Genomic DNA, 45,274 nt, shown 5'->3' with positions numbered 1-45,274 from the left:
ACAGCCTCGGCCACGGCGGCAACGACGCGCAGAAGACGATCGGCATCATCTGGATGCTGCTGATCGCGACGGGCTATGCGTCGGCGACCGCCGATGCGCCGCCCGCGTGGGTGATCGGCGCGTGCTACCTGTCGATGGGCCTCGGCACGCTGTTCGGCGGCTGGCGCATCGTGCGGACGATGGGCCAGAAGATCACGAAGCTCAAGCCGGTCGGCGGCTTCTGTGCGGAAACCGGCGGTGCGATGACGCTGTTCCTCGCGTCGTTCCTCGGCATTCCGGTGTCGACCACGCACACGATCACCGGCGCGATCGTCGGTGTCGGCGCGACGCAGAAGCTGTCGGCCGTGCGCTGGGGCGTGGCCGGCAACATCGTGTGGGCGTGGGTGCTGACACTGCCCGCGGCTGCGTTGTTCGCAGCCGGCGGATGGTGGCTTGGGCACCGGATCTTCTGATGCAGGCGGCCCGCGAGCGTCACCGCGGCGGGCTGCCCATATCGGTCGAGCCCATCGTGATGCCGAACAGACGTTGACCTTCCGGCGTGTCCTCGACTCTCCAGCCCTCGGCGCTCAGCGCCGCCCGGATCCGGTCGGCTTGCGCCCAGTCCTTGCCTGCCCTCGCGCGCTCACGATCATCGAGCAACACGCGGACGTGTTCCGGAACGTCGAACGCAACCGGCCGCCATTCACGCAAACCGAGGCCAAGCACGGCGTCGAAGCTGTCCACGGTCGCTTTCAGGGTCGCCGGTGGCAGATTGCTCCTGACCAGATCCCACAGCACCGCGAGCGCCCTGGGCAGATTCAGGTCCTCGTTCACCTCGGCGTCGAATCGTGCAGCGAAATCCGCATCGACGCGCCCGCCGTCCGGCCAGCCGGCATAGACCTGCCGCAGTCGATTCAGCGCGGTTTGTGCCGCCTCGAGCGACGCCCACGAGAAACGCAGCTTGCTTCGATAATGGGCCGTCAGGCACAGGTAACGGTACGCGAGCGGATCGACATTCCGGCTCTGCAAGGTCTGCAGACGGATGAAATCGCCACTCGACTTCGACATCTTCGCATCGGCATCGGCCTCTGCATCGCGTGTCAGAAAGTGCCCGTGCATCCAGTAATTCGCGAGCTGCGTGCCGTGGGCCGCCCGCGTCTGCGCGATCTCGTTGCTGTGATGCACGGCGATGTGATCCTCGCCGCCGCAATGGATATCGAACAAGGTCCCGAGATACTTCGCCGACATCGCCGAGCATTCGATATGCCAGCCCGGAAAGCCGCGCCCCCACGGGCTGTCCCATTCCATTTGCCGCTTGACGTCGGCCGGGCTGAACTTCCACAACGCAAAATCCGTGATGCTCCGCTTCTCGCCCAGCGCTACCCGCTTGCCCGCCTGCAGCCCGGCGCGGTCCAGCCGCGCGAGATAACCGTAGTCATCCTGCCGACTGGTATCGAAGTAGAGGCCATCGTCCGTCCGATAGACGTAGCCGGCCCGGTCGAGCGTCTCGATGAACGCGATCTGTTCGGCGATGTGATCGGTGGCACGGCACCAGACCGTCGGCTCGAGCAGGTGGAGCGCGCGCCAGTCCCGGACGAACGCCTCGGTGTAACGCCGGGCGATCTCCCACGCCGATTCGCCGGTTCGACGGCTCCCCTTCTCCATCTTGTCTTCGCCTTCGTCCGCATCCGAAGTCAGGTGGCCGACGTCGGTGATATTGACGACGTGCCGGACCGCGTATCCGTTGCGCTCCAGCACGCGACGCAGGAGATCCTCGAACACGTAGGTTCTCAGGTTGCCGATATGGGCATCGTCGTAGACCGTGGGGCCGCAGCAATACATGCCGACCTGCCCGGGATGGATAGGCGTGAACGGGCGCACGGTACGCGACCAGGTGTCATACAGCGCAAGCGGCATCGAGTTTCTCCGTCCGGAAAGGGTCGGCCCAAAAACAAAAAGGCCGCCTGTTTTGCATCACAGGCGGCCGGAAGGCGATTGCTTGAATGTTTAGCGAGTTCGCTAGACGCAACTTCCCCCAGGCATGTTCTGACAACATGCGCGGATCAGCGAGGAGGGGGAAATGGTGCGATCAAGCATGCGGACGATGCTAACGCCTATAGACGGCAATGGTCAACACCGTCGAGCCGTCGTTCCCGGTGACGATCCCGTGGCAGTGGCCACGCGGCCGGCACTGACCGGACGGATCTCATGCCCGCTTGCACCCGGCAAAAAAAAAGCGCGAACCTCGGTTCGCGCCAAAGAGAGACCTCTCGCTGAAGACGTCACTACCCCACACAACACTGCTCAGAACGAATGCCGCATCCCGATCCGCACGTCGGCCTGCGTCTGCGTCGTCGACGGCGTGAAGCTGTAGCCGACCACCGCATCCACGCCTTGCGACGCGCGCAGGTAATCGCCGGAGAGGTACACGTCCGTGCGCTTCGACAGCATGTAGTGCAGGCCCGCCGTGCCCTGGTTCCAGTGATGGCCTTCGAAGCGCGTGTGCTGGTAGCCGGCGATCAGGCTCAATGCCGGCGTGAACTGGTACGAGCCGCCGCCTTCATAGACCTGCATGTGCGACGACTGGCCGAAGCCCTTGATCGTCGTGTACGAGAAGTTGCCGTCGAGCGTCAGCTTGCCGATCGTGTAGCTCGTGCCGATGCCGAAGGTGCCTTGGCTGTCGACATCCATCGGCGTGTTCGCAAACAGGTCGGTGCGTGCGCCGGTCGCCGGATCGACGGTGACGGTCTGCTGGCCGAGGAACGTATGCGTGCCGATCATCGCGTACGGGTCGAACGCATAGATGCCGTTCGGGTTGTTCAGGCGCGTGTACGCGGCACCGATCGAGAAGTCGCCCTTCGTGAAGCTCGCACCCGCGCTCCATGCGCTGTTGCGGTGGAAGTTGCCCGCGACGTTGCCGAACGAGTACATCGCACCGAACTTGAAGCCGCTGAGGTCGTTCGACAGGAACTTCACCGAGTTCGGCAGGCGGTCGCCGTTGAAGCGGTCGAAGTCGCCCTGGTGGATCGCATAGCCGCTGCCCCACGCGGAGATGTTGTAGATCGATACGAGTTCGTTCGTGATGTCGAGCTGGTTACCGAACGACAGCGTGCCCCAGTCGTTCTGCAGGCCGACATACGCCTGGCGGCCGAATTCCGAGCCGCCGAAGCCGAGCTGCCCGGTGCCGAGGCGGAAGCCGCTCTCGAGGGTGAACACGGCCTTCAGGCCGCCACCGAGATCTTCCGTGCCCTTGAGGCCGAAACGGTTCCCGTACGCGACGCCGTCGTCGAACTTGACCACGTGCGAGCCGCCCGTGTTGTTCACGTACGTGATGCCCGCGTCGAGAATCCCGTACAGCGTCACACTGCTCTGCGCATGCCCGATGGCAGGTACACAGGCCGCGCATGCAAGCGCGGCGGCTACGGCAACTTTCGTATGCTTCATTATCGACCACCCTCCCTGAACCGTTCGATGGAAAGAACCTCGTGCCGGCGCGCGCTGCGATGCGCCGGTGGATTCGAATTCGGTACGCCCGCTGGCTTTGGTATTTCGTTTTCCGCAATAACGCAGCCATTGGCGAAAAATACAAACCCATATTTCGCGCCACCCGTCTGAAGGCGACACCAAATGGTCACGATGCGACTGGTCGGGAAAACACGTAGACGGGCGGCACGGTAAAAACCGGCCGCCGCGAGGGCGGGAATCAGTGACCGTCGAGGGCCGCGCGCACGGCCGGCAGGCCCGGTGCGCCGGCCGCCGTCGTCACGCCGTCCAGCCAGCCGGCCACCAGCGCCGGGTCGGCTTTCAGCGCATGCTGCGCCGCGAGCGCGGGCGACGTCTTGTGGTCGAGCATGTCGGCGATCATCCGGTTCTCGACGTCGACCGAGAACGTCATCTGCCGGAACAGCCGCGCGAGGTTCCCGCACTGGCCGGCGAACCCGGCGCGCGTGACCGTATTGACCGTCGCGCCGCCGTAGTTCGGGCCGAAATACGCATCGCCGCCCGACAGGTAGGTCAGGTGGAACTTCGTGTTCATCAGATGCGGCTCCCACGCCAGAAACACGATCCAGCGCTTGTCGCGCACCGCGCGCTCGACCTGCGTGAGCATGCCCGTCTCGCTCGATTCGACGAGCGACCAGTTCGCCGGGCCGAGCGCATGGTCGGACAGCAGCCGCTTGATGTTCTGGTTCGCGGGCGCGCCGGGCTCGATCCCGTAGATCTTGCCGCCGAAGCGGTCCGCGTAGCGCGCGAGATCGGCGAACGTATGCACGCCGGCGGCCGCCACGTAGTCGGGCACCGCGAGCGTGAACTTCGCGCCGCTCAGGTTCGCGTGCAGCACGTCGATCGATTTCTCGTCGACGAACGGCTTCACGAGCGGCGCCTGCGCGGGCATCCAGTTGCCGAGGAACACGTCGACCTGCCCTTTCTTGAGCCCCTGGTACGTGATCGGCACCGACAGGTTCGCCACGTCCTGCCGGTAGCCGAGCGCCTTCAGCACGACGCCCGCCATCGCGTTCGTCGCATCGATGTCGGTCCAGCCGGGCGCCGCCATCTTCACGTCGCTGCACGTCTGCGGGTCGGCCGCGTGCGCGGCCTGCGTCGTCATCACGCACGCGGCCGCGGCGAGCGCCGCGCCGATCCGGATTGCTGCATTGCATTGCCGTTCCATCGTCCGCTTCCTCCGTCGTTCGTCAGTGATCGCGATCCGGGACGCTCAGCGCCCGACGCGCGGAAAACGCGCCATCGCCTCGAGCGTGTCGAGTTCGATGTGATTGCGCATGTAGCGCTGGCTCGCGTCGGTGAACGGCTGCCAGTCCCACGCCTGGATGCGGCCCTGCGTCGTCGCCGCGTAATGAAAGCGCCGGCGCCGCTGGCTCGCGCGCACCTGCCGGTCCAGTTCGGGCAGGTTCCAGCGCTGCGCGGCTTGCGCGCGGAACGCGGCGAGCACGTCGGCCGCCTCCGGCGTGCCGGCGAGGTTCGTCAGCTCGCGCGGATCGTCGGAGAGGTTGTAGAGCTGGTCGGGATCGGCCGGGCAATGCACGTACTTCCAGTCGCCGCTGCGGATCATCACGACCGGTGCAACCGCGCCTTCCGCGAGGTATTCGCCGAGCGCAACGTCGTGTGCCGGCGTGCCGTGCAGGTGCGGCACGAGGCTCGCGCCATCGACCGGGTCGGGCCAGCCGCCGGCCGGTGCGGCGCCGGCCAGGTCGACCAGGGTCGGCAGCAGGTCGACGTGCGACACGGGTCCGCGCACGCGCGCGGCACCGAAACGGCCCGGCGCATGGACGATCAGCGGCACGCGGCAGCCGCCTTCGAAGAACGTCATCTTGTACCAGAGCCCGCGTTCGCCGAGCATGTCGCCGTGGTCGGACGTGACGATCACGATCGTGTCGTCGGCGAATCCGCATTGTTCGAGCGCGGCCAGCACGCTGCCGAATTGCGTGTCGACGTAGGACGTCGCGCCGTAATAGGCGCGGCGCGCGGCGCGGATCTGCGCGTCGGTGGGCGGCGTGCGGTCGTTCTCGCAGACGAAGCGCAGCCGCTGCGAATGCGGATCGCTTTGCGCCGCGTCGAGCCGCACGGCCGGCATGTCGATCTCGTCGTCGCTGTATTGATCCCAGTATTCGCGCGTGATCGCATACGGGTCGTGCGGATGGGTCAGTGACACGACCATGCAGAACGGCCGTGCATCGTGCCCGGCCGCGCGTTCACGCGCGACGTCGTACAGCTTCTGTTTCGCGGCGAACGTGACCTCGTCGTCGAAATCGAGCTGGTTCGTGCGCACGCATGGGCCGGCCTCCAGCACCGAACTCATGTTGTGATACCAGCTCGGCCGCTCGGTCGGGCTGTCCCAGTCGGGCACCCAGCCGAAATCGGCCGGATAGATGTCGGTCGTGAGCCGCTCCTCGAAGCCGTGCAGCTGATCGGGCCCGCAGAAATGCATCTTGCCGGACAGCATCGTCCGATAGCCGCCCGCGCGCAGGTAGTGCGCGAACGTCAGCGTTTGCGCCGGTAATTCGGCGGCGTTATCGTAGGCGCCGATCCCCGACGGCAGCTTGCCGGTCAGCAGCGAGAAACGCGACGGCGCGCACAGCGGGCTCGCGCAATACGCGGCGTCGAATACGACGCCTTGTGCGGCGAGACGGTCCAGCGTCGGCGTGCGGGCGACGCGATTGCCATAGGCCGGCAGCGCGAACGGCGTGAGCTGGTCGGCCATCAGGATCAGGATGTTGGGTGTCGGGTTCGTCATCGGCAGTCGTGGGGAAAACGGTGTTCGAATGGAACGGCGCGCCGCTCGCGCGGCGAGACGTCCGGCATGACGGAAACAGCACGAAGAAAGTGCCGCACGTGCGGCCCGCGACTGGCTAGAATCGCGGAATGCCTTGCGCGGCGGCCCTGAAGCGGGATGCGAAGCGCATGTGCCGTACCGTCCGATGCACTATCGCCCGCCCGAATTCGCGCGGGAAGGCGTCCGGCCCTTATGGGGCCATTAGAGAGACTTATGTCGAAATCCGAACCGTTACCGTCGATGCAGGCGCTGCGCGCGTTCGAATCGGCCGCCCGGCTCGCGAGCTTCACGGCCGCCGCGCGCGAACTCGGCTCCACCCAGCCGGCCGTGAGCCAGCAGGTGTTTCAGCTCGAAGCCGAACTGGGCGTGCCGCTGTTCGAGCGCAGCCCGCGCGGCGTCACGCTGACGGCCGACGGCCAGTGCCTGTACGAAGCGGTGCGGGTGAGCCTCGACACGCTGCGCGGCGCAACCGCGACCCTGCGTGCGCGCCGCGAGCATGGCGCGCTCACGATCGTCACCGACTTCGGCTTCGCGACCTACTGGCTGATGCCGCGCCTGGCCGGGCTGAAGCGCGTGATGCCGGATGTCGACGTGCGCGTCGTCACGTCACAGGATTACGACGCGCAGCGCGACCACGGCGACATCGCGATCCTGTTCGGCGACGGCCACTGGCCGTCGTGCACGGCTGCCCGCCTCTTTCCGGAATCGGTCACGCCCGTGTGCTCGCCCGCGTTCCGCGACGCGCACCCGCACGTCGCGCGGGCCGAGCACCTGCTCGCGGTGCCGCTGCTGCACGTGCAGCCGACGCGCCCCGAGCGCTGGCTGTCGTGGTCCGGCTGGTTCGACGCGCACGGGCTCGATACGGCCGCCGCCGCGCGCGGCGTGACCTTCAACAGCTACGCGCTCGTGATCCATGCGGCGCTGCTCGGCGAAGGCGTCGCGCTCGGCTGGTCGCCGCTCGTCGACGAACTCGTCGCATCCGGGCAGCTCGTGAAGCTCGTCGACGCGCCGGTCGTCACGTCGCGCGGCTACTTCCTGGTGCGGCCGCCGCAGCGGCCCGAGCCGGACGCGACCCACGTGTTCCGGCGCTGGCTGCTCGACGCGTGCGCGAGCGCGTAACGCCCCTTCCCGCCCCCGCGCGCTGGCGCACCGATACCAGCCACACGGCGCGTTGGTTCTATCCGCCCCAAAATCGGCCTGATTTACTTGAGCCTCCCGCTACCCGCGCGGCGCGGCGCTTTCGTGCGCCGCCGCACGGCCGTGCGCCCATGCCATCCGAGGAGTCTCATGACCGCCGAGCACCGCCCCGATCAATTCGTCCTGACACTGTCGTGCCCGAGCGCGGCCGGCCAGGTCGCCGCCGTCGTCGGCTTTCTCGATCGCCATCGCTGTTATGTCGATGCGCTGAACGTGTTCGACGACGATCTCAGCACCCGCTTCTTCGTGCGCTGCGTCTTTCATCCGACGGATGAGACGCTGCAGATCGACGCGCTGCGCCACGAATTCGCGCCGATCGCGGCCAGCCTCGGCGGCGAGCAGGGCGACATGCAGTGGGCGATCCACGACGTGAACGCACGGCCGAAGGTGCTGATCATGGTGTCGAAGCTCGAGCACTGCCTCGCGGACCTGCTGTTCCGCTGGCGGATGGGCGAGCTGAAGATGGACATCGTCGGCATCGTGTCGAACCATCCCGACTTCGAGCCGCTCGCCGCGCAGCACGGGCTGCCGTTCCGCCACTTCCCGATCACGGCCGATACGAAGGCGCAGCAGGAAGCGCAGTGGCTCGACTTCTTCGAGTCGAGCGGCGCCGAGCTCGTGATCCTCGCGCGCTACATGCAGGTGCTGTCGCAGGAGACGAGCGCGAAGCTCGCGAACCGCGCGATCAACATCCATCATTCGTTCCTGCCCGGCTTCAAGGGCGCGAAGCCGTATCACCAGGCGCATGCGCGCGGCGTGAAGCTGATCGGCGCGACCGCGCACTTCGTCACCGACGATCTCGACGAAGGCCCGATCATCGAGCAGGTCGTCGAGCGCGTCGATCACGCGTTGCGCCCGGAGCAACTGCTCGCGGTGGGGCGCGATGTCGAGTCGCTCACGCTGGCGCGCGCGGTGAAGGCGTTCATCGAGCGGCGCGTGTTTCTGAACGGGGATCGGACGGTGGTGTTTTCGTAACGCGCGAAGGGCGCGACGCTCATGTGGAAGCCGACGGCACGCGCGCGTGCGTCGTGCCGATGCGACGCGCCCTGCGCCGCAGATACAGGTTGTTCAGGATCAGCGCCGCGCCCGTCAGCGCGGCGCCTGCAATCTGCGCACGATTGGGCACGACGCCCGTGAATGCGGAAACGGCAAAGGCCGTGATGGGCACGATGTCCATGAACAGCACGCCGTTCATCGGCCCGAGAATCCGGTTGCCCGTCATCCAGAGGAGGATCGCGCCGAAGCCGGCCACCGGCCCCATGTACACGAGATGCGGCAGGACCGCGTGTACCGCGGCGAGTGACGGTGTCGCGATCCGGTGCGTGACCACCAGCAGCAGATTGACCGCGACGATCGTGGTCAGTCCGAGCCAGGTCGTGAAGGTCGTGTATTTCAATGCCGACCAGCGGGTGAAGCGCGCCGCGCCGAACGTATAGACGACCCAGCACAACGCGCCGACGACGATCAGCGCGTTGGCCGCGTAGTGCTGCGGCTCGTGCAGCGCGGCGATCACGTCCCCGCGCGTGATGACGAGGGCCACGCCGGTAAAGGACAGCACGACGAACAGCACCGACACCGGCGCGGGCGCGACCCGCCGCACCAGTGCGTTGAGCAGCAGCCCCATCATCGGCTGCGTCGCCATCATGATCGACGCGGTCAGCGCCCCTTCGTCGCCGGCCAGTTGCTGGCCCAGGAACACGAACGACCCGAACCCGCAAAAGCCGATCGACCCGAGCAGCCACGCAAGCGCCACGGGCTCGCCGGCCGAACGGAACGCACCGGGCCCTTCGACGAGCCGCAGCAACGCGATGAAGCCGATGCCGGCGATCAGATAGCGCAGCGACGTGAACGTAAAGGGATCGATGTACCGCAACGCATCGGTCATCACCGGAAACATCACGCCCATCAGGATCGTCGCGGTCACACATGCCACGACGCCTTTCCCGTACGCGTTCGCGGCGGGCGTTGCGAGTGTTGCATTATTCATGACTGATCATTCCCAAATTAATTGAACAATGATGCCGGTGCGGCTGCGCGCAGCGGCCGTGTCACATCAACTTCGTTGCTGTCGTTGCCTGCCCTTCACGATTTCGATGCAGGCACCTGGAATGCCTCCCATCATTTGAAACCGATCATTCTCAAAATAATCAAAAAAATCAGGTCAGCGCCCGCATTGCGATATCGACGATCGATGCCAGTTCCGCCTCCGACGCGCTCGACTTGCCCAGCACGCGCATGCCCTGGATCAGGCACAGCAGGAACCGGCCCACCTCTTCCGGATCGAGATTCCGGTCGAACTCGCCCGACTGCTGGCCGCGCGCGATGGCCAGGCTGAATTGCGTGCCGATGCGCAACAGGGTCGATTCGATGTACGGGCGCAGTGCGTCGTCGCCGGGCAGAAGTTCGACGGCCGAATTCGTGATGAAGCAGCCGCGCCGCTCCGATAGCCGCACACCGATTTCCGTGTAGTACAGCAGCGCATCCCGGAGTGCCTGCCGGGGCGGCAGATCCGCCGCGAGACGCTCCTTGAGCCGTGCGATCGCGCCTTCCGCGTAACGGTCGAACGCGGCGACCAGCAACCCGTGCTTGTCGCCGAACGTACGGTACAGGCTGCCGCGAAAGACGCCGGTCGCCTCGCACAACGCGTCGATCGACGTCGCGTGATACCCCTGCTCCCAGAACACGCGTGCGGCCGCGTCGATCACCTCGTCGGTGTCGAATTCGCGTGGGCGCCCCCTGTCACGGGCGCCGGAAGATGTCGAGGTCGGGCTCATGGAAGCCGATATTAGAACCGATCATTCCCAAAATCAAGCGGCCGCGCCCGGTGGCGTGACCGGACTTCCGGAATGGGACACGCCGGCCCGATCAGCGTGTCGCCGGATCGAAGCCGGGAAACTGCTGCGCGGCGTCGCCGGGCGAGAGGGTCGCAATCGCGCGCTCCAGCGCGCCGGTCCGGATCAACTGTCCGCACGCGCGGCAGCGATAAAGCGTGGACTGCATGGTTTCATTCACGGCCAACTCATCGAAGTTCGACGTGGGCACGGGAAACCGTTGGCATTTGAAACACGGCATCGCCCCCTCCGGACGAGAATCCGATTCCCGGCGGGCCTTCAGTTTCCGGGTTGATCCGTTCGAGAAGCGGCCAGCAAATCCTCGGCAAAATGATAAAACCCGTGTGCGGCGTGCGTGTTGACGATCCACCTGACAGGAATCCGCGTCTCACCGTAGCTGGCGCCGGCCAGTTGGCCAAAGACGGCGCCAATGGTATCCGCGTCACCCGCGAGATTGACTGCCGCAAGCATGCCCGACTCGAAATCGTCGTTGTGATAGAACGCCCACAACGCAGCTTCCAGCGTGTCGATCACGTAGCCCGACGATGAGATCTCATCGCGCGTCTTTTGCTTGTAAGCGCCGCGCGCAATTCGCTCGACCGCCGGCGCGAGCGGATGTTGATCCCAATACCCCGGCAACGGTGAAAACCGGTCGCTCAGAATCTCCTCTTTCGAAAACCCCGCGAACGCCCCCCACATCAATGCCGCAAAGAACCGGCAGGCATCGACCGCTTCCTGCGCGCCATGCGTGAGCCGCGAGCTTTCGGCTGCGAAGTGCACGGCCTTGTCGAAGTCGCTCGCATAGAACAGCACGACGGGAGCCAGCCGCATCAGCGAGCCATTCCCGGCCGAATTCGGGTGCGTATCGCCAGAAAACGCATTCCCCGTTTTCAGATAACGATCGAGCGCGGCCCGCGTGGTGCCGCCGATATCGAAGCATTCCCCCGTCGGGCTGTATGCGCCGAACCGATACCAGTAGGAAAAAGCCAGCATCGCATGGTCGGGATTGAATCCATGCGAATGGACAAGACTGTACGCGAGACAGCATGCCATGCTCGTATCGTCGGTCCAGTCGCCGGCCTTCAGATGAAAGGGGCCGCCACCAACGATATCGGTGACCGTCGCCCTGTCTCGCGGCGAAAATTCGAGGGTGGTGCCCAGCGCGTCGCCGATTGCCAGCCCCAGCATCGCGCCGCGGAATCGATCGATGATATCCGAGCAATCGGCACCGATCTGCTGCTGAACGCCTCGCAGGGTTTCACGGTCAGCCCGCGGATTCCGGTTCCGGAACTTGAAATACTCGCTCAGCCACGGTGTCTTGAGCACCACATCCGCATTGGTGAATCGCCCGGAATACGGCATGAACCCCATATCTTCGGGATACTGACTTCGTCGCGCTGCACGCGCGGCAGCCCGCTCGACGGCCGCTCTCTGCTCTGCCGACAACGCGGCGTCCTTGTCGCTCATCACTGCTGTTCCATTGTGATATTCCATGAACCGTTCGCGGGATCGTGCGTCCGATCGAGCACGTTGAACGGGGTGTCAGGCTTGAACAATACCTCCGCTTCCCGAGGATATTCGGAAAGCGTGCTGACTGAAACACCCGTGCGGGACGTGATGTTTATCGTTACCTTGCCCGGGAATACGCCATCCAGATCGGTCGTCGTCGACAGGAAGGCCTTGTCCTGGAAGACCCCGCCGACCGGGAACAACTGTTCAACCTGTTCATTGGTCAACCGCACGTTGCGCACGACGTCGCCCACATGCGCATACCCATTGTCTGCGAGCTTGGTCAGACCGTTCGTCGCTTCCTCGGTCAGCCGCGCCCATTCACCCGGGTTCCCGGCGCGCAATGCCGGGTTGATTTCCTCGTACAGGTTGGCCGTATAGCCGCGTACCGCGAGGTACTCGTCGTCCGTCAGCAACTTGTCCAGCACCGGATTGTTGCGTTTCGCCTCCAGCGCGTCCGCAACATTCTTGCTCCCCCACTTCTCCTTCAGGAACTCGCGGAATTCACACCCGGCAAGGCCGAGAGGGTCGACCCACTGGGTCGGATTGGCCACATAGCCGTGAGTCCGAATGCCGCCAGCCAGCCCGATCGGATCGACGGACAGATATTGCCCGGAGTCCGGATCGTAGTACCGGTTCAGGTTGTAGTTCAGTCCGGTCTCGTCGTCCGCCCACTGGCCGGGAAAGCGCAGCGTCGTATCGATCGACGCGCGGCAGCCGTCGTTCGCAGCCCGTCTGGCCGGCAGCAACTTGCCCCACAACGAGTACGACGCCTTCCATACGGACTGGCCCTGTCCGTCGAACACCTCGGTCGGCAGGCCGACCTGGTCCGTCAGGACGGCGTACAGCCCGTCGTCGGTCTCCTGCGCGAGCGGCGAGTAGCTGCCCGGCTCGATATGCCACGTCACCACCTGCCCGGTCGTGCCGTCCCGTTGCTCGACCCAGCGCTCCGCCATGGTCGAGCCGTCCCACAGAAACCTCACCGTTTCGCGGCTGCCGGCCTGCTGCTTCTCGACCCGGCGGTTGAACGCGTCATAGCGATACAGCCAGACGCCGCGCTCGGGCGTCACGACCTTCACGAGCCGGTTGAGGCCATCCCACGTGTATTGCCACGTTTTCGGCCGGAACCCGGGCTGCTCGACGGTCTTTTCGATCGTACGGCCGCGTGCGTCGTACCGGTAGCGCGCATGACCGATCCGTTCCGGCAGGCCGCCGCGGCCGTAATGGTGAACGTCCACCGGCGCCTGCCGACCGTGCGCGGCGATGTTCATCGCCGCGTCGTAGCGGTAATGCTCGGCCGGCTGCACCAGACTGTCTGCCTGCACGACCTGGCCGCGCACGTCACGCCGGTAGGTGAGCGTGTCGGCGTCGGTGTCGACCCGCTCCAGTTGCCCGGCCGCGTCGTAGTGATAGACCTGTCGCGTCAACTGCTCGAGCGCACGTGCCGGGTCGGCCTGCAACGCGTCGATCGCCGCGGCAGGGCCGGCGACCTGCCGGCGGATCCGGCCCAGCGCATCGTATTGCCGCTGCGTGGCGAATTCCCCCGCCTGCCGCCCCGTCTCGCGTCCCAGGCTGTCGCGATGGATCGTCAGCCCGCCAACCTGCGTCAGCGCACCCAGTTCGTCGTATGCGTAGGCCGTCTCGCGGTGCGGCGTCATCCTCAGGCGACGCTGCCCGTCGGCGTCGTAGACGTGCCGCAGCAATTCGCCGTGCTGATCCTCGCCGATCAGACGTCCGTTCCGGTCGTAAGCGAAACGCGTCACATGGGACTGCTCGCCGTGCACCTCCGCGGACGCCGGCCGGCCCGATTCGTCGTAGCGATAGACGAGCTTCACGTCACCGGCGTCCACTTCAGTCAGCCGGTCCTGTGCGTCGTACGCATAGCGCCACTGGCCACCGTCGGGCAGCGTCTTCGCCAGCAAGCGCCCGGCGGCATCGCGCTGATACGCGGTCACGCGGCCGCCCCAGTCGATCTCGTCGGCGAGACGCCCGGCCGCGTCGTAGCGATAGGTGTAGACATCGCCCAGCGCGTTGACGACCTTCGTCAAGCGCGTCGCGTGATCGTATTCGAACCGCGTCTGCTGCCCGGCCGCATCGGTCGACGCCACCAGCAGATCGAACGGACCGTAGGCGCGACCGACCGTGCGCCCGAGGGGATCGGTCAACCCGACCAGCAGGCTCTCGCTGTTGTATTGCGCGCGTGAGGACGAGCCGTCCGCGTGCGTGACCGCCCGCAACTTGCCGCGCGGGTTGTCCGGGCCGTCGCTATAGTCGAAGCGGGTCGTATTCCCATCGGGCGACGTTTCCTCCAGCACCCGCCCCAGCACGTCGCTCCTGCGCCGAATGCGCGCGCCGCCCGGTAACGCGATATCCGTCAGCCGCAGTCGCCGGTCATAGTCGAGCCGTGTCTCGCGATCCCCCTGAACCACGCGCAGCAGTTCGCCGCGGGAACCGTAGCGATACTGCGTTTTGGCGCCGTCCGGCTCGGTTCGCGCAATCAAGCGGTGCAGATGATCGTACTCGAGCGTGATCCGGCCGCCGGTCGGCAGGCCGACCGTCGTGAGATGCCGCTCGTCATACCCGAGGTCGATCGCTCGCCCCGAGCTTTCCGTGATCGACACCAGTTGCCCGATATCGTCATAGCGGTAGTCGGTCCGGCGCCCCAGCGGATCGATCCGCGCCATCAGCCGGCCAAGCTCCCATTCGGAGCGCGTGCAATGGCCGAGCGGATCGGTTTCGGCCGTCACGAGACCTTCGCCGTTATAGGCATAGATCCACTCGCCGTCAGCATCGAACACGCGCGTGCGGTCGCCCTCGTAGACGAACCGGCCGGTGTGGTAGCCCTGCCGGGTACCGGTCTCGACCACGCGCCCGGCGATGTCGTACCGATAGCGGACATCGGTCTGGTCCGTATCCCGCCACTGGGTCATCCAGCCGTGCTCGTCGTAGGCGTAGTGGAACCGGCCGGACTGAAAGCTCGCCACGCGAGCCAGCATGCCGTCCTGATAGCCGTAGTCCACGAGCGTGCGAGCGCCGTCGTCCGGATCGTGAAGCACGATCCGCTCCGGCTGACGGTCCCGGCCGTGATAGACGACCTCCAGCCGATAGCCGTCGCTATGGATCAGTCCGCTCAGGCGCCCGGCGGCATCGTACGAGAAGCCGATTGCATTGCCGTCGAGGTCCTCGATCCGCTCGAGGCGGGACGAACCGCCGTCGACCAGCGGCGAGAAAATGCGCAATTGCCGCGTGTCGCGATCCAGCAGGCGCGGCTCGAACCGGCTGCCGATCAGCCGATAGCGCGGCTCGCGCAGGTTGATGCCGTCGAGCGCCGTGTCCGGCGCATCAAAGCCGATCGCGAGGCCGGCGCCGTCGTGGAATCGCACGAAGCGGCCATCGTCGAGCGTCAGGCACTGCGACCAGTTGTCCGACCAGCGGCGCCCGAGCAGCCCGCGATCGTCCGAGCGGGTCCGGTAGCGACGCTTGAGCTCGAGCGGCAGCACACCCGGAATCGCCAGATCGACACGTACCTCCAGCACTTCGCCGGTGGCGACGTCGACCGGGTCGTTCACGCACTTGCTCAGCGTATCCTTCACACCACCCTGCTCGGCCGATTCGGTCGACTTCGGCTTGAATCCCTTGCCGATGGTCCGCCCAATCGCACCGCCGGCCAGCGCGCCGAGCAGGCTCGCCCAAAACTCCTCGGCGGCCGTCAGCTCGGGATTTTTCGGACCATACTGCGCGGTCGTCTTGTCGATCCAGATACTGTTGCGACCGGCATTGACCTTCGCGCTGCAGTGCGTTTCGTGGCCGATCCGCACCAGCGGCAGGTCGTTCACGAACACGGTCCGGCTGCCTTCGACGAGCGGTTGCGGTACGCCCGAGTGCTGGTCGCACTTGACGAGATCGGTGACGCGCGCAACCTGGCGGCCCTCGAAGTACACGTCGTGCGAGCCGGTCAGGATCTGCCCGCAGTCGCTGCCCATCTGCTGGCTCGCTGACGCCAGCGCGCTGCCGAGGCTGAGGCCGCCCGCCATGCACGCACCGACGATCACGGCGCCCGCCAGCCCGCCGGTCGCGACCGTTGCCACCACCGCCGCAGCGACGATCGCGCCGACCGCGACGCCCACCAGCAAGCCGCCGAAAAGGCCCCATGCGCCCATCGAGTGGGCAACCGCATCGCCGACACAGGCAGGATGCGGATCGCCATGGCCGATCGTGAGACCGAGCTCGTCGCCGATCGACACGAAACCCCGCGACATCGCTCCCGTGACACCGAGCTTGTCCAGTGCCCACGCGCCGCCGATCGCGATCGCGACGGGCGCGAGTTCGACCGCGAGCGCACCGGCGATCGCCGACCCCGATGCACCCGCGGTGATCCCCGCATCGAGGACGCTGGCCGTCGCCCAGCCGACGTCGCCGCCGAGCATCACATTGTTGACGTTCTCGTAGAACGGTTGCTCGGCGGCCTTGGCCGCCTCGCCATCTTCCAGATGGCCGAGACGCTCCAGGCGTTCCGCAGCGCTGCCGCTCGGCTCGTCGTATACAGGCGTGTCCGACATGGTCAGGAGTCCGTCAATTCGGGTCGCGCAACTGCAGGCTCTGGATCACCGCACTGACCTGCTCACGCTGCGTGTCGCTCAGCGCACCCGGTGCGGTGAAGGTCAGCATCATCGCGACCTGTCCGTACTCGACCATCGTCAATTGCTGATGAATCGACGCGTGGTTGTTGGTCCACGTGAATTCATGAACGTGTGCGTCGCGGCCCGAGACGGTCGCCTTCGCACTCGACACTTCCGCGTATTCGGGCACCTTCTTCGCGATCTTGCGAATCTCGCTCGCCACGTACTCGTCGAACTTCATCCCCCAGGGCAGCCGCTCGCGCGTAATCACCAGGCTGACGCCCTCGGTGCCGGTCGCTGCCGACACGAATACGTTCATCGTCTTGTCTTGCCATTCGACCGGCAGCGCCAGCGTGCCCTCATGCATCTGGTACATGTGTTGTTGTCCTGTTGTGTATCAGCCGTTCTTCGGATTGATGTCGGTACGCGACGCCTGGATGCTGATGTTCGCCGTATCGAGATGGATCAGCGAATCGCCCTTGTAGATGTCGATCGCGTCTGCCGTCATGTGGATCCGCGTGCCGCCGTTGCCGCCGATCTTGATCCACAGCTCCTTCGCCTCGATCGTGTGCACGCCCTGCGGGGTCTGATGGAGCGTATTGCCTTGCGACACCACGTCCGTCAGGTTGCCGACCGCCACCGTCGTCGCCTGGTTGCCCTTCCCGACCTGGACGGTCCGGTCGCCCTTGAGCACCGTGTTGATCTGCGCATCCTCGACGACGACGTTCATGTCCTTCTGCGCATGCATGTACAGCATCTGCGCGCCGGCAACGTCGCTCATCAGCAGTTCGTTCGAGCCTTCGCCCTTGTGCGTCTGGCTCTTGATCCCCATGGTCTGGCCCGCCGCGCCATGGTAAGGATTGCCCTGCTCGCCGTTGAACATGCGGCCGACGATCACCGGATTGTCCGGGTCGCCCTGATTGAAGGCGACGATCACTTCCTGACCGATCCGCGGAATGGCGGCCGCGCCCCAGCCATCGCCGGCCCAGGGCTGCGATACACGAATCCACATGGAATCCGCCCCATCGCGCTTGCCGCGGCGGTCCCACAGGAAATGCAGCTTGACGCAGCTCCCGTTCGTATGGATCTGCTCGCCCTTCGGGCCGACGACTATCGCGGACTGCGTACCGTGAATCACCGGCTTCGGCGTCATGCGTGGCGCGCGGAACGGAATCTTCATCGGCAACAGCACGAAGCTGTTTCGGTACGGCAACTGCGCGGCATTCTGCGTGTAATCGTTCACCGCCTCGTGCCGCACATGCAGGATCGCGTAATCCTGATTGTTCGTCTGTACCGGATGATCGACGACCTTGACCTGGCCCGACGTGGTCATCTTCCATGCGTAGCCGCTACCGAGATAGCGATGCGAGAAGGCTTCCTCCGCCTCCATCGCATAACGCGCGTAGCGATTGCCGTCGTCGCCATGATCGTAGAGCGACTGGTGCTCGAACCGCTCGGTGGTCGCGAGCCGCGCATGATCGAGATGCTGCGGGCCGGCCTCGACCCGCATCAGTGGCGACGAAGGCTGATGATGATTGAAATCCTGGTAGGTAATCTTGCCGACGCCGAAACGCCGTCCCTCGTCGAGCCGGTCGATCCCGTTGAGTTCGCTCGACTCGGTGCTCGAGAACGGCATCGACGCGAGGCCGTCGATCGGCCGGAAGACGAGATTGCCGTCCCCGATCACGAGGACGTGCTTGTCCTTCTCGTAACGGTGCGTCCAGACCAGGCCTTCCTGCTCCATCAGGCGCGCACAGAAATTGAAGTAGGACTCCTGGTACATCACCACGTACTCGAGCGGTTTTTGCTCGGTGTGAAGATCGAACGAGAAATCCGCGAAGCCGTGCTCCTGGAAAATCTCGCGCAAGATGTCCTGCGCGGTCTTGTTCTGGAAGATCCGGCAGTCGGTCGAGCGCGTCAGAAACCAGAACCACGGCACCACGGTCATCTGGTATTGCGTCACCTTGCCGGGATTGCCGACGCGATCGAACGACGACACGTAACCGTCGAAGTAGCGAGACTCTTCGCCGGCATTCGACGCGGTCAATCGTTCCAGCGACAGCATCCGCGACTGTTGATCGAACTTGAGCCGCACCGGCTGCCCGATCAATTGCTCCGGCGTCAGACTGTGACGGTGCGAGAGCAGATCCAGATGGATCTCCGGCAACCGATTCACGTACTCGTCAACGATCGCCGCGCTGACCAGCAGGACGTCGGGCCCGAGCGGCGTCTCGATCGTCGCGTAGCGGTTGAGCTGGGTCAGGCGCGCGACACCGCCGGCGGCGTCGTTCAATGCCTGGGCGACCGCGGTGGGCGTTTTCTCCATCAGGGAGAAGCCGGTTTGCGCGAGTTGCAGCGCACGCTGGACCGTGTCGACATGGCCGGCTACGCCGGCCAGCGGCCCCAGGTTTCCTGCGATAGTCGATGCCGCAGGCCCGATCAGGCCGCCGAGCGCGCTCAACGAACCCAAAGGGCTGCCGCCGAGGCCGCCCGGCAGGCCGCCATTCGGAGCAAAACTCATTTTCTATTCCTTTCCGTCTCAGGTTCCGCCCCGACAGGCCATCGGCCCGAGGCACCGTCACTCTAGGGGATATCACGTCGGAGTGGAAGTGTAGCTCAAGCGAATGGCGGTTCAGTCTTCGCGTGCCAGGGCGGGCCGCCACGATCCGCGTGGGTAGCGGATATCGATACGAAACGGCACGGTTTTCGCGCCGAGGTGCGAATCCCGGCCCGGACAGCAGCGCGACCGGCTGTTCCGACGGCCGGTTTTTCTGACGGTCGGTCGAGCGAAGCGGCGACGGGAAAGCGTATGACGCGGAAAGGGAATCGCGCCGAGGAAAACGGCGACAGAACAGGCGAGCGTGAAATGTCCCGATGACCGGAACACGCATGCCGTCGTTGGAAGCGGCCGCCGCGACATCGGCGGCCTGATGACCGGGGGCAACGCACCTGATCCGCCGCGCGATGACCCCGTGTGCGGTTTCCGGGGCCTCGCGCGACGAGCCAGGGTCAAGTGCTCACTTCACCCAGGCAAAGTAATACGACAACCAGATCGTCAGCCCCGCGCCGATCAGCGCCGCATAGGGCATCAGGTTCAGCCACATCGCGCGCTTCGGCACTTCGAGTTCCATGTCGCGCTGCATCTGCGCGGGGAAGCGGCCGCGATCCTGCCAGTAATGGCGGAACAGGAACACCGGCACGATCAGCAGCATCGCGATCAAGCCGTTGCGCAGCGTGCCGTCGCCCTGCAGGTTCGCCCCCGCGCCGACATACACGAGGTTCGCGTAGCCGCAGATCGAGCCGGCGACGAGCAGCCACGTCGGACAGCGGAACGGCCGATCCCAGTTGCCGCGATCCATCCGGTGGATCCAGCCCGACTGAAGATTCAGGAATACGAACAGCATGTAGCAGACGTTCGAGATCGACAGCACCGTCATGTAGTCCGACATCATCAGCAACACGAGGTTGAAGCCGAGATCGGTCCACATCGCGCGCGTGGGCGAGCCGTGCTCGTTCACGTGCGACAGGTACTTCGGCAGCCAGCCGTCGACCGATGCCTGGTACAGCGTGCGCGACGAGCCCATCATCGACGTCATCACGATCAGCAGGATCGACAGCATCAGCATCACGACGACCGCATTCGCGACCCATGCGCCGCCGCCGACGATCTTCGCCATCGCGGCCGCGACGCCGGTGCCGTCGCCGATCGACGGATCGAGCATCGCCTGCGTGCCGAGCGCGCCCTGGAACGCCAGTGGCACGAGCGTCATCACGACGAGACACAGCGCACCCGACCAGAAGATCGCCTTCGCGGTATCGCGACGCGGATCGCGGAATTCACGCGTGTAGCACACGGCCGTCTCGAAGCCGTACGACGCCCAGCCGGCCATGAACATCGCGCCGAGCGCCATCGTGACGCCCTGCCCGTTCCACGAGCCGAACGTCGCGGCCGTGAGATTGCCGTGCGCGTCGTGACCGAGCGGCAGCAGCGGGAGCAGGTTCGACATCGGCACGTCGCCCGTGACGAACGGCACGATGCCGACGATCAGCAGCGGCGTGAGCGACGCGATACCGAGAATGCGCTGCGTACGCGCAGCCTTCGATGCACCGCTGTGCTGAAGCTTGAACGTAATGAGAAGCAGGATCGTCGCGATGATGAACGTCGCATTGATCCGCAGGGACAGACCCGGCTTGATGAACCCGAGATCCGCAACCTTGAGCTGCCAGTGCAGCACCGCCGCATCGGCGGGAAAGAGACTCGTGAGCGCATAGCTCGCCGCGAGGCCGCAGCCGAGCGCGAGCATCGGCGACCACGCGAGCCAGTTGCACCACACGGAAACCGGGGCAATCAGCTTGCTGTAACGGACCCAGCCGATCGCGCCATACACGGACGCGCCGCCCGATTTATGGGGAAATAGCCCCGATATTTCCGCATAAGTCGCGCTTTGAACCAGCCCCATCGTGATCGCGGCGATCCAGATCGCCCACGCGGGCTGACCGATCGTCGCGCATACGCCGCCGATCGTGAACAGCACGCCTGCCGGCACGCCGCTCGTTACCCAAAAAGCGTCTTTCCAAGTCAGGCCACGATGCAGCGTGTGGCCCGTCGAATCATGTGAGATGGTTGCCTCAACATCACTGGTGCGGTTCGCACGCAGTCCTGCCTGACTCATCCAATTCCTCCTGTGATGACTCCGCACAAGGGCCGTAGTGTAACAATTTACGGGCTTTTTTGCAGAATCAAAAAAATAATTCCGGGATAAGGCCGTGTCGCAGTGTGATTATTTCGCACTCCTGCCAACCCATCCCGGACTGTCTCTTTATCTATTTATCGAGGTGATTCATCTCTGGCTTACTGCGCGCCTTCCGTCCACGCATTCACGCGATCCGCGTGCGCGGCGATCCACGCATCGGCGGCCGCATCGGGCTTCGAGCCGTTCTGGATCGCCAGCATCACGCTGTCGATTTCACCCGGCTTCCACTGAAATTTTTTCAGGAACGCGACCACCGGCTTGGCCTTGGTTTCGAGCCCCGGATTCACGACGCTGTCGACGTGCTCCGCGCCGCCGAACACCTTCTTCGGATCCTCGAGGAAGCGCAGCTTCCACTTCGCGAACATCCAGTGCGGCGCCCAGCCCGTCACGATGACCGGCTTGTTCGCATTGACCGAACGCGACAGCTCGGCCGTCATCGCACTGCCCGAGCTCGGCATCAGCGTGTAGTTCAGCCCGTAGCTCTTGATCGCATCGTCGGTCTTGCGCATCACGCCGGCGCCTGCATCGATGCCGACGATCCGGCCGCCGAAGCTGCCCTTCTCCGCGTTCAGGTCGTCGATGCTCTTCGCCTTCACGTAGGCGGGCACGATCAGGCCGATCTTTGCATCCGGGAAATTCGCGCCGAGGTCGACGACCTTGGCCTTGTATTCATCCCAGTACGAGCCGTGCGTGACCGGCAGCCACGCGGACAGCGTCGCGTCGAGATCGCCGCGCGCGACACCCTGCCACATGATCCCGGCAGCGACCGGCACGAGCTGGACCTGGTAACCGAGCTTCTTCTCGATCACGCGTGCGGCGACGTTCGACGTCGCCACGCTGTCGTCCCAGCCTTCGACGTAACCGATCTTCAGCGTGGGCTTCGTATCGGCGAGCGCCGAAGCGCTCAGTGCCACCATTGCCGACAGTGCGCCGGTCCACAACAGTTTTCCGAACAGCTTCATGGTCGATCTCCTTGATGTGCGCACCGTGCGCGTTGTCTCTCTAGGTTCTTCAACCACAAATCCGCGGTATCGTTGTTTTCCGACGGATGCTTGTCCGGGCGCGACGCACCCGGACAGTCAATGGCGTGTTGCGACTACTTGTCGATCACGAGATCCGACAGCGGCTTGCTGCAGCACAGCAGCACCATGCCCTGGTCGATCTCGCGCTGGCGGATGCCGCCGTTGTGTTTCATTTCAACCTGCCCCGATACGAGCTTCACCTTGCAGGTGCCGCACATGCCCTGCGTGCACGAAGCCGGCAGCCGCACGCCCGACTGGCGTGCCGCGTCGAGCACGTGCTGCTCCGAGCCGCACGAAATCTCGCGATTGCTCTTTGCGAAGCTGACCGTGTACTGCTTCGTGTCGGTGTCGGCGCCTTCGGCCGGCGGGGCGAGATCGGCGAGCAGTTCGTCGCTCGCGGTCTGCGCGAGCGTTTCGAACGAGAAGCTTTCCTCGTGATACTGCTTGCGATCGAAGCCGGCTTCGTCGAGCAAGTCGCGCACGGCCTTCATGTACGGCGCAGGGCCGCACGTGAAGATCTCGCGCTCCATGAAATCCGGTGCGATCAGCTTCAGCAGCGGCAGCGTCAGGAAGCCCGTGACGCCCGGCCAGTTGGTGCGCGCACCGACGCGCTCGACGACGAACGACGTGCGGAAGTTCGTGTGGTTCGACGCGATCAGGTCGAGCTCGCGCGCGAAGATGATGTCGTCCGGCGTGCGCGCGCTGTGCACGAACAGGATGTCGCGATCTTCCGCGAGATCATGGTGTGCGCGGCTCATCGACATCAGCGGCGTGACGCCCGAACCAGCCGACAGGAACAGGTACTTGCGCGCCGGATGCCGTGCGCACGTGAACTCGCCGGCCGGGCCGAGCACGCGCACCGGTGCGCCCGGCTGCAGGTTGTCGTGCAGCCAGTTCGACACCTTGCCGCCCGGCACGCGCTTCACCGTGATCGACACCGTGTGCGGCCGCGCGGGCGACGACGAGATCGTGTAGCAGCGGTTGATGGTTTCGCCGTCGATGTCGAGCTCGAGCGTGAGGAACTGCCCGGGCTCGAACGAAAACGAGCGGCCCTGCGGCGAACGGAAGAAGAAACTCTTCACGTCGTGCGTTTCCTGCCGCACGTGGCAGCACACCAGCGTTTCCTCGACGTCGCTCGTCCAGCGCTCGGGAAGGGCGTTCCAGAACGCCGGGTGCGTCACCCGGCTGTCCGTCGGCTCGAAGTTGGCCGCATCTCGCATCATGGCAACCTCCGCCGGGCCGCCCCAAGGAGGTTGGCCGCCCCCTTGGGGGGCAGCGAGCAAAGTGAGCGTGGGGGTTGTTTCATCAGTGACTCCGCTTGTCCGCTGCTTTACGCTTATTCGCCGGTTTTTTCGGCGAGCCGACCGATGTACCAGGCCGAGAATTTTTCGACGAGACCTTCCGTGAACGGCGAATACGGGCCCGGCTCGTACGCGCTGCTGGTTGCGCCGCGCTGCGAGAACTCGACGAGCGCGCGATCCTGGTCGTTGGTCGCGTTCCACACGGCCGTGAGATTCTTCACGTCGTAGTCGATGCCTTCCTTCGCGTCCTTGTGCACGAGCCACTTCGTGCGCACGAGCGTCTTGCCGGCCGACAGCGGGATCACCGAGAACGTCACGATGTGATCGCTCATGAAGTGGTGCCACGAGTTCGGCTGCGTCCAGAACGACAGCCCGCCGAGGTCGGCCTTGTCGAAACCGCCGAGCAGCTTCTTCGACGCGACCTTCGCGTCGAGCGTCTGCGATTCGCCGTGGCGATCGAGCGGCAGGCGCTGCGTGCGGAAACCCGTCACGTCGAGCAGCTTCTCGATCTCTTCGGACGGCAGGCCCATTTCGGCCCACTCCTTGCCGCGGCGCACGCACGTTTCAGCGAACGCGTCCATGCCTTCGGCGTTCGCGTCGGAACGCTGGTAGCCGAAGCCGTATTCGTACAGCGAGATGGTCAGCTCCGGATGGTTCGCGACGCAGTGATAGCACTCGCGGTTGTTCTCCATCGTGAGCTTCCAGTTGCCTTCCTCGATGATGTCGATCTGCGCGGCGATCTTCGTGCTCGGCAGATCGTGCGGCAGCAGGTACGGCTCCATCTCGGCGCGCAGCTGCGCGAAGTCGGCGGGCGGCTCGTCGGCGAGGCAGACGAAGATCAGGCCCGCGAGGTTCTCGACGTGTACCGACTTCAGGCTGTGCTTGCAGCGGTCGAACTTCTCGCCCATGTGCTCGGCGAACATCAGCTGGCCCGTCAGGTTGTAGGTCCAGCTGTGGTACGGGCACACGATGTTGCCGACCGAGCCCTTGTCCTCGTTGCACAGGCGCGCGCCGCGGTGACGGCACACGTTGTGGAACGCGCGGATCGCCATGTCGTCGTCGCGCACGATCAGGATCGAATCGCTCCCCAGTTCCACGGTCACGTAGTCGCCCGGCTCCGGAATGTCCGGTTCGACCGCCACCTGGATCCAGTGCTGGCGGAAAATCGCCTCCATGTCGAGCGCGAAGATGTCCTCGCTCGTGTAGAACGGCGCTTCGAGGCTGTGCCCTTCCTTGCGCCGCTCGATCAATGCACGAATGTCTGCCGATACTTTCATCGTTTGCTCCGGATTCCTTGCATCCCTGGGTTCTTGCCGACAGGCATCAAAATCAGTAGTCGATGAGCTGATGCTCGCGCAAATACGCGAGGATCACTTGTGCTTTTTCGACCGAACTCCCTTCATTTACGACGTTGCCGCCACGGCTTTCGGTCGTCGTCGCGGACAGCATCCGGGCATGCCCGGAGCGCTTCTCGGCGGCGACCAGCTTTACGGGTTTACGCTCGATCGGGCCGACCTTCCACGCGGCCGCGTCGGCGTCCGCGCCGGGTGCCGCGAGCGCGGGCCGGATCGCGCCGGCGCGCAGCCGCGCATACGCGTAGCGCGGCTCGGCGTTGGCCAGCGGATGGACGGCGACGACGGCCGGCAGCGCCGCGTCGACGCGCCGCCGCAGCCCTTTCGGCAAAAATTGCCGGACCGCCACGCGACCGCCTTCGACCGTCACGTCGACGGCCGAGCCGACGAGCGGATAGCCGAGCGTCGCGGCGATGCGATACGGCAGCATGCCGGTGTCGTACGCGCCCTCGGCTCGGGTGCCGGTCAGCACGAGGTCGTAGTCCTCGACGCGCGCGGCGAGCGCGTGCACGGCATCGTCGTCGTCGCGGCAGGCCAGCACCTCGACCTCCCGTGCGCCGAGCGCGAGATATTCGGCAAGCGCCGCATTCGCGGGGTCGCCCGCATGGATCACGTCGAGCTTCGCGCGATGCCGCTCCGCGAGCTGGCGGCCGGTTTCGAGCGCGGCGGCGTCGTTGCGGCTATAGCGCGCGACGCCGCTGACCGGGTGGCGGCCGACGGACACGAGCACCGCGATGCGTTGCAACTGGCGGGGGGCGTTCATGCGGCGACTCCTTCCGGTTCACGGGTGCCGACCGCGGCCGGCGATTCGCCACGCGCGGCGCGCGCGGCCAGCACCTGTTCGATCAGCGCGGCGATCGTGCCCTGCGCGTCGCCTACCACCGTCAGGTTCGCGCGCTTCGCGATCGGCGCGCTGCCGTCGAGGTTCACGGCGATCACGTGGCGGCAGTCCTTGATCCCCTGCAGGTGCTGCACCGCGCCCGAGATGCCGAACGCGATGTACACGCTCGCCTCGACCGTCTTGCCGGTTGCACCCACCTGCTTGTCGCGCGTGAAGTGGCCGTTGTCGACCGCGACACGGCTCGCGCCGATCGCCGCGCCGAACGCGCCGGCCAGCCGCTCGAACGCGCCGATATCGGACACGCCGTTGCCGGCCGACACGATGAAATCGGCTTCCTCGAGTGCGACCTGGGCCGCATCGATTTCGTCGAGGCCGAGATCGCGGTACGGCTGCGCGGCGTCATGCGCCGGGCGGATGAAGTCGGCGGCGAGACGCTCGCCCGCGCCGACGAACGGCAGCTTCGCGTCGACCGCGTTCTGCGCGAGCAGGATCACGTCGGGCAGCGCGCGGGTGGCGAACGCGCGCCCGGCGTGCGCATACGCGCCGACATGCTTGGCGTCGATCTCGACGACGTGCGTCGCGACGCTCGCACCGGCAGCCGCTGCGTAACGCCGGCCGAGATCGCCGTCGCCCGTCGCGTTGTCGGGCACGAACACGTGTTTCGGCGCGAGTGCCGCAACGCAGGCCTGCAACGCTTGCAGTTCGCTTTCAGGGTCGAACGCGCGGCGCTCGAAGCCGGCGAGTTCCAGCAGCTTGTCGACGCCCAGTTCGGCCACGTCGTCCTTCAGCTCGCCGAACGCGAGCAGTGCGACCTCGGTCTGCGCATCGGCGAGCAGCGCGGCGGCAGCGATTGCCTGCCGCGAATGATCGTCGAGCGCGCCACGTTCGCTGTGCGCGACCACCAGCATCACGTGCTTCGGATCCTGCACCGCGCGGCGCGGCTTCGCGGCCGCTGCGCCATGACCGTGCACGGACCCGTGCGCGGCGTTCTCATCGGCGCTGCCTTCCTCGCCGAGCGTGATGCGCTTCAGGCCGGCGGCCGTGATGATGAACGGCCGGCGCGGATCGATTCGTTTGATCGTGTTCATCGATTCACTCCAGCGAGGCGGCAACGAGTTCGGCCACGTCGAGCACGTCGGGGCGCGGGCCCACGACGCCTTCGAGCATCGCCGTGCAGTTCGGGCAGGCAACCGCGACCACGTCCGCGCCGATCGTGCGTGCGTCGGCAATGCGGATGTCGGGAATGCGCTGCTTGCCGGGGATGTCGGTCAGCGGCGCACCGCCACCACCGCCGCAGCAGCGGCCACGCATGCCGTTGCGCTCCATCTCGACGACCTGGATGCCGATCGTCTTCAGCAGCTTGCGCGGCGCTTCCGTCTCGCCGTTGTAGCGGCCGAGGTAGCACGGGTCGTGATACGTGGTGCGCTTCTCGCGCAGCGCTTCGACGGCCTTCGGCGCGATCTTGCCGCTCTCTGCCAGTTCGGCGAGATAGGTCGTATGGTGCTTGACCGTCACGCGCAGCCCGAGCGCACGATATTCGTTGCGCAGGCTGTGCATCACGTGCGGGTCGGCCGTCACGATCTGCTTGTACGACAGCGTGCCGAGCGTGCCGATCAGGCGCTTCGCCATCTGCTGGAACGTCGCTTCGTCGCCGAGCCGGCGTGCGACGTCGCCCGTATCGGTTTCGGTCGAGCCGAGCACCGCATAGTCGACGCCCGCCTTGTTCAGCACCTTGACGAACGCGCGCAGCGTGCGCTGGTAGCGCATGTCGAACGCGCCTTCGCCCGCGACGAACAGCACGTCGACCGGCTTGCCGGGCTGTGCGACGGGCGCGCTCAGGTCGACCGACCAGTCGTAGCGCGCGGCCGTGTCGTAGCCGCCCATCGTGCCGGTTTCACGCAGGTTCGCGAGCACTTCCTGGCCCTTGCCCGGCACCGTGCCATGCACGAGCGTGCGGTTGCGGCGCATGTCGACGATCGCGTCGACGTGCTCGATCAGCATCGGGCATTCCTGCACGCATGCGCGGCAGGTGGTGCACGACCACAGCGTCTGCTCTTCGATCAGGCCCGACACGATCGGGCCGTTCGGCTCGCCGCGATGCTGGCCGACCGCGAGGCCCGGCGACGGGCTGCCCGCGTACGCCGCATCGGTGCCGCCCGCCATCCCGACGACGAGATCCTGGATCAGTTTCTTCGGGTTCAGCGGCTGGCCCGACGCGAACGCGGGGCACGCGGCTTCGCACTTGCCGCACTGCACGCAGGCGTCGAAGCTCAGCAGCTGGTTCCAGCGGAATTCGACCGGCTTCTCGACGCCGTACTCCTGATGCTCGATGTCCGGCAGCTTCAGCGCGGTGGGCGGCGTGGCCGTGCCGTTGCCCGTGAACGATTCGCGGGTGGCCGCGAAGCGCTCCTGGCGCGGGTGGAAGGCCAGGTGCAGCAAGCCGGCGATCGCATGCTTCATCGGGCCGCCCTTCGCGGCGCCGACCGTCATCGTGAAGGCACCGACACCGATCAGCACCGCGCAGAGCACCGCGAACGCACCCGACATCGCGCCGGTCGGCACCAGCATGAACAGCACGAGGCCGAGCGCGAACGAGCCGAGCAGCCAGGGCAGCGTATTCCACGGGCCGCGCGACAGGCGGGCCGGCACGTCCTTCGCCGCGCGACGCCGCCACACGAACACCGCGCCGACCAGCATCGCGAGCGCCGACAGGAAGATCAGCTTGTCGAGCCACGGCGAGTAGATCGCGAGGCCGTAGTTGATGAACACCAGCGCGAGCGCGCCGATCGCGCCGCCGGCCGTCGCGACGTGCGTCTTCGCGATGTACGGATCACGGGCGACCACGTGGTGCAGGTCGACGAAGTAGCGCTTCGGGATCGCGAACAGGTTCGCGACACCGAACGAGCCCGGCGCGGTGGCCCGGCCGAGACGCCAGTAGGACGAGCGCTTCGCGACCGCGAACGCGAGCCCCGCCACCGACAGCCACAACAGCGCGGTAATGAGGAAGGACGGATTCATCGTTTAGAAATCCTTCACGAGACGCAGCGAGTCGTAGATCGCACCGTGGACGTTGTGCATCGAGATGCAATCACCGACACGGAACAGCAGGAAACGGCCGTTGCCGAGTTCTTCCGACAGGCACGGCTGCGGCTCGGCCGCGAACAGCGTGTGCGGATCGATCTGGCCGCGGTTCACCGATTCCGGCTTGAGCTTCCAGTACAGCTCGTCGTTCGGCGACGAACCGTTCTCGATCACCACCTGGTCGACCGCGCGCTCTTCCAGTTCTTCCGTGTACTCGTTGCGCAGCACCGCGATCAGCTTGCCGTCCTCTTCGTAGACGCGATCGAGCATCGTGTTCGGCGTCGGGATCACGCCGAATGCGTACAGGCGGCGATAGAAGATCGGGAACGTCGTGCCGCCGCAATCGTCGGCCACTTTCACGTCAGGCGTGACGACCTCGACCTTCGATCCGCGGCTCGCCATGAAGTCGGCCACGCCGGCGCCCGCATGCGTGCTCACGCCGTCGAACAGCAGCACGTTCTGCTTCGGCTCGACCTTGCCGGTCAGGATGTCCCACGAGCTGACGGCCAGCCCCTCGGCCACGCCCCAGCCCGGCACCTGCCACGTGAAGCTCGACCCGCCCGTCGCGAGCACGACGATGTCCGGCTTCTCGGCCATGATCATCTTCTCGTCGGCGGCCACGCCGAGCCGGCGGTCGACGCCCAGGCGCTTCGTTTCCATGTCGAACCAGCGGATGATCCCCGACATCTGTTCGCGCTGCGGCGCCTTCGCGGCGATCATCACCTGGCCGCCCACTTCGGCATTCTTCTCGAACAGCACCACGTCGTGACCGCGCAGCTTCGCGACGCGCGCCGCCTCGAGGCCCGCCGGGCCCGCGCCCACCACGACCACCTTTCGCTTCGGGCCGCGCGACTTCTCGATGATGTGCGGCATCGTCGCTTCGCGCGACGTCGCCGCGTTCTGGATGCACAGCACGTCGAGGCCGTTGTACTGGCGGTCGATGCAGTAGTTCGCGCCGACGCATTGCTTGATTTCGTCTTCGCGGCCGTCGCGGATCTTGATCACCATGTGCGGATCGGCGATCTGCGCGCGCGTCATGCCGACCAGGTCGATCATGCCGGTCGCGAGCAGGCGCTCGGCCTGGCCCGCGTCACGGATGCTCTGCGCATGCATCACCGGAATCTTCACGACCGACTTGATGCCGGCGGCGAGGTGCACGAACGGCTCCGGCGGCAGCGCCATCGGCGGCATGCAGTTGGCGATCGTGTTGTGCGTATCGCCGCCCGAGCCGACCACGCTCAGGTAGTCGATCAGGCCCGTCTCCGACATCGCCTGCGCGATTTCCTTCAGCGCTTCGTGATCGAGGCCGTCCTCGTGGAATTCATCGCCGCACATGCGCAGGCCGACGCAGAAATCCTTGCCCACCGCTTCACGCACGGCCGTCAGCACTTCGATGCCGAAGCGCAGGCGGTTTTCCAGGCTGCCGCCCCACTCGTCGGTGCGGTGGTTCGAGCGCTTGCTCCAGAACTGGTCGATCAGGTGCTGGTGGGCGGCCGAGATTTCGATGCCGTCCATGCCGGCCGCCTTCACGCGCTTCGCGGCGGCCGCGAAATCGCCGATGATGCGGCGGATTTCCTCGATCTCGATGATCTTCGCGTTACCGCGGTGCACGGGTTCGCGCACGCCCGACGGCGACATCAGGTGCGGCCAGTGCTCGCCGTGGAACGACGAGCGGCGGCCCATGTGCGTCGCCTGGATCATGATCTTCGCGCCGTGCTTGTGCATCGTGTCGGCGAGGCGCGTGAGCGGATCGATGATCTTGTCGGTCGACAGGTTCACCGATTTCCACCAGCCCTGCGGGCTGTCGATCGACACCGGGCTCGACCCGCCGCAGATCGCGAGGCCCACGCCGCCCTTCGCCTTTTCTTCGTAGTAGCGGATATAGCGGTCGCCCGGCAGGCCGCCCGGCTCGGCATACACCTCCGCATGCGCGGTGCTGACGATCCGGTTGCGCAGCGTCAGCTGGTTCAGCTGCATGGGTTTGAACAGGTGGGGATAACGCATCGCTGGCGACCTCTGGCGTTCGAATGTCTCGTGTTGCGGGTGTTGTTCTGTTTCGGTGAATCAGTGCGTCAAGGCGTCAGTGCGCGATCGGCGACACTTCGAAGACGCAGTGGTCGTGATGCTCGGCCGCGCACTGCACTTCCTTCGATTGCGCACGCGGTGCGCCCTTGCCGTCCGGCGTCGTGTCGTTGACCCAGTCCATCGCGCCGGCAAACCAGCCCGCGAACATGTAGCAGAGCTTGCCTTCCTTGCCCGGCTGCTGGAGCACGAACGACGAGTGGCGCAGCTCGATCTTCGCGCGCGCGCTGGCCGGGTCGGCCTCGATGATCGAGAACAGCCCCCAGCCGCGCTGCGACAGGCGCTTCAGGTAGTGCTCGAACACGGCCATGCCGGTCAGGCCGTGCAGCTTCGCTTCCTTGTCGCACCAGTGGTACGCGGACTTGTAGCCGGCCTTGTAGAGGATCTCGGCATACGCTTCGACGCCGAGCGCTTCCTCGACGGCGACATGGTTGTTCGTGAAGAAGTGGCGCGGCACGTACAGCATCGGCAGCGCGTCGGTGGTCCAGACGCCGGTATCGGGATCGACGTTGATCGGCAGTTGCGGTTGCATCGTGTGACTCCGTGAGGAAAGTGGCCGCGCGGCTCAGTGCGCAGGCGCGACATCGTCCGCGCGCCCGCGCGGCTTGCGCGGGCACGTCCCGATTTTTTTAATGTTGAATCGCTGGCGGGGGTTCGGCGTTCGCGGCGCTTATGCGCCCCACACGTCCTTGAACACGCGCACCCAGTTCTCGCCCATGATCTTGCGGATACGCGACTCCTTCCAGCCGTGGCGTTCCATCGCCGCGGTCAGGTTCGGGAATTCGCCGATCGTGCGGATGCCGTCCGGGTTGATCACCTTGCCGAAGTTCGTCAACTGGCGATAGCGGCCCTTGTCGTGCGTCAGCATGTCGAAGAATTCCTTCGCGAAATCCTGCGTGAAATCCGTGCCGATGCCGACCGCGTCTTCGCCGATCAGGTTCACGACGTATTCGATCGCCTCGATGTAGTCGTCGATGTTCGCTTCGATCCCGCGCTTCAGGAACGGCGCGAACATCGTCACGCCGACGAAGCCGCCTGCATCGGCGATCTCCTTCAGTTGCTCGTCGCTCTTGTTGCGCGGATGCTCCTTCAGGCCCGACGGCAGGCAGTGCGAGTAGCACACCGGCTTCTTCGAGAACGCGATCGCTTCCGACGACGTGTTGCCGCCCACGTGCGACAGGTCGACCATGATCCCGACGCGGTTCATCTCGGTGATCACTTCGCGGCCGAAGTCAGACAGCCCGCCGTCACGCTCGTAGCAACCGGTGCCGACCAGGTTCTGCGTGTTGTAGCAGAGCTGCACGACGCGCACGCCCATGTCGGCGAACGCTTCGATGTAGCCGAGGTTGTCCTCGAACGCATGCGCGTTCTGGAAGCCGAGGATCACGCCCGTCTTGTTTTCCTTCTTCGCGCGGAAGATGTCTTCCGTCGTGCGCACCAGCGTCAGCAGCTCGCCGTTGTCGCGGATCTTCTTCTTCATCACGCCGATGTTGTCGACGGTCTTCGTGAAGTTCTCCCACACCGACACCGTACAGTTCGCGGCGGTGATGCCACCCTTGCGCATGTCTTCGAACACCGGCTTCTCGAACTTCGAGATGTTCAGCCCGTCGATGATGATGCTGTCTTGATGCAGCGTGCTCATGTGTTGCTCCAGTATTGTCGGGTCGGTGGGATCAATAGATCGGGAAGCGTTCGCACAACGCGAAGATCTCGCGGCGCACGCGCTGTTCGGTCGCGTGGTCGCCTTCCGGGTTCGCGCGCAGCGCGTCGAACACTTCCAGGATCAGGCGGCCCACCTCGCGGAATTCCGCGACGCCGAAGCCGCGCGTCGTGCCGGCCGGCGTGCCGAGGCGGATGCCTGACGTGACGGTCGGCTTCTCGGTGTCGAACGGAATGCCGTTCTTGTTGCAGGTGATGCCCGCGCGTTCGAGCGCCTGCTCGACCGGTGCACCCTTCAGGCCCTTCGGGCGCAGGTCGACCAGCAGCAGGTGGTTGTCGGTGCCGCCCGTGACAAGATCGACGCCGCCGGCCTTCAGCACTTCGCCGAGCGCCTGCGCGTTCGCGAGCACGTTGTCGATGTAGGTCTTGAAGTCCGCATGCAGCACTTCGCCGAACGCGACGGCCTTGCCGGCGATCACGTGCATCAGCGGGCCGCCCTGCAGGCCGGGGAACACGGCCGAGTTGATCTTCTTCGCGATGTCCTCGTCGTTGGTCAGCACGAAGCCGCCGCGCGGGCCGCGCAGCGTCTTGTGGGTGGTCGACGTGACGACGTGCGCATGCTCGACCGGGTTCGCGTGGCGGCCCGCGGCGATCACGCCGGCGATGTGCGCCATGTCGACCATCAGCTTCGCGCCGACGCTGTCGGCGATCGCGCGGAAGCGCGCGAAGTCGAGTGCACGCGGGTACGCCGAGAAGCCGGCGATGATCAGGTTCGGCTTGTGTTCGTGCGCGAGCGCTTCGACCTGGTCGTAGTCGATCAGCATCGTGTCGCGGTTCACGCCGTACTGCACGGCGTTGAACCACTTGCCCGACAGCGCCGGCTTCGCGCCGTGCGTCAGGTGGCCGCCCGCGTCGAGCGACATGCCGAGCACCGTGTCGCCCGGCTTGGCCAGCGCGAGCATCACCGAGCCGTTCGCCTGCGCGCCCGAGTGCGGCTGCACGTTCGCATAGCCGGCGTTGAAGATCTGCTTCACGCGTTCGATCGCCAGCGCCTCGACTTCGTCCGCGAACTCGCAGCCGCCGTAGTAGCGCTTGCCGGGATAGCCTTCCGCATACTTGTTGGTCAGCACCGAGCCTTGTGCCTCCAGCACCGCACGCGACACGATGTTTTCCGACGCGATCAGCTCGACCTGCGACTGCTGACGCTCGAGTTCCTTCAGGATGGCGCTGCGCACCGGCGCGTCGCGCTCGGCCAGGGGCTGCGAGAAGAAAGGCTGGGTGTTCGACATAGTGCGTCCGTGACGAAGAATAAGGGGCTGAAACCGAAGCTCAAGGCCCGCCCTGCCTGGGTTTCCCGCTCGTCCCGTACAAGGCTGCCGACGGCTCTATTCTTGTCGTTCGGATTTTCGGCGGATTGATGAATTTAGACGCGTTCTTTGCCTTTTCCGCCATCCGCGTCCGTTTTATACAAGTGACCGGTCGTGCTTTTTCGGATGACCAAGCAAACCGCCTCCTGTCGTTCACCTATGAACAGGCACGCCGGCGGTGCGATTGCCGCCCGGTCGGGGTGCAACGCGTCACGAATACGGTGCAGTGCAGCATGCCGCTTTCAGCCATACAACGTATGGAGCTAGGGTTTAGCCGTATGGCACGCTTGTTGCGCTGGCTCACACAATACCGCAGCCCGATCCGTGCCTCCCGGGCGTATAGCTATTAGAGATTCAAGGAACGCTCCCCATGTCGCCCGACCGCACAGCGTCGCTGTCCCACTTCGCGTTCATGCCATTACCGAATTTCACGATGATCGCGTTCACCAATGCGATCGAGGTGCTTCGGATGGCGAACTACCTGAGCGGCCAACCGCTCTACCGCTGGTCGGTCATCAGCCCGGACGGCGGCCCGGTCACCGCGAGCAACGGCCTGACGGTCGACACGGGCCCGGCCGAATGCGTGGGGCAACCGGACATCGTGTTCGTGTGCGGCGGCGTCGACGTGCAGCGCGCGACCACGCCCGCCCATCTGTCGACGCTGCGCCGCTTCGCGCGCTCGGGCATCCCGCTCGGCAGCCTGTGCACGGGCACCTATGCACTCGCCAAGTCGGGGCTGCTCGCGGGCTACGCATGCGCGATCCACTGGGAAAACATGTCGGCGCTGAAGGAAGAGTTTCCGGACACGCGCTTCCTGAAGGAACTGTTCGTGATCGACCGCGACCGCATCACGTGCACCGGCGGCGTCGCGCCGCTCGACATGATGCTGAACCTGATCGCCGCGCGCGTGGGCACCGCGCGCGTCACGCAGATCGCCGAGCAGTTCATCGTCGAACACGTGCGCGACACGAGCGCGCAGCAACGCATGCCGCTCGTCGCGCGCCTCGGCTCCGCGAACAAGTCGCTGTTCGAAGTGATCTCGCTGATGGAAAACAACATCGAGGAGCCGCTGTCGCGTGAGGAGCTCGCGCGGCTCGCGAACATGTCGCAGCGGCAACTGCAGCGCCTGTTCCGCGAACACCTCGGGATGACGCCGACGCACTACTACCTGACGCTGCGGCTGCGCCGCGCGCGCGAACTGCTGCTGCAGACCGACATGTCGATCATGCACATCACGATGGCATGCGGCTTCCAGTCGGCGTGCCATTTCAGCAAGAGCTATCGCGACGCGTTCGGCGTCGCGCCGACCCGCGAGCGCCGCAAGCAGGTCGCGCCGCTTGCGCAGGGTGCGGCGAGCGCCGGCCCGGCATTCCCCGCGCATGTGCTGCATGCGTGAGCCTCACCGCGATTGACCCATGAAAAAAGCGACCTCGACGGTCGCTTTTTTCTTTGCGCTTACGATCCCCACACCTGCATTTCGTCGAGCGAATAACCCCACTGAGTCGCGCGCTTCGTGCCATACATCCGCACGTAGCGCCCATGCCCGTTCAGGTTCGGCAGCGTCACGTGGCCGTAGGACACGCCGTTGTTCGTCGAGTAGATCGTCGTCCAGTTCGCGTTGTCGTTCGACACCTGGATCTGGTAGACGAGCGCGCCCGCGTCCCAGTAGAGATCGATGCTGTTGATCGTCTTCGTCGCACCGAGATCCACGGAGATCCATTGCGGATCGACGCCCGCACCCTCCGGCGAATCCCAGCGCGTGCTCGTGGTGTTGCCGTCGAACGCCTTGTCGGGCGTGAGCGATGCGTTGTAGCTCGCCGATGCGGCAGCCGGGTGGCCTTGCGACAGCAGCGTCGGCTGCGCGGCAGCCGGGCCGCCGTAGTAGCTCGACCCGAGCTTGGCCTTCGTCGTGTCGGCGTTCACGCCGAACTGCGACAGGCTCCAGCGCTGGCCGGTCGTCACGTCACCGACGTAGAGCTGATAGCCGCCCGCCGTCGTCGACGAGAAGAACACGTAGTTCGTGCCGCTCACCGGTGCCGGATCCGAGTTGTTGCTCACGCAGTCGTTGATCGGCAACGCGTTCGGCGTCGACGCCGGGTCCGCGGTCTTCGTATAGATCTGGTCGGCCTGGCCGCTGTCTTTCCAGCGTGCATAGAACACCATGCCGTCCCCACGCACGATCGGGTAGTACGTCTGCAGCCCGGCCGGGTGATCGAACGTGGCGGTGACGCCGGTCGCGAGCGTGCGCTTCATCAGCCCCATGTTCGCGCCGGTGCCGGTCGCGTAGTACACGGCGCTCGCATCCGGCGCGAGGAACGGCATCGAGTATTCGGCGCCGGCCGGCGCATTCGTCAGGCTCACGACCGACGTGAAGACCGGGCCCGCGCTCGTGTACGACAGCGTCGCCTGCTTGACGTCGCCGTTCTGCTTGAACACGAGGGTCTTGCCGTCCGCGCTGAATTTCGGGTCTTCGTTGCGCGTCGCGCCAGTGCTGTTCGTCAGGTTGACCGGCGGCGTGCCCGCGCCGAGCTGCAGCATGAACACGTTCCATGCGCCGTTGCTGATGCCCATGAACGCGAGCCACTTGCCGTCGGGGCTGAACACGCCGTTCATCGGATCGGTGATGCCCCATGCGCTCTTGCTCAGTTGCGTCAACGTATGGGCCGAGAAGTCGTACAGGAACAGCTGGCTCGTGCCGTCGCCGTACTTGACGTAGCTGTGATAGACGAGCTTGCCGGTCAGTGCGGCGGGAAACGTCGCGTTGGATTGCGTCGGCGGATTGCTGATGCAGGCGGCCTGCGCGGCGCCGCCGAGCAGGTTGAGGGCGAGGCCGGCCACGAGGCCTGCGACGAGAGTGTTCGATTTCACGCTGAAGGTTTCCGGTTAGGGTCATGACACCGCTGACTAGACCTCGCACGCACCGGCGCACGGGCCACGGATCAGCCGGCGGACAGCGTGAATTCCGTATCGGTCAATGTCGGGAACGAAGATTGCTCGAGGGGCGAAAGCATGCCAGCGAGTCGCGCCGAAAAACAGGATCAGAGCCTGTGAAAAACAAGCGGATCACGGGATAACGAGGCCTGTCGCGCAGCGCGCGCCGTGCTACTCTTTTTTCGGCACAAAGCTGCTCGACTTGAGGCACGCATGAAGCGTTATGCGATGCTCGCCCGGACGATTTCCGAGTCGATCCGGCGTGGAGATCTGGCCCCCGGTGCGCGCATCCCGACCGTGCGTGCCGCGTGCCGTGCGTATGGCGTCAGCCCGTCCACCGTGTTTCGCGCGTACTACGCGCTCGAAAGCGAGGGTCTGATCGTCGCGCGCGCACGGTCCGGATATTTCGTTGCGAACCTCGAAGACAAACACCTTCGATTCGGCCACGATCCGCCGCGCAAGCCGGCCGCCGCACCCATCGGCGGCGACGACACGCTGTTGCGTCTGCTCGATTCGCTCAAATGCGACGACGTCGTGCCACTCGGCTCCGCATTCGCCAGCTATTCGCTGTTCCCGATGAGCAGCCTGTGGCGCTACGTTGCGTCGGCGGCGCGCAGCATGGACCGCACGAAACTGCTCTCGGGATTGCCGCCCGGCTACGACGCGCTGCGTCGCCAGATTGCATTGCGCTACCTGAACGCGGGCGCGGCGTTGCCGATGGACGAGATCGTCATCACGACCGGCGCGCTCGAAGCGCTGACGCTGAGCCTGCAGGCGCTCACGCGCCCCGGCGACATCGTCGCGATTGAACGGCCCGCGTTCCATGCGGTGCTGCATGCCGTGCAGCGCCTGCACCTGAAGGCCGTCGAGATTCCGGTCGACCCGCGCACGGGCCTCGACCTCGACGCACTCGCGCAGGCACTCGACACGCATCCGGTGCGCGCGTGCTGGTTCATGACGTCGTTCCACAACCCGACCGGCGCGACACTGACCGACGAGCGCAAGCGGGCGCTGATCGACCTGCTCGCGGCACGCAACGTGCCGTTGATCGAGGACGACGTCTATGGCGAGCTGCATTTCGGCACCGCACCCACGCGCCCCGCCAAGCTGTATGACGACAGCGGGCTCGTCCTGCATTGCGGTTCGTTCTCGAAATGCCTCGCGCCCGGGTTCCGGATCGGCTGGGTCGCGGCCGGACGCTACGTGCGGCAGATCCGTCAGGCAAAAGGCGCGAGTGCGCCGGCGGCCGACGTGCCCGCGCAGATGGCGATCTCGAGCTACCTGCGCGACGGCGCGTACGACCGCTTCCTGCGCAAGCTGCGCCGCAATCTCGCCGCGCATCAGGCGCAGATGCTTGCGGCCGTGCGCGCGTATTTTCCGGCCGGCACCGAGGTATTCGCGCCGCGCGGCGGGTATTTCCTGTGGATCGAACTGCCGCCGCGCGTGGATGCGATGCATCTGTTCGACGATGCGATGGAAGGCGGCGTCAGCATCGCGCCGGGGCCGATCTTTTCCGCGACCGGCGGATTCCGCCGCTATCTTCGCCTCAATTACGGCCGGCCGTGGACACCGGCCGTCGAGCACGCGATGCAGACCATCGGGACGCTCGCGGCCCGGCAGCGGCAGGACGGCTAGCGTGGATCTGACGAATTTCGGCGGCCTGTTGTGCCTTGCGTTTCACGCGCCTGCGACCAAGAATGAAGCGGTAGGCCGCCACGGACGAATGCGTTCCGCGCACCCGACGTCATGGAGAACCTCATGAGCACCGCATGCGAACGACCCTCGACGACGCACGCTCCGCCGGATTCCGGCACGGGCCGACCGGCTGCCTGGCAGGAACGGATCATGACGACCGGCGAACGTTCGCCGCGTTGACGGCACCCGCCCGCTTCCCGCGATGCGAGTCCTGCCCAACCGGACAAGCCGCGCGCGCGACGACTGGCGTGCAATCCTGAACGCGCGAGCCGAAGCACGACGCACCACCTGCTGCCGCTGCAGGGAATGCGGCTTCGTGGCCTTCCGCGCACTCGAGCACTGCCCCGTCTGCGGCCAGCGGAACTGGCCGTTCGCCCCGGTGCGCCAGGCCTCGGACGACTCGCATGCCACCCATGCGGTGCACTCCTTTCACACGTGGTCGTCGCGCGTCGCACGGGCGCTGCGCAACGCGGCGTTCCGGCGGCCGCGCGCATCGAGCGCACCGATCCTGAGCATCCTGACGCTCGTGCTGCTGGTCGGCGGCTACGTGACGGTCGACCGGACCTGCAAGGCCGATCCGGTCTGTCGCGGTTCGAATGGATCGGGCGCGACGGCAAGCGATGCCGGCCCGTACGCGTCGAACGATCCCGTGCTGCCGGTCTTGCCGGCGCCCGTCTATCCGTTTCATTCGACTGACGGAACGCAGGTGGCGGCCGCCCGGCAGGACAGCCCGGATCTCGGCGAATCGGCCGGACGGACGGCCGTCGCGCGAGCTGTGCCAGCCATGCGTGCCCGCGACCGGTTGCACCCCACCGCCACGGTTCGCCTGGCGGACTGGAAGGCCAGCCGCAGTGCCGCGCATCGTGCCCGCGCATTCCACCGCGTGAGCGTGCACACCGTGCATGCGCGACGCGCCACCGCCAGCAATACGCAAATCGCGCAGCTCTATCGCGGCCACTGAGCGCGCATGCGCAGTCCGTGCATGCGTGTTCGTCGATTCATTTTTCTAAACCGCCCGTCACAAAACCTCGTTTGCGTCGCGACTCGCGCGTGACGTTCAATGGGTCATTCGCCCGCGCCGGCGCGTATCGCGTTCCGGCCGGTCGCCCGATCCACCGAACGGAGTCGTCGATGAATGCACTACAGCTCGTGACCCTGGCTGCCATCTGGGGCGCGTCCTTCCTGTTCATGCGCATGGGCGCACCGGAATTCGGCGTCGTCCCGCTGATCGCGCTGCGCGTCGCGATCGCGGCCGTGCTGTTGTCGCCGGTGCTGCGCCACGCGCAGGCGCGACAGGAATTCCGCTCGCATCTGGTGCCGCTGTTCGTCGTCGGCATCGCGAACTCGGCGCTGCCGTTCTGCCTGCTGACCTACGCGGCGCTGTTCGTGTCGGCCGGCACCGATTCGATCCTGAATGCGACGACACCGCTATGGACCGCGATCGTCGCGTACGTGTGGCTGCGCGCGCCGCTGACGAAACCGCAGGCGCTCGGTCTCGCGTTGGGCTTTGCCGGCGTCGTCGTGCTCGCCGGTTCGGCGGTCGGTGCCGGCACGCCCGGCGCACCGCGCGCGATCGCCGCGGCGATGCTCGCGACGCTGTCGTACGGGTTCGCCGCGCATTACTCGAAGCGCAAGCTGGCGAACGTCAGGCCGTTCGTGTCGGCATTCGGCAGCCAGTTGTTCGCGGCGGTCGCGCTCGTGCCGCTCGCGCTGCCGATGTGGCCGCACGGCCCCGTTCACACGTCTGCATGGATCGCGGTGGTGCTGCTCGGCTCGATCTGCACGGCCGTCGCCTACCTGCTGTATTTCGGGCTGATCCGCCATGCGGGCGCGCAATATGCCGCGTCGGTCACGTTCCTGATCCCGATCTTCGGTGTCGTATGGGGGGCGATCTTCCTGCACGAGACGATTTCGGTGCAGACGGTCGCCGGGTGCGCAATCATCCTGCTCGGCACCGCGCTCGCGACCGGCAAGCTCAAGGGGTTCGCGGCCACCGCCGTGCGCGGGTCACGCCAGTAGGTCGCGCGGGCCGTCGTCGCTGCTGCCGATCTCGCTCGCGAGCCAGTCGCGGAACGCGGCGATCTTCCACTCGTGCTGGCGCGCTTCGCTGCACACGACGTAGTAGGACAGTTCGGTCGGCCAGGGCCGTGCGAGCACACGTACCAGCCGGCCGGCCGCGACTTCGTCCCGCGCATAGATGTCGCGCACCAGCGCCATACCCTGCCCGGCGACCGCCGCCTTGATCAGCAACGCATCCTCGCTGAAGCTCGCGCCGCGCGGCGCACGGGCATCCTCGATCCCTTGCGCGCGCAGCCACAGCGCCCAGTCGGCACGATCCGCGTCCTGCAGCAACGGGTACGACAGGCAGTCGGCCGGCGTGGCGACCGGACGGGCGGGATCGAGCAGTTGCGGGCTGCACACGGGCCACAGCTCGGGCGTCCAGATGCGGAACGACGCGTGTCCGGGATAACGGCCCAACCCGTGCCGGATCGCGACGTCGACATAGTCGCGACGCAAGTCGACCAGCTGCCCGCGCGTCTCGACCGTGATTTCGATTTCCGGGTACGCGGCATTGAACCCGCCGAGGCGCTGCACGAGCCACGTGTTCGCGAAGGAGGCGGTGGTCGTCACCGCGAGACGGACGACACGCCGATTGGCGCCGTGCACGTTCGCCCACGCGGCCTCGATCTCGTTGAAGCCGCCGGCGAGCTGGTCGAACAGCGCACGGCCCGTGCCGGTCAGCTCGAGTTCGCGGCCGGTGCGCTCGAACAGGCGCACGGCGAGGCGATCCTCGAGATTGCGGACATGCTGGCTGACGGCGCCCGGCGAAATGCAGAGCTGGTCGGCCGCCTGTTTCATGCTGCCGCAGCGCGCCACTTCGACGAACGTGTGCAACGCTGCGAGGGGAAGTGACTTGGCCATCCGTGGATGTGCCGCCGGACGGCGGCGGTGGGGTCGGGAACGGGCGATGATTATCGCAGCAATTTCGGATGGCCGGGATCGCCGGGCGCCAGCGTTCCGGGCCGCGCGGCGTGCGACTTCGCCCAGCCGGGGCCGAAGCGGAGGCTCAGGCTGCCGTGCTGCGCGGCCTTGTCCTTCGCGCCCGGATCGTCCGTCCAGTACCGGCCCGGGATGCCGATCGCATCGGCCGGCCGCGTGATTTCCATCCGTGCGCCTCAACGACGGCCGACCGCGGACGCCCACGGTCGAACACGCGATGCAGACCATCGGTGCGCCGGCCTCGCGGCAATGGCACACGCACCAGCCCTGGCACGGACGATGCCACCCGAGCGCGCGCCAATCAGGCACGGCACGCGCCTTGCGTTCTGGCCGGTGCGCGACAAAGAATGAAATCGGCAGGCGGCGTGACAATGTGACGAAGTGAACAGCGGGCGGCCGGCACGGCCGCGTGGCGGTTTCAGCGGAGGAATTCCATGAGCATCGAGAGCGCACTCCAGGCGACGATCCAGGCACTCGTTCAGGATGGCAAAGGCTTGCTGGCGGCCGACGAAAGCGGGCCGACCATCGCGAAGCGCTTCAAGACGATCGCGGTCGAATCGACCGAAGAGAACCGCCGCGCATGGCGCACCCTGTTGCTGTCGACGCCGGGCCTCGGTGAATTCGTCAGCGGCGTGATCCTGTATGAAGAGACGCTCGGGCAATGTGCGGACGACGGCACGCCGTTGCCCGAACTCGCCGCTCGCCAGCAGATCGTGCCCGGCATCAAGGTCGACGCGGGCAAGATCCCGCTCGCGCTCGCGCCCGGCGACGAAATCACGCAAGGGCTCGATGGCCTTGCGGCGCGCCTCGACGGCTACCAGCGGCAAGGCGCGCGGTTCGCGAAATGGCGCGCGGTGTACAACGTGTCCGCCACGCTGCCGGGCCATGCGGCGATCCAGGCAAACGCCGAAGCGCTGGCGCGCTATGCGGCGATCTGCCAGGAGGCCGGCGTCGTGCCGATCGTCGAGCCGGAAGTGCTGATGGACGGCGATCATTCGATCGGCCGCTGCGCGCAAGTGACCGACGCCGTGCTGCACGCCGTGTTCGACGCGCTGCACCGGCACCGGGTCGTGCTGGCGCACATGTTGCTCAAGCCGAGCATGGTCGTCGCGGGCAGCACGCACACCGCACCGCCGGCCCCCGCCGAAGTCGCAGAGGCGACGGTGCGCCTGTTGCGCAGCGCCGTGCCGGCCGAAGTGCCCGGCATCTTCTTCCTGTCCGGCGGACAGACGCCCGAGGAAGCGACGGCGCATCTCGACGCGATGAATCGGATTGCCGGGCGGCCGTGGCTGCTGAGCTTTTCCTATGGGCGCGCACTGCAGGAGCCGCCGCTGGCCGCGTGGAAGGGACAGGCGGCCAACGTACGCGCCGCGCAGGATGCGTTGCTGCTGCGCGCACGCCTGAACGGTGCGGCCTGCCGCGGTCAGTACGACGCCGCGATGGAGCGCACCGCGTGAACGGAGCCGGGCGAACGTCGCCCGGTCGATCGTTTACGCGCGAGCTGCTCGCCCGGTGCTATCGCGGGCGCTGAGCGCACGCCTCCCGAACGCACAAAGGGCCGGGGCGCTTGAGCGCCCCGGCCCCTTCGATTGCCGCGTGGTGGTCGGTCGCGTTACGCCGCCAGCAACCCGTGCGGGTCGATGACGAATTTGCGCGGCGCGCCGCCGTCGAACTTCTTGTAGCCTTCCGGCGCCTGGTCGAGCGAGATCACTTCGACGTTGACGATCTTCGCGATCGGCAGCCGGTCGAACAGGATCGCCTGCATCAGGTTACGGTTGTACTTCAGCACCGGCGTCTGGCCCGTGAAGAACGAGTGCGACTTCGCCCAGCCAAGGCCGAAGCGGATGCTCAGGCTGCCGTGCTGCGCGGCCTTGTCCTTCGCGCCCGGATCGTCCGTCACGTACAGGCCCGGAATGCCGATCGCGCCGGCCGGCCGCGTGATTTCCATCAGCGAGTTCAGCACCGTCGCGGGCGCTTCTTCCGAATGGCCCGACGAGCCGTGCCCATGCGCCTCGAAGCCGACGCAGTCGACCGCGCAGTCGATCTCCGGCACGCCGAGGATCTGCTCGATCTGCTCGCCGAGCGAGGCATCTTTCGACAGGTCGACCGTCTCGAAGCCCATCGCCCGCGCATGCGCGAGGCGTTCCGCGTTCATGTCGCCGACGATCGTCACCGCCGCGCCGAGCAGGCGCGCCGATGCCGCCGCCGCCATCCCGACCGGGCCCGCGCCCGCGATATAGACCGTCGAGCCCGGCTTCACGCCCGCGCTCACCGCACCGTGATAACCGGTCGGCAGAATGTCGGACAGGCAGGTCAGATCGCGGATCTTCGACATCGCCTGATCGCGATCGGGGAATTTCAGCAGGTTGAAATCCGCGTACGGCACCAGCACGTACTCGGCCTGGCCGCCGATCCAGCCGCCCATGTCGACGTAGCCGTAGGCGCCGCCTGCACGCGACGGGTTCACGTTCAGGCACACGCCCGTATGCGTGTCCTTGCACATCGCACAGCGGCCGCATGCCACGTTGAACGGCACCGACACCAGATCGCCGAGTTTCAGCGTCTCGACGTCGCGGCCGATCTCGACCACTTCGCCCGTGATCTCGTGACCGAGCACGAGGCCGACCGGCGCGGTCGTGCGGCCGCGCACCATGTGCTGGTCGGAACCGCAGATGTTCGTACTGACCACTTTCAGGATCACGCCGTGGCCGATCGCACGGCCGGTCGGATCGACCATCTTCGGATAATCGATTTTCTGAACTTCGACCTGGCCCGGCCCAAGATAGACGACACCTCGATTGCTGCTCATCGTATTGTCTCCATGTCTCGTTGGATGGCGCCGCGGCGCGCCGGCTCATGCGGCGCACGCGCAACGTGCTGTTCGAGAGTAGTCCCGGAGGCAGGGGCGCCGATGTCTCAAACGCGACATGCGTTTGAACGGCGCCGACATCGCTGGCGGAAAACCGAAAGTCGGGCGGGAAACGACGGGAAGGTGGCGCACGCGGCATTCACCCGCAGCGTGACGCGCCGGCGGGCGGGCCGGTCCTGACGACCGGCCTCCCCCGCCTTGGGGCAGGCGCTACCCGCCCTGATTCTCGCGGATGATCGCGGCGGCGGCGCTTTCCGCTTCGCTCGCGACGCCGTCGTGCACGCGCGTGCTGACGGCCGGCGTCGGCGGCTCGCTGTCGAGCGCGTGGCCGTTGCGGTCGTGCGTGTCGACCGTCGCGCGCATCGACAGCCCGACGCGCAGCGGATGCGCGGCGAGATCGCGCGGCTCGATCGCGATCACGACCGGCACGCGCTGCACGACCTTGATCCAGTTGCCGGCCGCATTCTGCGACGGCAGCATCGAAAACGCGCTGCCGGTGCCCGCCGAGAAGCCCTGTACGCGGCCGCGATAGCTCACGCGCGAACCGTACAGATCCGACACGATCTCGACCGGCTGCCCGATGCGCATGTGGCGAATCTGCCCTTCCTTGAAATTCGCCTCGATCCACAGCTGATTGAGCTGCACGATCGACATCAGCGGCACGCCGGGCCCGACCTGCTGGCCGACCTGCACCGAACGCTGCCCGATCGTGCCGTCGACCGGGGCGACGATCGTCGTGCGCTTCAGGTTCCGGTACGCGAGCTTGAACTGCGCGGCCGCCTGCACGACCGCCGGGCTTTCGTCGACGGGCAGCTTGCTGCCGAGCGCGCGTGCCGCGTCGAGCTGCGCCTGCGCGGCCGCGAGATTCGCCTGCGCGCCGGCGACCGCCGCCCGCG

At 66.1% G+C, this 45,274-nt stretch carries 34 protein-coding genes and 1 pseudogene; 8 read left to right on the top strand and 27 right to left on the bottom strand.

Features of this window, described 5'->3' with window-relative positions; genetic code table 11:
• Nucleotides 1-452 (top strand): inorganic phosphate transporter (locus tag G3N61_RS20620; protein WP_205823445.1); only part of this gene is annotated, 452 nt, incomplete at its 5' end.
• 19 nt (nt 453-471) lie between these two features.
• On the opposite strand, the gene cysS is transcribed toward G3N61_RS20620, so the two are convergent.
• From cysS to betC, 4 genes are all read right to left on the bottom strand, one after another.
• A complete protein-coding gene (cysS, locus tag G3N61_RS20615; RefSeq protein WP_205823444.1) occupies nt 472-1,896 on the bottom strand; it encodes a cysteine--tRNA ligase in 1,425 nt (474 codons plus the stop codon).
• A 387-nt stretch (nt 1,897-2,283) separates the two neighbouring features.
• Entirely contained in the window at nt 2,284-3,423 is a 1,140-nt protein-coding gene (locus G3N61_RS20610) for a porin (protein ID WP_043180415.1), read from the bottom strand.
• 259 nt (nt 3,424-3,682) lie between these two features.
• A complete protein-coding gene (gene choX / locus G3N61_RS20605) occupies nt 3,683-4,648 on the bottom strand; it encodes a choline ABC transporter substrate-binding protein (RefSeq protein ID WP_089452021.1) in 966 nt (321 codons plus the stop codon).
• A gap of 45 nt (nt 4,649-4,693) precedes the next feature.
• A complete protein-coding gene (gene betC, locus G3N61_RS20600) occupies nt 4,694-6,229 on the bottom strand; it encodes a choline-sulfatase (RefSeq protein ID WP_205823443.1) in 1,536 nt (511 codons plus the stop codon).
• 252 nt (nt 6,230-6,481) lie between these two features.
• Here betC and G3N61_RS20595 point away from each other — a divergent pair, with 252 nt between their 5' ends.
• Nucleotides 6,482-7,387: a LysR family transcriptional regulator gene (locus G3N61_RS20595; protein ID WP_205823442.1), complete on the top strand. Its 906-nt coding sequence runs from the start codon at nt 6,482-6,484 to the stop codon at nt 7,385-7,387.
• Between the two features lie 168 nt (nt 7,388-7,555).
• Nucleotides 7,556-8,440: a formyltetrahydrofolate deformylase gene (purU, locus tag G3N61_RS20590; RefSeq protein ID WP_043180421.1), complete on the top strand. Its 885-nt coding sequence runs from the start codon at nt 7,556-7,558 to the stop codon at nt 8,438-8,440.
• Between the two features lie 19 nt (nt 8,441-8,459).
• On the opposite strand, the gene G3N61_RS20585 is transcribed toward purU, so the two are convergent.
• The 18 genes from G3N61_RS20585 to G3N61_RS20500 all read right to left on the bottom strand — a co-directional run bounded on the left by G3N61_RS20585 (nt 8,460) and on the right by G3N61_RS20500 (nt 33,805).
• Entirely contained in the window at nt 8,460-9,452 is a 993-nt protein-coding gene (locus G3N61_RS20585; RefSeq protein WP_205823441.1) for a DMT family transporter, read from the bottom strand.
• A 169-nt stretch (nt 9,453-9,621) separates the two neighbouring features.
• Nucleotides 9,622-10,239: a TetR/AcrR family transcriptional regulator gene (locus G3N61_RS20580; RefSeq protein WP_089452017.1), complete on the bottom strand. Its 618-nt coding sequence runs from the start codon at nt 10,237-10,239 to the stop codon at nt 9,622-9,624.
• A gap of 91 nt (nt 10,240-10,330) precedes the next feature.
• Nucleotides 10,331-10,537, bottom strand: a complete 207-nt coding sequence (locus G3N61_RS20575; RefSeq protein WP_205823440.1) for a hypothetical protein — start codon at nt 10,535-10,537, stop codon at nt 10,331-10,333.
• Nucleotides 10,538-10,575: 38 nt separating this feature from the next.
• Entirely contained in the window at nt 10,576-11,763 is a 1,188-nt protein-coding gene (locus G3N61_RS20570; RefSeq protein WP_205823439.1) for an ADP-ribosylglycohydrolase family protein, read from the bottom strand.
• Nucleotides 11,763-16,364, bottom strand: coding sequence for an RHS repeat-associated core domain-containing protein (locus G3N61_RS20565; RefSeq protein ID WP_205823438.1), 4,602 nt, complete (start codon nt 16,362-16,364; stop codon nt 11,763-11,765). The genes G3N61_RS20570 and G3N61_RS20565 overlap by 1 nt, the downstream gene beginning before the upstream one ends.
• Before the next feature lie 13 nt (nt 16,365-16,377).
• Nucleotides 16,378-16,800, bottom strand: a complete 423-nt coding sequence (locus G3N61_RS20560; protein WP_089452013.1) for a DcrB-related protein — start codon at nt 16,798-16,800, stop codon at nt 16,378-16,380.
• A gap of 21 nt (nt 16,801-16,821) precedes the next feature.
• Complete coding sequence (gene tssI / locus G3N61_RS20555) at nt 16,822-18,945, bottom strand: type VI secretion system tip protein TssI/VgrG (RefSeq protein ID WP_205823437.1); 2,124 nt, start codon at nt 18,943-18,945, stop codon at nt 16,822-16,824.
• Between the two features lie 496 nt (nt 18,946-19,441).
• A complete protein-coding gene (locus G3N61_RS20550) occupies nt 19,442-21,097 on the bottom strand; it encodes an APC family permease (protein WP_175021215.1) in 1,656 nt (551 codons plus the stop codon).
• A gap of 179 nt (nt 21,098-21,276) precedes the next feature.
• Nucleotides 21,277-22,140, bottom strand: a complete 864-nt coding sequence (locus G3N61_RS20545) for a glycine betaine ABC transporter substrate-binding protein (RefSeq protein WP_043180436.1) — start codon at nt 22,138-22,140, stop codon at nt 21,277-21,279.
• Nucleotides 22,141-22,274: 134 nt separating this feature from the next.
• Nucleotides 22,275-23,423: a hybrid-cluster NAD(P)-dependent oxidoreductase gene (locus G3N61_RS20540; protein ID WP_175021213.1), complete on the bottom strand. Its 1,149-nt coding sequence runs from the start codon at nt 23,421-23,423 to the stop codon at nt 22,275-22,277.
• Between the two features lie 113 nt (nt 23,424-23,536).
• Nucleotides 23,537-24,778, bottom strand: coding sequence for an aromatic ring-hydroxylating dioxygenase subunit alpha (locus G3N61_RS20535; protein WP_043180441.1), 1,242 nt, complete (start codon nt 24,776-24,778; stop codon nt 23,537-23,539).
• 52 nt (nt 24,779-24,830) lie between these two features.
• Complete coding sequence (locus tag G3N61_RS20530) at nt 24,831-25,616, bottom strand: electron transfer flavoprotein subunit beta/FixA family protein (protein WP_089452009.1); 786 nt, start codon at nt 25,614-25,616, stop codon at nt 24,831-24,833.
• Complete coding sequence (locus G3N61_RS20525) at nt 25,613-26,782, bottom strand: electron transfer flavoprotein subunit alpha/FixB family protein (protein WP_205823436.1); 1,170 nt, start codon at nt 26,780-26,782, stop codon at nt 25,613-25,615. The genes G3N61_RS20530 and G3N61_RS20525 overlap by 4 nt, the downstream gene beginning before the upstream one ends.
• Before the next feature lie 4 nt (nt 26,783-26,786).
• Nucleotides 26,787-28,712, bottom strand: a complete 1,926-nt coding sequence (locus G3N61_RS20520; RefSeq protein ID WP_089452008.1) for a (Fe-S)-binding protein — start codon at nt 28,710-28,712, stop codon at nt 26,787-26,789.
• A 3-nt stretch (nt 28,713-28,715) separates the two neighbouring features.
• Nucleotides 28,716-30,779: an NADH:flavin oxidoreductase gene (locus G3N61_RS20515; protein WP_021160633.1), complete on the bottom strand. Its 2,064-nt coding sequence runs from the start codon at nt 30,777-30,779 to the stop codon at nt 28,716-28,718.
• A 76-nt stretch (nt 30,780-30,855) separates the two neighbouring features.
• Nucleotides 30,856-31,389, bottom strand: coding sequence for a DUF5943 domain-containing protein (locus G3N61_RS20510; RefSeq protein WP_205823435.1), 534 nt, complete (start codon nt 31,387-31,389; stop codon nt 30,856-30,858).
• Between the two features lie 138 nt (nt 31,390-31,527).
• Nucleotides 31,528-32,499: a dipeptidase gene (locus tag G3N61_RS20505; protein ID WP_043180452.1), complete on the bottom strand. Its 972-nt coding sequence runs from the start codon at nt 32,497-32,499 to the stop codon at nt 31,528-31,530.
• A 31-nt stretch (nt 32,500-32,530) separates the two neighbouring features.
• On the bottom strand, nt 32,531-33,805 hold the full coding sequence (locus tag G3N61_RS20500) for a serine hydroxymethyltransferase (RefSeq protein WP_043180455.1): 1,275 nt from the start codon (nt 33,803-33,805) through the stop codon (nt 32,531-32,533).
• Between the two features lie 448 nt (nt 33,806-34,253).
• Here G3N61_RS20500 and G3N61_RS20495 point away from each other — a divergent pair, with 448 nt between their 5' ends.
• Nucleotides 34,254-35,279, top strand: a complete 1,026-nt coding sequence (locus G3N61_RS20495) for a GlxA family transcriptional regulator (RefSeq protein WP_059642370.1) — start codon at nt 34,254-34,256, stop codon at nt 35,277-35,279.
• A 59-nt stretch (nt 35,280-35,338) separates the two neighbouring features.
• On the opposite strand, the gene G3N61_RS20490 is transcribed toward G3N61_RS20495, so the two are convergent.
• Nucleotides 35,339-36,751 carry a discoidin domain-containing protein gene (locus tag G3N61_RS20490; protein ID WP_089452003.1) on the bottom strand — a complete coding sequence of 471 codons (1,413 nt, stop codon included), beginning with the start codon at nt 36,749-36,751 and terminating at the stop codon, nt 35,339-35,341.
• 276 nt (nt 36,752-37,027) lie between these two features.
• Between G3N61_RS20490 and G3N61_RS20485 the strand changes: the two genes are divergently transcribed.
• The 3 genes from G3N61_RS20485 (at nt 37,028) to G3N61_RS20475 (ending at nt 40,528) form a co-directional block, all read left to right on the top strand.
• Nucleotides 37,028-38,449, top strand: coding sequence for a PLP-dependent aminotransferase family protein (locus G3N61_RS20485; protein ID WP_205823434.1), 1,422 nt, complete (start codon nt 37,028-37,030; stop codon nt 38,447-38,449).
• A gap of 262 nt (nt 38,450-38,711) precedes the next feature.
• The gene (locus G3N61_RS20480) at nt 38,712-39,470 is read left to right on the top strand and encodes a hypothetical protein (RefSeq protein WP_205823433.1); all 759 of its coding nucleotides are present in this window, start codon (nt 38,712-38,714) and stop codon (nt 39,468-39,470) included.
• A gap of 170 nt (nt 39,471-39,640) precedes the next feature.
• Nucleotides 39,641-40,528 carry a DMT family transporter gene (locus tag G3N61_RS20475; protein WP_043180466.1) on the top strand — a complete coding sequence of 296 codons (888 nt, stop codon included), beginning with the start codon at nt 39,641-39,643 and terminating at the stop codon, nt 40,526-40,528.
• Here G3N61_RS20475 and G3N61_RS20470 read toward each other — a convergent pair.
• Both G3N61_RS20470 and G3N61_RS20465 read right to left on the bottom strand, forming a co-directional pair.
• Nucleotides 40,517-41,431 (bottom strand): LysR substrate-binding domain-containing protein, encoded by a 915-nt coding sequence (locus tag G3N61_RS20470; protein ID WP_043180468.1) that lies wholly within the window; start codon nt 41,429-41,431, stop codon nt 40,517-40,519. The genes G3N61_RS20475 and G3N61_RS20470 overlap by 12 nt on opposite strands.
• Before the next feature lie 107 nt (nt 41,432-41,538).
• Nucleotides 41,539-41,682, bottom strand: a pseudogene (locus G3N61_RS20465) (formaldehyde dehydrogenase, glutathione-independent); the annotation flags it as partial.
• 261 nt (nt 41,683-41,943) lie between these two features.
• Between G3N61_RS20465 and G3N61_RS20460 the strand changes: the two are divergent.
• Nucleotides 41,944-42,966, top strand: a complete 1,023-nt coding sequence (locus G3N61_RS20460) for a class I fructose-bisphosphate aldolase (protein WP_205823432.1) — start codon at nt 41,944-41,946, stop codon at nt 42,964-42,966.
• A gap of 155 nt (nt 42,967-43,121) precedes the next feature.
• Here the strand turns inward: G3N61_RS20460 and fdhA are convergent, their stop codons facing one another.
• Together fdhA and G3N61_RS20450 are read right to left on the bottom strand one after the other, a co-directional pair.
• On the bottom strand, nt 43,122-44,318 hold the full coding sequence (gene fdhA, locus G3N61_RS20455; protein WP_043180475.1) for a formaldehyde dehydrogenase, glutathione-independent: 1,197 nt from the start codon (nt 44,316-44,318) through the stop codon (nt 43,122-43,124).
• Between the two features lie 270 nt (nt 44,319-44,588).
• Nucleotides 44,589-45,274, bottom strand: a 686-nt coding sequence (locus G3N61_RS20450) for an HlyD family efflux transporter periplasmic adaptor subunit (protein WP_205823431.1), incomplete at its 5' end; no start/stop codon positions are given.

Origin of the sequence: Burkholderia sp. Ac-20349 (assembly GCF_017104865.1) — a bacterium.
GTDB classification, from domain to species: domain Bacteria; phylum Pseudomonadota; class Gammaproteobacteria; order Burkholderiales; family Burkholderiaceae; genus Burkholderia; species Burkholderia aenigmatica.
The sequence above is the reverse complement of the archived record's forward strand: the minus strand, read 5'-3'. Positions and strand labels throughout refer to the sequence as shown.

What these genes read in the sequence shown, in the direction of transcription:
- G3N61_RS20610 (WP_043180415.1), bottom strand. Translation starts at nt 3,423, where the DNA reads ATGAAGCATACGAAAGTTGCCGTAGCCGCCGCGCTTGCATGCGCGGCC.
- G3N61_RS20520 (WP_089452008.1), bottom strand. Translation starts at nt 28,712, where the DNA reads ATGAATCCGTCCTTCCTCATTACCGCGCTGTTGTGGCTGTCGGTGGCG.
- G3N61_RS20485 (WP_205823434.1), top strand. Translation starts at nt 37,028, where the DNA reads ATGAAGCGTTATGCGATGCTCGCCCGGACGATTTCCGAGTCGATCCGG.
- fdhA (WP_043180475.1), bottom strand. Translation starts at nt 44,318, where the DNA reads ATGAGCAGCAATCGAGGTGTCGTCTATCTTGGGCCGGGCCAGGTCGAA.
- G3N61_RS20535 (WP_043180441.1), bottom strand. Translation starts at nt 24,778, where the DNA reads ATGAAAGTATCGGCAGACATTCGTGCATTGATCGAGCGGCGCAAGGAA.
- G3N61_RS20545 (WP_043180436.1), bottom strand. Translation starts at nt 22,140, where the DNA reads ATGAAGCTGTTCGGAAAACTGTTGTGGACCGGCGCACTGTCGGCAATG.
- G3N61_RS20565 (WP_205823438.1), bottom strand. Translation starts at nt 16,364, where the DNA reads ATGTCGGACACGCCTGTATACGACGAGCCGAGCGGCAGCGCTGCGGAA.
- choX (WP_089452021.1), bottom strand. Translation starts at nt 4,648, where the DNA reads ATGGAACGGCAATGCAATGCAGCAATCCGGATCGGCGCGGCGCTCGCC.
- G3N61_RS20580 (WP_089452017.1), bottom strand. Translation starts at nt 10,239, where the DNA reads ATGAGCCCGACCTCGACATCTTCCGGCGCCCGTGACAGGGGGCGCCCA.
- G3N61_RS20460 (WP_205823432.1), top strand. Translation starts at nt 41,944, where the DNA reads ATGAGCATCGAGAGCGCACTCCAGGCGACGATCCAGGCACTCGTTCAG.
- G3N61_RS20540 (WP_175021213.1), bottom strand. Translation starts at nt 23,423, where the DNA reads ATGATGCGAGATGCGGCCAACTTCGAGCCGACGGACAGCCGGGTGACG.
- G3N61_RS20515 (WP_021160633.1), bottom strand. Translation starts at nt 30,779, where the DNA reads ATGCGTTATCCCCACCTGTTCAAACCCATGCAGCTGAACCAGCTGACG.
- G3N61_RS20525 (WP_205823436.1), bottom strand. Translation starts at nt 26,782, where the DNA reads ATGAACACGATCAAACGAATCGATCCGCGCCGGCCGTTCATCATCACG.
- cysS (WP_205823444.1), bottom strand. Translation starts at nt 1,896, where the DNA reads ATGCCGCTTGCGCTGTATGACACCTGGTCGCGTACCGTGCGCCCGTTC.
- G3N61_RS20470 (WP_043180468.1), bottom strand. Translation starts at nt 41,431, where the DNA reads ATGGCCAAGTCACTTCCCCTCGCAGCGTTGCACACGTTCGTCGAAGTG.
- G3N61_RS20500 (WP_043180455.1), bottom strand. Translation starts at nt 33,805, where the DNA reads ATGTCGAACACCCAGCCTTTCTTCTCGCAGCCCCTGGCCGAGCGCGAC.
- G3N61_RS20530 (WP_089452009.1), bottom strand. Translation starts at nt 25,616, where the DNA reads ATGAACGCCCCCCGCCAGTTGCAACGCATCGCGGTGCTCGTGTCCGTC.
- betC (WP_205823443.1), bottom strand. Translation starts at nt 6,229, where the DNA reads ATGACGAACCCGACACCCAACATCCTGATCCTGATGGCCGACCAGCTC.
- G3N61_RS20575 (WP_205823440.1), bottom strand. Translation starts at nt 10,537, where the DNA reads ATGCCGTGTTTCAAATGCCAACGGTTTCCCGTGCCCACGTCGAACTTC.
- purU (WP_043180421.1), top strand. Translation starts at nt 7,556, where the DNA reads ATGACCGCCGAGCACCGCCCCGATCAATTCGTCCTGACACTGTCGTGC.
- G3N61_RS20550 (WP_175021215.1), bottom strand. Translation starts at nt 21,097, where the DNA reads ATGAGTCAGGCAGGACTGCGTGCGAACCGCACCAGTGATGTTGAGGCA.
- G3N61_RS20560 (WP_089452013.1), bottom strand. Translation starts at nt 16,800, where the DNA reads ATGTACCAGATGCATGAGGGCACGCTGGCGCTGCCGGTCGAATGGCAA.
- G3N61_RS20495 (WP_059642370.1), top strand. Translation starts at nt 34,254, where the DNA reads ATGTCGCCCGACCGCACAGCGTCGCTGTCCCACTTCGCGTTCATGCCA.
- G3N61_RS20595 (WP_205823442.1), top strand. Translation starts at nt 6,482, where the DNA reads ATGTCGAAATCCGAACCGTTACCGTCGATGCAGGCGCTGCGCGCGTTC.
- G3N61_RS20510 (WP_205823435.1), bottom strand. Translation starts at nt 31,389, where the DNA reads ATGCAACCGCAACTGCCGATCAACGTCGATCCCGATACCGGCGTCTGG.
- G3N61_RS20585 (WP_205823441.1), bottom strand. Translation starts at nt 9,452, where the DNA reads ATGAATAATGCAACACTCGCAACGCCCGCCGCGAACGCGTACGGGAAA.
- G3N61_RS20475 (WP_043180466.1), top strand. Translation starts at nt 39,641, where the DNA reads ATGAATGCACTACAGCTCGTGACCCTGGCTGCCATCTGGGGCGCGTCC.
- G3N61_RS20570 (WP_205823439.1), bottom strand. Translation starts at nt 11,763, where the DNA reads ATGAGCGACAAGGACGCCGCGTTGTCGGCAGAGCAGAGAGCGGCCGTC.
- G3N61_RS20505 (WP_043180452.1), bottom strand. Translation starts at nt 32,499, where the DNA reads ATGAGCACGCTGCATCAAGACAGCATCATCATCGACGGGCTGAACATC.
- G3N61_RS20480 (WP_205823433.1), top strand. Translation starts at nt 38,712, where the DNA reads ATGCGAGTCCTGCCCAACCGGACAAGCCGCGCGCGCGACGACTGGCGT.
- tssI (WP_205823437.1), bottom strand. Translation starts at nt 18,945, where the DNA reads ATGAGTTTTGCTCCGAATGGCGGCCTGCCGGGCGGCCTCGGCGGCAGC.